This window comes from Candidatus Methylobacter oryzae (genome assembly GCF_003994235.2).
GTDB lineage: Bacteria > Pseudomonadota > Gammaproteobacteria > Methylococcales > Methylomonadaceae > Methylobacter_A > Methylobacter_A oryzae.
In genome coordinates, this window is record NZ_RYFG02000019.1 from 4,714 (window position 1) to 62,384 (window position 57,671).

Annotated in this window: 48 protein-coding genes; 36 read left to right on the plus strand and 12 right to left on the minus strand. The window is 53.8% G+C overall.

The annotated features are described in order from the left end of the window. The coding region (locus EKO24_RS03470; protein ID WP_206667200.1) for an HNH endonuclease at window positions 1-1,043 on the plus strand (1,043 nt) is incomplete at its 5' end. A 117-nt stretch (window positions 1,044-1,160) separates the two neighbouring features. Here the strand turns inward: EKO24_RS03470 and EKO24_RS03475 are convergent. Beyond that, window positions 1,161-1,415 carry a DUF2442 domain-containing protein gene (locus tag EKO24_RS03475; protein WP_127030592.1) on the minus strand — a complete coding sequence of 85 codons (255 nt, stop codon included), beginning with the start codon at window positions 1,413-1,415 and terminating at the stop codon, window positions 1,161-1,163. Then, window positions 1,408-1,674, minus strand: a complete 267-nt coding sequence (locus EKO24_RS03480) for a DUF4160 domain-containing protein (protein ID WP_127030591.1) — start codon at window positions 1,672-1,674, stop codon at window positions 1,408-1,410. The genes EKO24_RS03475 and EKO24_RS03480 overlap by 8 nt, the downstream gene beginning before the upstream one ends. Window positions 1,675-2,255: 581 nt before the next feature. Here EKO24_RS03480 and EKO24_RS03490 point away from each other — a divergent pair. The 5 genes from EKO24_RS03490 (at window position 2,256) to EKO24_RS03510 (ending at window position 5,721) form a co-directional block, all read left to right on the plus strand. Then, entirely contained in the window at window positions 2,256-3,677 is a 1,422-nt protein-coding gene (locus EKO24_RS03490) for an arylsulfotransferase family protein (protein ID WP_206667201.1), read from the plus strand. A gap of 24 nt (window positions 3,678-3,701) precedes the next feature. Beyond that, window positions 3,702-4,154 (plus strand): cupin domain-containing protein, encoded by a 453-nt coding sequence (locus EKO24_RS03495; RefSeq protein ID WP_127030589.1) that lies wholly within the window; start codon window positions 3,702-3,704, stop codon window positions 4,152-4,154. A 33-nt stretch (window positions 4,155-4,187) separates the two neighbouring features. Continuing rightward, a complete protein-coding gene (locus EKO24_RS03500) occupies window positions 4,188-4,565 on the plus strand; it encodes a cupin domain-containing protein (protein WP_127030588.1) in 378 nt (125 codons plus the stop codon). 61 nt (window positions 4,566-4,626) lie between these two features. Next, window positions 4,627-5,157, plus strand: a complete 531-nt coding sequence (locus tag EKO24_RS03505; RefSeq protein WP_127030587.1) for a GNAT family N-acetyltransferase — start codon at window positions 4,627-4,629, stop codon at window positions 5,155-5,157. A gap of 93 nt (window positions 5,158-5,250) precedes the next feature. Then, on the plus strand, window positions 5,251-5,721 hold the full coding sequence (locus tag EKO24_RS03510; RefSeq protein ID WP_127030586.1) for an HAD family hydrolase: 471 nt from the start codon (window positions 5,251-5,253) through the stop codon (window positions 5,719-5,721). Window positions 5,722-5,885: 164 nt separating this feature from the next. On the opposite strand, the gene EKO24_RS03515 is transcribed toward EKO24_RS03510, so the two are convergent. The 3 genes from EKO24_RS03515 to EKO24_RS03525 form a co-directional block, all read right to left on the minus strand. Then, on the minus strand, window positions 5,886-6,314 hold the full coding sequence (locus tag EKO24_RS03515; RefSeq protein WP_127030585.1) for a desulfoferrodoxin family protein: 429 nt from the start codon (window positions 6,312-6,314) through the stop codon (window positions 5,886-5,888). Window positions 6,315-6,366: 52 nt separating this feature from the next. Further along, the gene (locus tag EKO24_RS03520) at window positions 6,367-6,729 is read right to left on the minus strand and encodes a hypothetical protein (protein WP_127030584.1); all 363 of its coding nucleotides are present in this window, start codon (window positions 6,727-6,729) and stop codon (window positions 6,367-6,369) included. Window positions 6,730-6,991: 262 nt separating this feature from the next. Continuing rightward, the gene (locus EKO24_RS03525) at window positions 6,992-7,714 is read right to left on the minus strand and encodes a lectin (protein WP_127030583.1); all 723 of its coding nucleotides are present in this window, start codon (window positions 7,712-7,714) and stop codon (window positions 6,992-6,994) included. A 757-nt stretch (window positions 7,715-8,471) separates the two neighbouring features. Here EKO24_RS03525 and EKO24_RS03530 point away from each other — a divergent pair. The 3 genes from EKO24_RS03530 to EKO24_RS03540 all read left to right on the plus strand — a co-directional run bounded on the left by EKO24_RS03530 (window position 8,472) and on the right by EKO24_RS03540 (window position 14,741). Then, window positions 8,472-11,651, plus strand: coding sequence for an efflux RND transporter permease subunit (locus EKO24_RS03530; RefSeq protein WP_127030582.1), 3,180 nt, complete (start codon window positions 8,472-8,474; stop codon window positions 11,649-11,651). A 7-nt stretch (window positions 11,652-11,658) separates the two neighbouring features. After that, window positions 11,659-12,870, plus strand: coding sequence for an efflux RND transporter periplasmic adaptor subunit (locus EKO24_RS03535; RefSeq protein ID WP_127030581.1), 1,212 nt, complete (start codon window positions 11,659-11,661; stop codon window positions 12,868-12,870). A 299-nt stretch (window positions 12,871-13,169) separates the two neighbouring features. Then, a complete protein-coding gene (locus EKO24_RS03540; protein WP_127030580.1) occupies window positions 13,170-14,741 on the plus strand; it encodes a mechanosensitive ion channel family protein in 1,572 nt (523 codons plus the stop codon). 486 nt (window positions 14,742-15,227) lie between these two features. Here the strand turns inward: EKO24_RS03540 and EKO24_RS22305 are convergent, their stop codons facing one another. Next, window positions 15,228-15,392 carry a hypothetical protein gene (locus EKO24_RS22305; protein ID WP_154671575.1) on the minus strand — a complete coding sequence of 55 codons (165 nt, stop codon included), beginning with the start codon at window positions 15,390-15,392 and terminating at the stop codon, window positions 15,228-15,230. Between the two features lie 23 nt (window positions 15,393-15,415). Between EKO24_RS22305 and EKO24_RS03545 the strand changes: the two genes are divergently transcribed. The 6 genes from EKO24_RS03545 (at window position 15,416) to EKO24_RS03570 (ending at window position 27,615) form a co-directional block, all read left to right on the plus strand. After that, the gene (locus EKO24_RS03545) at window positions 15,416-16,879 is read left to right on the plus strand and encodes an MBL fold metallo-hydrolase (protein ID WP_127030729.1); all 1,464 of its coding nucleotides are present in this window, start codon (window positions 15,416-15,418) and stop codon (window positions 16,877-16,879) included. 286 nt (window positions 16,880-17,165) lie between these two features. Continuing rightward, entirely contained in the window at window positions 17,166-17,813 is a 648-nt protein-coding gene (locus EKO24_RS03550) for a TetR/AcrR family transcriptional regulator (protein ID WP_127030728.1), read from the plus strand. A 9-nt stretch (window positions 17,814-17,822) separates the two neighbouring features. After that, complete coding sequence (locus EKO24_RS03555; RefSeq protein WP_127030727.1) at window positions 17,823-19,103, plus strand: MdtA/MuxA family multidrug efflux RND transporter periplasmic adaptor subunit; 1,281 nt, start codon at window positions 17,823-17,825, stop codon at window positions 19,101-19,103. Between the two features lie 175 nt (window positions 19,104-19,278). Continuing rightward, complete coding sequence (locus EKO24_RS03560; protein ID WP_143733168.1) at window positions 19,279-22,401, plus strand: MdtB/MuxB family multidrug efflux RND transporter permease subunit; 3,123 nt, start codon at window positions 19,279-19,281, stop codon at window positions 22,399-22,401. 163 nt (window positions 22,402-22,564) lie between these two features. Next, a complete protein-coding gene (locus EKO24_RS03565; RefSeq protein ID WP_127029678.1) occupies window positions 22,565-25,690 on the plus strand; it encodes a multidrug efflux RND transporter permease subunit in 3,126 nt (1,041 codons plus the stop codon). Window positions 25,691-26,136: 446 nt separating this feature from the next. Further along, on the plus strand, window positions 26,137-27,615 hold the full coding sequence (locus EKO24_RS03570) for an efflux transporter outer membrane subunit (protein ID WP_127029679.1): 1,479 nt from the start codon (window positions 26,137-26,139) through the stop codon (window positions 27,613-27,615). A 93-nt stretch (window positions 27,616-27,708) separates the two neighbouring features. Here the strand turns inward: EKO24_RS03570 and EKO24_RS03575 are convergent, their stop codons facing one another. The 3 genes from EKO24_RS03575 to EKO24_RS03585 all read right to left on the minus strand — a co-directional run bounded on the left by EKO24_RS03575 (window position 27,709) and on the right by EKO24_RS03585 (window position 29,162). Further along, a complete protein-coding gene (locus tag EKO24_RS03575; RefSeq protein ID WP_127029680.1) occupies window positions 27,709-28,194 on the minus strand; it encodes a PIN domain-containing protein in 486 nt (161 codons plus the stop codon). Next, the gene (locus EKO24_RS03580) at window positions 28,191-28,442 is read right to left on the minus strand and encodes a UPF0175 family protein (protein WP_127029681.1); all 252 of its coding nucleotides are present in this window, start codon (window positions 28,440-28,442) and stop codon (window positions 28,191-28,193) included. The genes EKO24_RS03575 and EKO24_RS03580 overlap by 4 nt, the downstream gene beginning before the upstream one ends. A gap of 342 nt (window positions 28,443-28,784) precedes the next feature. Further along, entirely contained in the window at window positions 28,785-29,162 is a 378-nt protein-coding gene (locus EKO24_RS03585; RefSeq protein WP_127029682.1) for a hypothetical protein, read from the minus strand. Window positions 29,163-29,560: 398 nt separating this feature from the next. On the opposite strand from EKO24_RS03585, the gene EKO24_RS03590 reads away from it, so the two are divergent. The 17 genes from EKO24_RS03590 to tatA all read left to right on the plus strand — a co-directional run bounded on the left by EKO24_RS03590 (window position 29,561) and on the right by tatA (window position 48,905). Further along, entirely contained in the window at window positions 29,561-30,376 is an 816-nt protein-coding gene (locus tag EKO24_RS03590; protein WP_127029683.1) for an energy transducer TonB, read from the plus strand. Between the two features lie 10 nt (window positions 30,377-30,386). After that, a complete protein-coding gene (locus tag EKO24_RS03595; RefSeq protein ID WP_127029684.1) occupies window positions 30,387-31,286 on the plus strand; it encodes a MotA/TolQ/ExbB proton channel family protein in 900 nt (299 codons plus the stop codon). After that, window positions 31,286-31,702 (plus strand): ExbD/TolR family protein, encoded by a 417-nt coding sequence (locus tag EKO24_RS03600; RefSeq protein ID WP_127029685.1) that lies wholly within the window; start codon window positions 31,286-31,288, stop codon window positions 31,700-31,702. The genes EKO24_RS03595 and EKO24_RS03600 overlap by 1 nt, the downstream gene beginning before the upstream one ends. 100 nt (window positions 31,703-31,802) lie before the next feature. Further along, window positions 31,803-34,523 (plus strand): TonB-dependent receptor, encoded by a 2,721-nt coding sequence (locus tag EKO24_RS03605; protein WP_127029686.1) that lies wholly within the window; start codon window positions 31,803-31,805, stop codon window positions 34,521-34,523. Window positions 34,524-34,545: 22 nt separating this feature from the next. Beyond that, window positions 34,546-35,514: an SMP-30/gluconolactonase/LRE family protein gene (locus EKO24_RS03610; protein ID WP_127029687.1), complete on the plus strand. Its 969-nt coding sequence runs from the start codon at window positions 34,546-34,548 to the stop codon at window positions 35,512-35,514. Window positions 35,515-35,617: 103 nt separating this feature from the next. Then, on the plus strand, window positions 35,618-36,508 hold the full coding sequence (locus EKO24_RS03615; RefSeq protein ID WP_127029688.1) for a dienelactone hydrolase family protein: 891 nt from the start codon (window positions 35,618-35,620) through the stop codon (window positions 36,506-36,508). A 309-nt stretch (window positions 36,509-36,817) separates the two neighbouring features. Continuing rightward, window positions 36,818-37,546: a cytochrome b/b6 domain-containing protein gene (locus EKO24_RS03620; protein WP_127029689.1), complete on the plus strand. Its 729-nt coding sequence runs from the start codon at window positions 36,818-36,820 to the stop codon at window positions 37,544-37,546. A gap of 36 nt (window positions 37,547-37,582) precedes the next feature. Beyond that, window positions 37,583-38,044 carry a c-type cytochrome gene (locus EKO24_RS03625; protein ID WP_196239988.1) on the plus strand — a complete coding sequence of 154 codons (462 nt, stop codon included), beginning with the start codon at window positions 37,583-37,585 and terminating at the stop codon, window positions 38,042-38,044. A gap of 784 nt (window positions 38,045-38,828) precedes the next feature. Continuing rightward, window positions 38,829-39,302: a rhodanese-like domain-containing protein gene (locus tag EKO24_RS03630; RefSeq protein WP_127029690.1), complete on the plus strand. Its 474-nt coding sequence runs from the start codon at window positions 38,829-38,831 to the stop codon at window positions 39,300-39,302. Window positions 39,303-39,361: 59 nt separating this feature from the next. Then, complete coding sequence (locus EKO24_RS03635; protein ID WP_196239989.1) at window positions 39,362-41,812, plus strand: DUF1549 and DUF1553 domain-containing protein; 2,451 nt, start codon at window positions 39,362-39,364, stop codon at window positions 41,810-41,812. A gap of 24 nt (window positions 41,813-41,836) precedes the next feature. Then, window positions 41,837-43,282 carry a DUF1501 domain-containing protein gene (locus EKO24_RS03640; protein ID WP_127029691.1) on the plus strand — a complete coding sequence of 482 codons (1,446 nt, stop codon included), beginning with the start codon at window positions 41,837-41,839 and terminating at the stop codon, window positions 43,280-43,282. Between the two features lie 143 nt (window positions 43,283-43,425). Next, window positions 43,426-43,812 carry a hypothetical protein gene (locus tag EKO24_RS03645; RefSeq protein ID WP_127029692.1) on the plus strand — a complete coding sequence of 129 codons (387 nt, stop codon included), beginning with the start codon at window positions 43,426-43,428 and terminating at the stop codon, window positions 43,810-43,812. 12 nt (window positions 43,813-43,824) lie between these two features. Beyond that, complete coding sequence (locus EKO24_RS03650) at window positions 43,825-44,403, plus strand: peroxiredoxin (protein WP_127029693.1); 579 nt, start codon at window positions 43,825-43,827, stop codon at window positions 44,401-44,403. Between the two features lie 3 nt (window positions 44,404-44,406). After that, a complete protein-coding gene (locus EKO24_RS03655) occupies window positions 44,407-45,114 on the plus strand; it encodes a c-type cytochrome (RefSeq protein WP_241674378.1) in 708 nt (235 codons plus the stop codon). 313 nt (window positions 45,115-45,427) lie between these two features. Next, window positions 45,428-47,053: a PepSY domain-containing protein gene (locus EKO24_RS03660; RefSeq protein WP_127029694.1), complete on the plus strand. Its 1,626-nt coding sequence runs from the start codon at window positions 45,428-45,430 to the stop codon at window positions 47,051-47,053. A 388-nt stretch (window positions 47,054-47,441) separates the two neighbouring features. Then, window positions 47,442-48,629: a sigma-54 interaction domain-containing protein gene (locus EKO24_RS03665; RefSeq protein ID WP_241674379.1), complete on the plus strand. Its 1,188-nt coding sequence runs from the start codon at window positions 47,442-47,444 to the stop codon at window positions 48,627-48,629. 63 nt (window positions 48,630-48,692) lie between these two features. Beyond that, a complete protein-coding gene (gene tatA / locus EKO24_RS03670) occupies window positions 48,693-48,905 on the plus strand; it encodes a twin-arginine translocase TatA/TatE family subunit (RefSeq protein WP_127029695.1) in 213 nt (70 codons plus the stop codon). Window positions 48,906-48,944: 39 nt separating this feature from the next. Here tatA and EKO24_RS03675 read toward each other — a convergent pair whose 3' ends face one another. Continuing rightward, window positions 48,945-49,844, minus strand: coding sequence for a hypothetical protein (locus tag EKO24_RS03675; RefSeq protein WP_196239990.1), 900 nt, complete (start codon window positions 49,842-49,844; stop codon window positions 48,945-48,947). Between the two features lie 359 nt (window positions 49,845-50,203). Between EKO24_RS03675 and cysK the strand changes: the two genes are divergently transcribed. The 4 genes from cysK to EKO24_RS03695 all read left to right on the plus strand — a co-directional run bounded on the left by cysK (window position 50,204) and on the right by EKO24_RS03695 (window position 55,184). Continuing rightward, window positions 50,204-51,181, plus strand: a complete 978-nt coding sequence (gene cysK, locus EKO24_RS03680; protein ID WP_127029696.1) for a cysteine synthase A — start codon at window positions 50,204-50,206, stop codon at window positions 51,179-51,181. After that, window positions 51,178-52,101, plus strand: a complete 924-nt coding sequence (epsC, locus tag EKO24_RS03685; protein ID WP_127029697.1) for a serine O-acetyltransferase EpsC — start codon at window positions 51,178-51,180, stop codon at window positions 52,099-52,101. The genes cysK and epsC overlap by 4 nt, the downstream gene beginning before the upstream one ends. A 250-nt stretch (window positions 52,102-52,351) precedes the next feature. After that, complete coding sequence (locus EKO24_RS03690; RefSeq protein WP_127029698.1) at window positions 52,352-53,275, plus strand: family 2A encapsulin nanocompartment shell protein; 924 nt, start codon at window positions 52,352-52,354, stop codon at window positions 53,273-53,275. Continuing rightward, entirely contained in the window at window positions 53,262-55,184 is a 1,923-nt protein-coding gene (locus EKO24_RS03695) for a family 2A encapsulin nanocompartment cargo protein cysteine desulfurase (protein ID WP_241674380.1), read from the plus strand. Before EKO24_RS03690 ends, EKO24_RS03695 begins: the two co-directional genes overlap by 14 nt. Before the next feature lie 188 nt (window positions 55,185-55,372). Here EKO24_RS03695 and EKO24_RS03700 read toward each other — a convergent pair whose 3' ends face one another. After that, window positions 55,373-56,149: a class II glutamine amidotransferase gene (locus EKO24_RS03700; RefSeq protein ID WP_127029700.1), complete on the minus strand. Its 777-nt coding sequence runs from the start codon at window positions 56,147-56,149 to the stop codon at window positions 55,373-55,375. Between the two features lie 84 nt (window positions 56,150-56,233). Next, window positions 56,234-57,115 carry an EAL domain-containing protein gene (locus EKO24_RS03705; RefSeq protein ID WP_127029701.1) on the minus strand — a complete coding sequence of 294 codons (882 nt, stop codon included), beginning with the start codon at window positions 57,113-57,115 and terminating at the stop codon, window positions 56,234-56,236. Window positions 57,116-57,671: the final 556 nt, after the last annotated feature.

A 57,671-nucleotide genomic window follows, 5' to 3' on the forward strand; every position in this document is an offset into this window, starting at 1 on the left:
CATTACGAATAGCGATGACTCCAGAATTGAAAGTCACGAAAGACATGCTTTTCATTGCTCCATACAATCACGAGGGCTTGGCAGGTTGGCTTGTGCGCATATCGTGGTACCCAGACGCCAATTATGAAAATCGAAAATGGCATAGCAAGCTTTTCGCCTTCAGAGACTATGCCTCAAATGACGACGCTCTGGCGGCAGCTCAAAACTATCGGGACAAATGGATAGAAGACAACAAAGGAAAGCGCTATCTCAGAAGCGTCGGCACGCGATTTAGCCCAAATCTGCCTCGTAACAATACAAGTGGCATCGTTGGAGTAAACCGTTCCGAGAAAAGAAAGAAGAGCGGCCCACTTTGGCAAACCACATACCCGCTTCCTGAGGGTGGCGTCGCCAACAAGAAGTTCCCAATTAGCATTTATGGCGAAGTCGGTGCACTTCGTCTAGCAATCGAGGCGCGTCGTGCTGGGCTCCTGACAGCTCTCGGTGGTCGAAACATCACAACGGATGAAGCTGCCTATTCGTCCATCAAGTTCTATGACGACCTTCTTGCAAACCTTCAAGACTATCGAGATCAAAGCTCCGATCCGTCGGTTATTGAAATTGTCCGCAACCCGGACGTTCCAGCGACAACCAAGCTTGAGCAACTCCAAGTAAGAATCGGGCAACAACGGTTTCGTCGCGAAGTTCTTGAGATCTTCGACAACAAGTGCGCCATCACAGGATCAAGCTTGTTGATTCGCGCCTCACACATTAAACCTTGGCGCGTTGCAAACAACGAAGAACGGATTAATCCGGCAAACGGCCTCGCTTTGTCACCGGTCTATGATGCCGCGTTTGATTTTGGGCTGATTACCTTTCGCCCGGATGGACAGATTATGCTTTCGCCAAGAATAGAAGCTGACGCATCAGCATTAGGAATCACAGGAAGAGAGAAGATTAGCTTCCTTACAGATGAGCATTTTGCATTTCTGGACTGGCACCGAAAGAATATCTTCGGAGCATCAATGACAAACACTACGCTCCAAGAGGCGCTAGCCAGGTAGGGTACGTTGCGCGTACCTTTAATTTTGCATTGGATTTCTTGGCGATTGAAAAGGTACGCATAGCGTACCCTACCTGGCTGTTTTAACTACAGATTTAAGATTTGCTCCCTCTTCCGGCTATGCTACTTCACGAATAAAGATACATTGCTCATATAAGCGTTCAGGCGAAAACTCTAATCCATTGGGCCAACACAGTGCACCCGCATCAATAAAAAACCGTTGAAAATAGTCGGCATCGCGCAGAGGTTCCAATAATGTTCCTTTACGTTCTTTTAACAAGGTTTCTGCGTTCCAAATGCCGCGTGTTTCGTCTGAAAAATCCAGTTGAATTTCATAAGGTGTTATTAACGTTGCATGTAAAATTTTAATCACGGTCTGCTCCTTGAATACGATCTAAAGGTTCAAATTGGCTGGCTTTTTCCCAGTTGCTCATTAATTCTATACGATGTGTTTCACACCATTCGTTGACAATTGCGGCTACTTTTCTCGGTAAATCGCCTGCAATAATATTTCCACTGCTGATTTCAACCAATGCGGTGAATCCTTGATATTCAACATGAATATGAGGCGGCGGATGGTCATCATGACGCATTTTGATAATGATGCCAAAAAATATGCTCAGTGTCGGCATTGTTTTCTCCTCGGGCTTATTTTAAGCAGGCTTCAAAGCTATATATTACGCTACGCATACCTTAAGGTTGATCGTATCATATCGCTATCTTAAAAATCCGCTTGAGCGTAGCCGAAGGGAGCGGGTCATTTTCTAATTTTCCTCGTTCCCACGCGCCGCGTGGGAATGCAGTGCCGGACGCGCTACGTCCCGTATACTCAAAACTTTGACCATGACTCGCGGCGCAGCGCGCCTTGACTGCATTCCCACGGAGCCTGTGGGAACGAGAGTGAAAGTCTGTCCTTGGCGCTGTGCAGAGCCTACCGTTGGCGGTAAATCTATCCGGCAGGGTCGGGCAACGGCGCTTTCGGCTAAGTATTAACCCGTGCAACTGTTGAATCGCCGACAGCTGTTGTTGGCAAACTGCGCCTTACTCAACAATTAAGTCTGTCTAACGAGGCCCAATATTCACTCTTCCACAATCGAAATGGCGTTGAAGCCTCGCCGATACAGTATTCCCTGTAGCTTCATTTCATTGGCTCGTTAATTGCTCTAGCCGTTTTAGCGATTATTCGCTTTATCGAGCATTAACGGAATTAATCATGACACTGACAACCTTTTTTAATAAAACCCATGGCGGCCGTCGACGCGCTAAGGCCAAGAATCTGCCCAAAGCGGTGCTGGGCGCGGCCGGCGTCTTGCTAAGCGTCTCAGCCGTCGCGGCTCCCAGCGTCTACTCGACCGGCACGACGCGTTACGACCCGGCCAAAGCCTTCAATTCTTTCGTGCTATTTACCGGCGGCGACAATATTGCGCACCTGATCGACCTGAACGGCAATTCGGTTCATGAATGGCGGGATGCGGCCAGCCACAGCACGCTGATCGATCCGGCCGTGAACGGCGGCAAGCTCGGTCATGTATTCGTGACGCTGGAAATGACCGAAGGTATAGGCACCGACTTGGTGCCGGGGCAGGTGAGTCGGCGGGTTTCCAAGACGGTCGGCGAACTGGATTGGGACGGCAAAACCGTTTGGTCGTTCGGCGATAAAGCGCCCGGCGGAGCCGCCCAGCAACATCACGACTGGGCGCGGCTGCCGAACGGCAATACCGTCGTGTTGGCTAATCTCGTGCATCCGGTCAAAGGCTTTAAACAGCCGCAGGTGCTCGACGATGTCGTTTATGAAGTCAATCCGGCCGGGGAAGCGGTCTGGAAATGGATCGCTTCCGAGCATATCAATGAATTCGGCTTCAGTCCGGCTGAACTGAAGCTGGTGCGCAACGCCGAAATTGCCGATTACCTGCATGTCAACAACCTGAAAGTGGTCGGTCCCAATCGCTGGTTTGCCGCCGGCGACAAGCGCTTCGATCCCGAAAACCTGCTGTTTGACGCCCGCAACGCCAATTTCATCGCGATCATCGACAAGAAAACCGGCAAGATCGTCTGGCGGCTTGGGCCGCACTATAAAGCCGCCAGCGAAGAACAAGCGCTGCCTCGCAATGTGCCAAGGCCGGTCGACCAGATCAGCGCCCAGCACGATGCCCATATCATTCCCGAAGGCTTGCCCGGCGCCGGTAATTTGCTGGTATTCGACAATCAAGGCCTGGCCGGCTACCCGACGGCGGCGGTTCCCAGAACCGGCGGTTCCAGGGTGCTGGAAATCGATCCGGTCAAGAACGAGATCGTTTGGCAGTACACCGGCGAAGATTCCGGCGGCCCCGCTTGGTCGTTCCGCAGCACCCATATCAGCGCCGCCCGTCGCTTGCCGAACGGCAATACCTTTATCGATGAAGGCCAGAGTGGACGCTTGTTCCAAGTGACCAAAGACGGCGAAATCGTTTGGGAATACGTCAATCCTTATGTCCGTATCGGCAAGGATAAGCTGACCGGTCACACGACCGTCAACAACCAATTGTATCGCGGTCAACCGGTACCTTATGAATGGGTGCCGGCCGGTACGCCGCATTCCGAAAAAGCGGTGGTTCCGCCTGAGTCAAGCCAGGCCAGCCTTCCGCCTGGGCCTTAATCATAATTTCACAGGAGAATTTAGATGTTTGGTTTTATCAACATTCAACGCTTGGCGTTGGCAACCTGCTTGGCCCTGAGCTTCGGTTCCGTATCGGCGGCCGATCTCGATCCCAAGGCGATTTCGATCAAGCTGCCCGAGGACATCAAATGGGTTGCCAACCCCGGCGGCTCGGAAAGCGCGGTATTGGTCGGCGATCCGTCCAAACCCGGTCTTTACGTGGTGCTGAACAAATGGAAAGCGCATCATAACAGCAAGCCGCATTCGCATCCGAACGACCGCTTCATTACCGTGATTTCCGGCACTTGGTGGGTCGGCACCGGCACTGATTACAACCCGGATAATTTAAAACCGGTTCCGGCGGGCAGTTTCGTGACCCATTACGGAAACGAAGTCCATTACGACGGCGCCAAGGATGAAGACACGATTTTGCAGATCGTCGGTATCGGTCCTGCGACATCGACTCCGGCAAAGTAACAAACCTTGGCTCATTTTTAATAGAGGCAGATCATGAACATAGTTGATTTTAATGCATTCGAACAGAGGCAATATCTGGCAAAAAACACTAAGGAACAGCTTTCCTTAGTAAAAGCATTAACCACGGCTTTTTCCCTAAAAGGATTATCAGTGAGTCATGAAACGCTGTTGCCTGGAACAAGGGCTTGTTCCAGGCATTATTATGCAAAGAAAGACGAGCTGGTTTTTGTACTAAAAGGAAGCCCGTCGGTGCGGATCAATGGCGAAATCATAAGGTTAAAGCCGGGAGAGGTTTTCGGTTCGCCTACCGAAGCGGGGATTCCTTATGTGGTTGTCAATGAATCGAATGCTCCCGCTTTTTTTCTGTCTATCGGATCAGAAACAAACGAAGATGAAGCGATCTATGCCTGATCGAGTTTCAATATTAAATCAAAAAGCGCCAGCATATTAGAGAACATCGGCATGCTAAGCGATGATTAAATTAGGCATTGCAATGCAATTGACTGAACTTCAAACAGCCCGGACTATTATGAGGCCGTTTTCCGAGGCAGACGCAATAGAGGCATTTTCCTGGTTTGGCGATCCGGCCGTTATGAAGTTCACGCCTCATGGCCCTGATACAACACTTGAATCTACTATTGAAAGGATAAAACATTATCTCGAACATCAGTCGAAGCATGGATACGCAAAGTGGATTATTCGTGAACGCAATTCCATGAAACCGATTGGTGATGCCGGACCAATGTATTTTCCCGAATGTGAAAGTTTTGAGTTAGGGTATCGCTTATTACCCGGTTACTGGAATAAAGGGTTAGCTACCGAAGTGGCATTAGCTTGGGTGCAGCTCCGCTTCCAGATACCGGGCTTAATGAATTTAATGGCTTTTACCCATCCGGAAAATGTGGCTTCCATTCGAGTTTTGGAAAAAGTGGGATTCAATTTCAGTCATCGAGATCATCTTATGGGGATGGACAGCATGGTTTTTAAGATGCCAAATTTGTAAATTGAAGCAGTTTGTTCAGATTGGGAACCTCGAACGAATCTATCTCACTTGTTTTAAAGGCTATTTTTAACTTAATCCATCACAAGGTATTTCATGATTTCCATCGACATTCCCGGCTTTAAAAAGCTTGAACTCATCCACCTCGTCTCCGACTACAACGGTACGTTGGCGCTGGACGGCCAACTGCTGCCCGGCGTGGCGGATATACTTACCGCCCTGGCCCCTTGGATCAAAATTCATGTAATCACGGCCGATACTTTCGGCTTGGCGCATTCCCAACTGGCTACCCTACCCGTTGAGCTGACTATCACCCCGGTCGAATCCCAAGCCCAAACTAAGCTGCAATTCGTCACCGAGCTTGGGGTCGAGACCGTAGTCGCCGTCGGCAATGGCCGAAACGACAGAAAGATGTTGAAAGCTGCGGCGGTAGGCATAGCGCTGATACAACGCGAGGGCGGTTCGGCCCAATCTATCGTCAGTGCCGATGTGGTTTGCACCAATGTCATTGATGCGCTGGATTTGCTGCTTAATCCGAAGCGTCTGGTTGCAACGCTACGTTCATAATCAACCGTTTAGTAACACGATAAGGCGCAATTTGTAGGGTGCAATAGCGTAGCGTATTGCACCGTAATGGTAAGACTATGATTCGGCGCAATACGCGATAAAGCCGCTATTGCGCCCTACGGATTAATTATGTTGGGCATAAACAGCATGCCCAACTGACAAAACTACGCCTCTGCGCTATTCAGCCAAAGATCGTGCTTATTGCATAAACTCAGCGCATATAGCGCGCCGCTGTAATTCTTCAGCGTGAATGTCGAAACTGCGGCGCTGTCTTTAGTCGGATCGAACAAATGCTCATTGATGAATTTATAGTTCTTGTCCAATAGAACATGCTTAACAATGTAATGTTCGTAGCCTTTCATTTCGTGAGGCGTGACGATTTTTACCGTAGTAACGTCTTCGGCTTTGGTAATCTCAATCGTCGGCAAATGGGTGGCGACTTTGCCGGCCCAACGTCCCGGCGCTTCTTTTGTATAGTAAATATCTCTCGATGCGGTTGCCTGTTCGTCACCGGCAGCCAGCGTCACGGCCGGGGCTATCAAGCTCGCGCCCGCACTTGCTACGCTTAAGCGAATAAAATCGCGACGTTCCATAGTAATTCCTTGTTGTTGGTTATTGATTAAATTGAGTTGTGGATAGATAGCGCTACTGTTTAGACTCAGGCTGATCCGGATACCAAAAAGTTTTATGGCATTGTTCGCAGACATCATCGATGCGGCCGCCGATTTCAAGCAAAGCCGTTGCATTCTTTGCATCGATTGCGGCGAGCGTTTCTTCGGTTGCCGCCTGAAGCTGCTGCGCATACCTGAAATAAATTTCCGGTTTCGCATCGATTAACTGCTGAATTTCTTCAGGACTTTTTTTAACGCCCGGAATTTCAAATTTTGAATCCTTTACCGCTACGCGGCGGCCTCCTTCGGTTAAACGTTCGGCGGCGCTAAGCAGCCTGGCGGCTTGTTGTTTGGCAACGGCCCATTCTTCGTCCGTATGCGGCGGTTTTTCGACCATGCCCGACCTGCTGGCCGAATGCCAAATTCCGTCAGAGGTGGGAGCAATTAACGAGAGCATCAGCTCTTGAATCGTTTCCGATGATTTAAGATTTTCCTTTTGGTTGCGTATGAGCGATTTCTGCGAACAAGCTGCAAATGCCGATACCGATATTACGACGAGGGCTAACTTTAATTTTAATGGCATCCGAATTTTTAAAATAAGAGTAAAACCTTATCTTTTTAACACATCGTTCAATTCCCGGTACAGGGGCAAACGAACATTAATTGATCGCAAAGCAATAAAACAGGCCTGCGCCACCGGTTTTTACCAGATTTTCCTGGCCGCAGCCTTTGCTGGCGTGCGCCGAATTCCAGGACGTATTGCCGCCGCCGGTACGATCGAAATGGCCCACTTGAGCCGAACCGTCTTCAGCGCTGCTGGTGTAATTTTTACAGGTGTGGTCGGCGGCATCGGCAAAAGCGGTGCCGTCGGGTTGGGAACCGGTAAGAATATCGTGCTGGTTGGGCTTGTCCCCGGCGCCGTTAACCGTTTCGTTTTTCTCGGTCAGCGCCGTGGTTCGGCTCAGGTTATTGCCGAGTCTTGCCAGTTCCAGCGTGTTGCCATGTAAATGCGCGATATTCTTGGCGACCTCGGCGCCTTTCGCATTGAACCAAGGGCCGGTGCCGATACGGTCGCGGGCATTAATCGAGGGGTGGCCGTCAACGGCTTGCGTACTCAAATAAGCATGCCAGGTTTTGTTGACGCTTCCTGCGGCTTCCGCCAGTTTTTGACAGTGTGCGTCGGCTCCGGCCAAACCGCCCAGATCGGCGCCTTTCCCTATGCCGGTGCTGGTGACAAAAAAGCTCAGCGGTTCTTTGGGTTTCGCATCCGCGGCCGGAGCCGGTGCCGGCTCAGCGACAGGACTTGTAGACGCAGACTGATCGGCGGCTATAACGAACGTGGAGCTTAACAACAGCGAACCAAATAGGAGTGTGTTTTTCATAGTATTTTTCTTTTTGTATTTAAGTATATGGAATGGAGATTACGGTTTTGGAAATCTGAGCGAATTCAAACGCACCTTGCGAGTTTCTGTTGAAATGACTTATGTAGAGATACCTATATCCTTTTTTAGACAGATTTCCAGGCTATTCATTTTTCATGCCATGGATTTGATCGATCATTACTGCCGCTGTCGAACAAATACAGGTGATTGTTTCAATACAGCTATTCTTTTCGATTGAATTTTTGCGGAATTTGAGGATTTGAGAGGTGGGATACAGTTCGTTGGCAAGGTGTTGATTTAGAGACAGCTATCCAGCAGATGCTATTGCGATAGCAGCAGGATGAATTAACGATAGAAGACGGTCTTGTTTCCACGCGCTGCGTCCTACTTTACTTGATGCGCCCTGTTTCTCGGCGCAGCGCGCCTTGAACTGCGTTCCCACGTAGCGCGTGGGAACGAGATAATTTGCTATCGCCCTTCGTAGGAGAGAAAGCTTTTCCGGCGTTCCGATTGCCGGAAACTCCCACCCTGGCTGACGCCGGGCGGTCTGATTCCGGCCTACGCCCCGTATTTCCACGGAGGAGTCCGTGGGGACGAGAGCGAAGCTGGAGAAGAAATAGCCAGTCTACGTGGCCTTGCTGGTATGTGAATTGCATACGTCCAGGTATTTGTTGCCTTTGCAGGGGAAACGATAGTTTGAAAAACGGCTAGACCTTTCAGCCCCGGCGCGTTACTGAATCGAATCTCCCGAGAAACCATGTGGATTGTTAACATTGCCCTACGCCGCCCTTACACGTTCATCGTCGCGGCGCTACTGATTCTTTTGTCCACGCCTTATGTGCTGCGCAATATGCCGACCGATATTTTTCCGAATATCGATATTCCGGTCGTCGCGATGCTGTGGGATTACAAAGGCATGAACGCAAAGGAAATCGCCGATCGTCTGGCCGGCTCGGTCGAACGTTCGATGTCGTTGATCGACGGTATCGAGCATAGCGAATCGGTATCTTTTGCAGGATCGGCGGTTATCAAGGTGTTTTTCCATCCCGATACCGATATTCGCACCGCGATTGCGCAGGTGATGTCCAGCAGCAACTCGGTCTACCGCTCGCTGCCTGCCAGTACCGCACCGCCGCAAGTTATCCAGTATTCGGCTTCCGATTTGCCGTTGGTGCAATTGGGTATCTCCAGCAGCACGGTGCCGGAGACCGAGGTCAACGATCTGACCAATAACATCGTCCGGAACTTCCTTCAGTCCAAACCGGGCGTGTCTTCGACCAATCCGTTCGGTTCCAAGAGCCGGCAGGTGACTGTCGATATCGATCCGGCGGCATTGCTTGCCCGCGGGCTGACTCCGAACGATCTGGTCGATGCGATGGCCGTGCAGAACCTGATTTTGCCGACCGGAACGATCAAGGTCGGTTCGACCGAATACGACGTTACGCTGAACGGCGCGATTGCGGCGATTCCCCGCATCGGCGACATCCCGGTACGCACGGCCAACGGCACGACCACGCTGATCCGCGACGTCGCCAATGTACGCGACGGCTCGGCGCCGCAGACCACGATCGCGCGCCAGAACGGCGAGCGCGGCATTCTTACGTCGATTTTCAAACGGGGCAAGGTATCGACGCTGGACGTCGTCGATCACGTGAAGCAGGTGATCCCGAAAATGCTGGCGCAGATGCCGGAAGGCATCAACATGAAGCTGATGTTCGACCAGTCGCTGTTCGTCAAGGCCGCAATCGGCAACGTGATACACGAAGGCTTGATCGCCGCCGGTTTGACGGCCGCGATGATATTGTTGTTCCTCGGCAACTGGCGGAGCACCTGCATTATCGCGGTGTCGATCCCGCTATCGATCATGTGCTCGCTGATTGCGCTGTATCTGGTCGGTGAAACTATCAACCTGATGACGATGGGCGGTTTGGCGCTGGCTGTCGGAATATTGGTCGACGACGCGACCGTCGAAATCGAGAATATCGAGCGGCAAATGCTGATGGGCAAAAAGCCGCGCCAGGCTATTCTTGACGGCGCCGCGGAAATCGCGATGCCGGCGTTTGTATCGACATTGTGTATTTGTATCGTGTTCGTGCCGATGTTCTTCCTTACCGGCGTTGCACGCAGCCTGTTCGTGCCGATGGCCGAGGCTGTGGTTTTCGCAATGTTGGCGTCTTATCTGCTGTCGCGGACTTTGGTGCCGACGCTGGTGATGTATATGATGGCCGGTCATCACGGCAACAAGCACCAGCCGCCGGCCAATGCGATTGCGCTCATATTCGGGCAAACCCACCGCGCTTTTGAGCAGGGTTTCGAAGTCTTCCGGGAGCAGTATGTGGTGCTGTTGAGCCATTTGCTTAATCACCGTTTGCGTTACGGTTCCGCTTTTTTGGGCTTTTGCCTGTTGTCGCTGACATTGGTGCCGTTGCTTGGGCAGGATTTGTTTCCGGCCGTCGACGCGGGCCAAATCAGGCTGCATGTCCGCGCGCCCTCGGGGACGCGGATAGAAGAAATGCCCAGCCAAATAGACGAGGTGGAAAAAGCGATCCGCGAGCGCATTCCCGCGCAGGAACTGGGCGATGTGCTGGATATTATCGGCGGCCCCTACAGTACCCGTAACACGCTGTTCGGCAACTCCGGCACGGTGGAGACCGCCGATACCGAGATCATGATTTCGCTGCGCCCCGGCGATCATGCGCCGAGCATCGACTATATCAAGGATTTGCGCGCAGAATTGCCGCGCCGTTTCCCCGGACTCGAATTCTTTTTCCAACCTGCCGACCAAGTCAGCCAAACGCTGAATTTCGGCATTCCGGCGCCGATCGATATCCAGTTTATCGGCGGCAAGCCGGAAGAGGTTATGCCGCTGGTCACGGAACTGAATAACCGGCTGCGGCAAATTCCCGGCATCGTCGACGCGCACGTTTACCAACGCACCAACCGGCCGTCGCTGGACCTGGAGATGAATCGCTCGCAGCTTCAGAATCTAGGGCTTTCGGCCCGCGACGTCGCGCAGAATTTATTGCTAACCCTGAGCGGCAGCATGCAAACTGCGCCGACTTATTGGTTGAATCCGAACAATGGCAACACAGTCAACATCGGCGTGATGGGTAATCCGCTCGATCTCGACAGCATCGACGCGTTGATGCGGACGCCGGTGGGTGGCGACGATAACAGCCCGCCGCAATTGCTGGGCAATCTGGTCACGATGAAGCGTTCGGTGCAACCGGCGGCCGTGACTCACTTCAACGCGAATAACGTTTTTAATATTTACGCGAATGTCGAGGGCCGGGATTTGGGTTCGGTTAGTGTCGATATTAATCGGATAATCGAAGACAGTCGGGCCAAATTGCCGCGCGGCGTCGAACTGGCGGTGCGCGGGCAGAGCCAGACCCTTAACAGTTCGTTTATCGGACTGGCGACCGGATTGGCAGTGGCTATCGTGCTGTTGTACTTGTTGCTGGTGGTCAATTTTCAATCCTGGCTCGATCCGTTCATTATCATCAGCGCGCTGCCGGCTGCACTGGCCGGTATTGCCTGGACTTTGTTCCTGACCGGAACCACGCTGAGCATTCCGGCCTTGACCGGCAGCATCATGTCGATGGGCGTGGTCACCGCCAACAGCATCCTGCTGGTTTCGTTCGCACGCACCCGCTTGGGCGACGGCGTGCCGTCGGTGACGGCAGCCTTGGAAGCCGGCGCGACGCGTTTGCGGCCGGTCATGATGACCGCGTTCGCGATGATCGTCGGCATGTTGCCGATGGCTGTCGGCTGGGGCGAAGGCGCCGAACAGAACGCGCCGCTGGGCCGCGCGGTGATCGGCGGGCTGGCGTTCGCCACCGTGTCCACGTTGCTGTTTGTACCGATTGTTTTCGCCGCCACGCATCGCTGGCTTGAACATCGCCATTCGACTCGAACTATCCTTATCACTGAATGAAACCGTCATGAGTAGTCATCAAACCCCTGTATTTGCTTTGCCATCCCATCCGCAACGGACGCTGGTTATCGCCAAGCGATCCGGTTTCGGGCTGCTGCTGTTTTTACTGTTGGCCGGCGGCTGGCGGCTCGCTATCAATCAAAGCGAGGCCGACAGTTTGCGGCAGCGCACCGAGGCTAGCCTGACGCGTAGCGTGATTGCGGTGCGCTCCAAGCCGGGCGAGGCGTCGCGCAAGATCACGTTGCCGGCCGGTTTGCGCGGCAACACCGAAACACAGCTTTATGCCCGCAGCAACGGTTATTTGAGCGCTTGGTACAAGACCATCGGCGATCAAGTCAAGAAAGGCGAGCTGCTGGCCGTGATCGATGTTCCCGAATTGGAGCAGGAGCTGGCCCAGGCTCACGCCGCGGCGGCACAGATCAAAGTCAGGCTGGAATTGGCGCGTTCGACGTTGAAGCGCTGGGCCTTGCTGAAAGACACCGACAGCGTGGTTCAACAGGAGTTCGACGAAAAACGCAGCGCCGTCTTGCAAGCGGAAGCCGATCTGGCCGCCGCCGAAGTCAACGTCAAACGGCTTGAAAAAATTGAAGAGTATCGCCGTATCGTCGCGCCGTTTTCCGGCGTTATTACGCGCCGGAGCGTCGACGTCGGCAGCTTGATCAACGCGGGCAGCCAGGAATTGTTCGCGCTGACGCAAACCGATCCGCTCCGGCTGACCGTCTGGGTGCCCCAAGCTTACGCGGACGACGTTAAGGTGGGGCAGGAGGTGGCCGTGCGCGCCGCCGGCGCACAGGGCAAGCCTCTGGCAGCCCGCGTCGAACATGTTGCAGGCGCCTTGGACCCGGTTAATCGCTCGCGCCAGGTAGATATTACGCTGCCGAATAAAGAGGGGAAATTATTGCCCGGTTCGTATATGGAAGCCTCGATTAACGTGGTCGGCAGCAAAGCCGGTCCGCTGGTTGTGCCTGCCAATGTATTGGTTATCGATCAGGCAGGTACGCACGTCGTTGTTGTCGATGCCGAAAAACGCGTCGCGTTTCGCCCGGTGAAACTGGGCCGCGATTTTGGGCGCGAAGTCGAAATTCTGGAAGGCGTGGCGGCCAATGACGTGCTGGTTGCCAGCCCGTCGGATTTGTTGGCCGAAGGCGAGATCGTCAGCGTGGTGGAGGCTCAGCAAAAAGCGGACGGCAAGTCTAAGGAAAAGCCTGTTGCCGGTTAGGCCTTCCAGGTTATGCGGCTGTCATGGATGGCGGCCGAGACTGCTCCCGGCAGTCCTCGGCATTTTCTCCATCCATGGCGGTCAGAAGTGCTGGCCGCCGGGAGCGGCTCCAGTAAAAACCAGCAAGGTCTGCTTGTTGGAATCATCCTGCCCTAGGGCGTGCCGCGTGCGCCTTACAACCTATCCCACGGCACGCCTGAGCGCTGCGTTTTTTTTCAGGGTGGCATTTTCCGGTAAAAAATGTTGAACTTGATGTTTTTAAGTACGGATCATCCGGTTTTAACCAATAAGGACTTTAAATGCCTCGGCCCGAGTTTCCCTGGAACGATTTTCATACGTTCGCGATGCAGAACAAGCAGTTCGGCCTGCTGCTTATCGTTGCGCTGATTATTGCCGTTTCGTTATGGCGCTGGCGTCCGCAAGACCGTAAACCTGTAAAAGCGACATTACTGTTTTTAACGATTGCGCTCAGCGGTATTTTGCTTAGCGCTGTGCTGGCTGCGCTGGACGTCGATCCTTTTGCGCGAGGCTTGCATAAGACCAGTGTTTTTGTCGGCGGAATGGCCGGAATCCGGCTTTTCGGTTTGTTCTTGTTTCGGCTGGTACTGCCGCTATGCCGTATTAATCTGTTGCGTATCCTTGAAGATTTGGCCGAGCTTGCAGGGTACTGCACATGGCTGATGATCTATCTGCACGCTGCCGGCCTGAATCTGTCCGGCATCATTACAACCTCGGCGGTTATGACAGCGGTGCTGGCTTTTTCGATGCAGGATACCTTGGGCAATATCCTTGGCGGTCTGGCCCTGCAACTGGATAACTCGATCAAAGTCGGCGATTGGATTAAAGTGGACGACGTCAACGGCCGGGTCAGCGATATACGTTGGCGATACACGGCAATAGAAACGCGCAATTGGGAAACGATCGTCATTCCTAACAGTTTGTTGATGAAGGGCAAATTCTCCGTGATCGGGCGCCGTAGCGGCCAGCCGTTGCAATGGCGCCGGTGGGTCTATTTCGATGTTAGCTACGATCATTTGGCCGGGAAGGTCGTCAATATCGCACAAAATGCAATCCGCAACGGACATATAGCTAATGTCGCCGATGCCCCTGCGGCGAATTGCCTGTTGATGGATTTTACCTCCAGCGCATCGCGTTACGCTTTGCGCTATTGGCTAACCGATATTGAAGCCGATGAAGCCACCGACTCGGAAGTGCGCGCACGGATCTATGCCGCGTTGCAGCGTGCCGGAATCAGCTTGTCGTATCCGCAATACCATATTCACTTGACCAATAAAGACGACCAATATGAGCAAAACGAGCGTCAGCGCCGGCTCAAAGAGCGTATCGATGCGTTGCAGCAGGTGGAATTGTTCAATACCTTGCATGACGATGAGCTAGCCGAAATTGCCGAACAGTTGGTTTATGCGCCTTTTGTCAAAGGCGACATTCTGATGCATCAAGGCGAGGTAGCGCATTGGCTTTATATTATTATCAGCGGCGTTACGGATATATTCCTGGAGTTGCCGGATGGCGGACGCCGGCTGATCGATACAACGCATGGCAGCTGTTTTCTCGGCGAGATGGGCTTGATGACCGGCGACCCCCGTAGCGCCACGGTTATTGCCCAATCCGAAGTTTTAGCGTATCGGCTGAATAAAAACTCGTTCCAAAAAATATTGGATAAACGCCCCGAGCTCGCCGTGGAGATCAGTAATCTTTTGGCGCACCGCCGCGTCGGTATCGATAACTGGCAGCAACAGCTGGATAGCGAATCCTTGGCCCGGCTGATGGTGCAGCAACAAAGCACGCTGCTGGAGCAGATTAGCAGTTTTTTCAGGCTTGGCAGTTCCGGTAAGTCATCCGGCGGATAATTTATGTGTTTAACTGATAGATGATCAAGAAGCGTAGTCCACGAAAAACACGAAAGGCACGAAAATAGTTAAACCGCATTGTTTCCGCACTCTTGAGAACTGCCGTTAAGTTAAGCATTGTAGGAGCGGGGGGCCGCGCCCGCGATATTTTCACGATGATTGCAGAATTGTAGCGCCATCATCGCGGGCGCGGCCCCCCGCTCCTACGGGATGTCGATGTGCTTAACTTAATCGCAGTGACGGACTCCCCGGAGACGAGAGCCAAAGGAATACGCAGCTGAGAAGTGCAAGCTTTGCTTGCACCGGCAGGCAAAGCCTGCACTCCGGCTATTGCATGAGCTCCAACTTGGGGATTAACGAAAATGCCAAGTTGTCTCGTTCCCACGCGCTTTTGCTTCCTTTTCGTGGACATTGCGTAACATCGGCACTTAAAAGCGTTCGCTGTTCATTAACGAAGAACGTATGCTTGGATCTGGAATGATCGAATCAATGAAGCTGTTTCTTTGGATACAGCGAAGCAGCAAAACCTGCTGAATATCCAGCACGAACAAATGCGGTAAACGGTTTATCACTAGCGGCGGCAATGCCGCCACCTGCCTTTGCCCAGCCCAAAACCGGCTGGTACGCCTCTTGCTTTGCAGTTATTTTCATTACCGATAAACCAAGAGGATTGCATGCATAGATCTATATATACCGTTGCGGGCTTGGCTGCCGTATTGACCGGGGCCGGTTGTAGTTCGCTGCAAACGCAGGGATTGCAGGCGGCAGCCGAGGCTTCCGGGGCCGACACCGTCAAATCCATCGAATTTTCAGGCAGCGGGCGCTGGTTCCAGTTTGGGCAAGCGCCGAACCCGGACTTATCCTGGCCGCAGTTCGACGTAAAGAACTTTACCGCCGACATCAATTACGACACCGCCAGCGCGCGGGTGCAGATTACCCGCAGCCAGACCGTCGAGCCCGGCCGCTTGCGTCCTGCGCCGGTTGAACAAAAGGTCGATCAATACGTCAGCGGCAATACCGCCTGGAACGTGGCCGCTGCGGGTAACGCCGCCCCGGCGCCAAGCGCGCAACCCGCTGCCGTTGAAGAACGCCAGGCGGAAATTTGGGCAAGCCCGCAAGGCTTCCTGAAAGCCGCGCAAGTCAATCATGCCGAGTCTAAAGCGGTCGGCAGCGGCACCGAGGTATCGTTCACTATTGCCGGTAAGTATCGCTATATCGGCACTATCAACGCGAACAACCAGCTCGAACGGGTACAGACCTGGATCGACAATCCGGTGCTCGGCGATACGCTGGTCGAAACTCGCTACGACGGTTATAAAGACTTCGGCGGTATCCAGTTTCCGGCCCACATCGTCCGCAGCCAGGGCGGCTACTCGGTGTTGGACATCAATGTTGCGGACGTCAAAACGAACCCGGCAGTCGATATTGCTGTACCCGAGCAAGTCGTCAAGGCGCCGGCGGTGGTCGTAACGCCCAACAAACTGGCCGACGGCGTTTACTACCTGACCGGCGGCAGCCATCACAGCGTTGCGATCGACCAGCGCGACCACATCGTATTGGTCGAAGCGCCGCAAAATGAAGAACGCTCGCAGGCTGTTATCGCCAAACTCAAGGAGATCATTCCGAACAAGCCGATCAAATACCTGGTCAACACGCACGCTCACTTCGATCATGCCGGCGGCTTGCGCACATTCGTCGATGAAGGCTCGACCATCGTAACGCTGCAACCGAACCAGACTTATTATGAAAAAGTCTGGGCTGCGCCGCACACGATCAATCCCGACCGTTTGGCCAAATCGCATAAATCTGCGCATTTCGAAAGCTTTACCGGCAAGCACGTGCTGTCGGACGGCAAACGCACTATTGAGCTTCACTCTATCGCCGGTAGCGGACACAACGATGCTTTCTTATTAGTCTACCTGCCGAAAGAGAAAATCCTGGTCGAAGCCGATGCTTATACGCCTACCGCCGCCAACGTGCCGCCGCCGGCAAAAGCTAACCCCTATTCAGTCAATCTTTACCAGAATATCCAAAACCTGAAACTGGATGTTAATCAGATTGCTGCCTTGCACGGTCCGCGCGTGGTCACGCTGGCCGATCTGCGTACCGCCATTGGCCAACCGCTAGCGGCCAAATAAACGGCCCCCGGATCGGGGCGAAAGTGCAAGGCTTTTGTCCTGATCCACTGACTCATAGGCCTGCCTGATCCTGGAATCGATAGTGTTGGCCAACGGGCAGCGCTTGCGTAACTATTGTTGATTTTCAAACACGTAAAAAACGGCGCGCATCAAAAAAACAGACAAAAAACAATAGCATGGAAAGTGGTATAAACATTGCTAAATTTTTAAATACGTATTTAAATTTTAAATTTGAATTACAATTATCAAACCTAATTAATACGTCTGTTTTAATCAATTTACCTGCATGTCCAATCTTCAAACCAAGCCGGAAAAAACCCGCATCCGGCTATTGACCGCAGCCAGCCGAATCTTTGCCGAGAAAGGTTTTCAGGAAGCGACGATAGCCGAAATCTGCGGGCAGGCGAATGCCAATATTGCCTCTGTCAATTATCATTTTCGCGACAAGGAAACGCTGTATCTGGAATCCTGGCGTTTTGCGTTTAACCGGGAGCTGACTCTATACCCGCCCGACGGCGGTTTGAGCGGCAATGCTTCGGCGGAACAACGGCTGGCCGGGCGTATTAAATCGCTGGTTCTCCGTATCGGCGACGAAAACTCCTATTCGTTCGCGATTATTCATAAGGAAATGGCGCAACCGACCCGGTTGCTGGCCGACATCCTGGAAAAGGAAATCAACCCGCAACGCATGCAAATGTTCATGTTATTGAAAGAATGCCTGGGTCACGCCGTCACCGAGCAACAAATTCAATATTGCCATGCCAGCATCATGGGCCAATGTTTTCAATTGCTGCGTTTAAGGCATATGCAAGGCGCCCGTCCGTTTCGCAGTCATCCCAGCGATTTAAGCGACATTAAGGCGTTTGCCGAGCATGTCGTGCAGTTTTCTCTGGCCGGCATTCGCGCCATCCGTTCCCAAGCCTCTAATGAGTAAAGTGTTTGTATGAGTCAAAACCATAGTCCTGAATTATCCCCGAACCGGTCCCGGACTTTGTTATGGTCTATTGCGCTGGTTGTGCTGGTTGTTATCGCCGCGGTATTTTATTTCCGGCATCCGTCGTCGCCGGAGGCAAAGCCCGACGCCAAACGCGGCGCAGGAATGAGCAAAAAAGGCGGTAAGCAGCACGATGACGACTCGCCGGCCGTCGTGGCGATAGAAACAGCCGTTCAGGCCGATTTTCCGGTGTACTTGGACGGCCTGGGCACAGTTACCGCATTGCGGACCGTGACCGTTCGGCCCAGGGTTGACGGCGAACTGGTGAAGGTTGCTTTCAATGAAGGGCAGGTGGTCAAGGAAGGCGATTTATTGGCCGAAATCGACCCGCGCCCGTTCCAGGTCCAGTTACAACAGGCCGAAGGCCAGTTGATGCGCGACGAAGCCTTGTTGAAAAATGCCGAGATAGACCATGCCCGCTACCTTACCTTGCTGGAGCAGGACTCGATTGCCGCCCAACAGACCGTGACCCAGGAGGCGCAAGTCAAACAATATCGCGGCGTTGTCGAAATGGATAAAGCCCAAGTCAATAACGCCAAACTCCAGCTCAACTATGCCCGCTTGACTGCGCCGATTTCGGGGCGGGTTGGATTGCGCCAGATAGACCAGGGCAATATCGTCCATGCGAACGATACCAACGGCTTGGTGGTGATTACCCAGATGCAGCCTATCACTGTGGTTTTCACGCTGCCCGAAGACAAGGTGCAAGCGGTCATACAGCGCTGGCGGACTAACGAGCCTGTTAGCGTCACTGCCTACGATAGAGCCGGGAAAACCAAACTGGCCGAAGGCAAGCTGTTGGCGCTCGACAACCAGATCGATCCGACCACCGGTACGCTGAAATTGAAGGCGCAATTCGACAACAACGAGCGCACGCTGTTCGCGAATCAATTCGTCAATATCAAAATGCACCTGGATACGCTACGCGGAGCGATCCTCGTTTCCAGCGCCGCGATCCAGCACGACACGCAAGGCGCTTTTGTCTATGCGGTCAACCCGCAGCTTACCGTACAGGTGCGCCGCATCACGCTAGGGCCGACCGAAGACGACAAGACCGTAGTGCTGAGCAATCTTGGCGCCGACGAAACGGTCGTGGTGGAAGGTGTCGACCGGCTTCACGAAGGCAGCCAGGTCGATATTGCGAAGAAAGACGGCCAAGCCGTGGCGGCCGATCCTAATATGCAGGCCAAGCCCGAAGACAAGCCGCGAAAAAAAGATAAGCGTCCTTGATTATGATCCCTGCGAACCATGCCCGCTCTCGTTCCCACGCGCTGCGTGGGAATGCAATATGGGACACGCTGCGTCCTATGTTGATGCACTCTGCATTTCGGTACGTTGTGACCGTGGCTCGCGGCGCAGCGCGCCTTGACCGCATTCCCACGCAGCGCGTGGGAACGAGACAAATATGACCCCAGCCAATCCTAATATGTCGAATTTCAATCCATCCCGGCTGTTCATCCTGCGGCCGGTCGCGACGTCGTTGCTGATGGTGGCGATGCTGCTGCTCGGTGTGCTGGCTTACCGTTTGCTGCCGGTTTCGGCGCTGCCGCAGGTCGATTATCCGACCATACAGGTAGTGACCTTGTATCCGGGCGCGAGTCCCGAAGTGATGACTTCGGTCGTTACTTCGCCGTTGGAACGGCAGTTCGGCCAGATGCCGGGACTCACGCAGATGTCGTCGACCAGCACCGGCGGCGCGTCGGTGATTACGTTGCAGTTCAATTTAAACCTGGATTTGGACATTGCCGAGCAGACCGTGCAGGCGGCGATTAACGCGGCCAGCAACTTTTTACCGAAGGATTTGCCGCAGGCGCCGATTTACAGCAAGGTCAATCCGGCCGATACGCCGATCATGACGTTGGCGGTCAGTTCCAAATCCTTGCCGTTGTTCAAGGTCGAAGATTTGGTCGATACCCGGCTGGCGCAGAAAATCGCGCAATTGCCGGGCGTCGGTTTGGTCGGCATCAGCGGCGGCCAGCGGCCTGCGGTGCGGATTCAGGCCAATTACAAAGCGCTGGCGGCCTACGGCCTCAGTCTTGAAGATTTGCGAACGGTCATTGTTGCGGCCAATGTCAATCAACCGAAAGGCATGTTCAACGGGCCGATGCGTTCGGCAATTATCGACAGCAACGACCAGCTGCATTCGGCGGCCGAATACCGAGACCTGGTTGTTGCCTACCGCAACGGCGCGCCGGTAGTGCTGTCCGAAGTCGCCGAAGTCGTGGACAGCGCCGAAAACGTGCGCTTGGCGGCCTGGGCCAACGATAACGCGGCGGTGATCGTCAATATCCAGCGTCAGCCCGGCGCGAATGTGATCGAGGTCGTCGATAGCATCAAGGAACTGTTGCCGAAATTGCAGGCGTCGTTGCCGCTTAACGTCGAGGCGCTGCCGTTGACAGACCGCACCGTGACGATACGCGCTTCGGTGCACGACGTGCAGTTCGAGTTGCTGCTGGCGGTTGCGCTGGTCGTGATGGTGATTTTCCTGTTCCTGCGCAACGTGCCGGCGACGATCATTCCCGGCATTGCGGTGCCGCTGTCGCTGGTCGGCACGTTTGCGGTCATGTATCTGGCCGGTTTCAGCATCAATAACCTGACCTTGATGGCGCTGACGATCGCGACCGGTTTCGTCGTCGACGACGCGATTGTGGTCATCGAAAATATCTCCCGCTATATCGAGCGCGGCGAACCGCCGCTGAAAGCCGCGCTGAAAGGCTCCGAACAAATCGGTTTCACGATTATCTCGCTGACTTTTTCGCTGGTCGCGGTATTGATTCCGCTGTTGTTTATGAGCGACGTGGTCGGACGCTTGTTCCGGGAATTTGCGATTACGCTGGCGGTCGCGATCCTGATTTCGGCCATCGTGTCGCTGACGTTGACGCCGATGATGTGCGCCAAACTGCTGCATCAGCAGGGCGGACATACCGAACATCCGGACGACTGGCTGTCCGGTTTAATCGCCCGCTACGGCCGCAGCCTGCAATGGGTATTGCAACGGCAGGCGCTGACGATGCTGGTGTTCTTCATGACCGTGGCGCTGACGGTGACATTGTATATCGTCATTCCCAAAGGCTTTTTTCCGATACAAGACACCGGCACGATCCAGGGCGTTTCCGAGGCGCCGCAAAACGTATCGTTCTCGGCAATGGCCGATTACCAGCAACAGCTCGGCAAGCTGATTCTTGAGGATCCGGCCGTCGACAGCCTGTCGTCGTTCATCGGCGTCGACGGCATCAACACCACGCCGAACAGCGGCCGCTTCCTGATTAACCTGAAACCGCACGATCAACGTTCGGTCAGCGCTGTCGAAGTCATCGCCCGCTTGAAAGTCAAACTGGCCGGTCTAGCAGGCGTTTCGTTGTATTTGCAGCCGGTGCAGGATTTGACGATGGAGAACCGGGTCAGCCGCACGCAGTATCAATTCACGCTGGAAACGCCGGATATGGACGAATTAAACCGCTGGACGCACCGGCTCGTGGATGAGCTGGGCGGTCAGCCGGAATTTGCCGATGTAACCAGCGACGTGCAGGACCAGGGGCGGCAGGTGTATGTGAACATAGACCGCAGCACGGCCAGCCGGCTCGGCATCAGCACCGCCGCGATCGATAATGTATTGTACAGCGCTTACGGACAACGGCTGGTTTCGACTATTTTTACCCAGTCCAACCAGTACCGGGTCGTGCTTGAAGTCGATCCGGCCGCCCAAAGTACGCCGGAGACGCTGAAGGATTTGCGGATTCCGTCCAGCAACGGCACGCAAGTGCCGCTCTCGGAGATAGCTGAAATTTCGGAGCGGCCGACGCCGTTGTCGATCAATCATCTCGACCAGTTCCCGGTCGCGACGCTGTCTTTTAACTTGGCGCCCGGTGCGGCGCTCGGCGATGCGGTCAAAGCGATCGACCGCGTCAAGCAGGAAATCGGCCTGCCGCTAAGCATCCGCACCAGTTACCAGGGCGCGGCGCTGGCGTTTAAAGCCTCGCTGAACAACACGCTGTGGCTGATCCTGGCGGCGATAGTAACCGTCTATATCGTGCTCGGCGTGCTGTATGAAAGTTATATTCATCCGGTCACGATCCTGTCGACGCTGCCGTCAGCCGGCGTCGGCGCGCTGTTGGCGTTGATGGTGTCCGGCGGCGACCTCGGCATTATCGGCATTATCGGCATCATTTTGTTGATCGGCATCGTCAAGAAGAACGCGATCATGATGATCGATTTTGCGTTGGAAGCCGAGCGCAAACAGGGCATGTCGCCTAACGACGCGATTTTCCAGGCCTGCTTGCTGCGTTTTCGGCCGATTATGATGACCACGTTGGCGGCGTTGCTGGGCGCGTTGCCGTTAATGCTCGGCAGCGGCGTTGGCTCGGAGTTGCGCCATCCGTTGGGCATCACGATGGTCGGCGGCTTGCTGTTGAGCCAGCTATTGACGCTGTATACCACGCCGGTGATTTATTTGTGGATGGACGGGCTGGCCCGGCGCGTGTCGGGCTGGCTTGGCCTGAATCCGGCTGAGAGCGACGGAAGCTTGTGATGAATTTAAAAGTCTTAATTTGTCCACGAAAAGCACGAAAACCCCGAAAAACCGTTTGGCCGGATTTTCGTGCGCAATGCCGGCCGGGTTTTATCCCCTCCGTTACGCTCGGATCGTTGAGCGGAATTTTCGTGCTTTTCGTGTCTTTCGCGGACAAAAAACTATGAAGCTGTCGGCGCTGTTTATCTACCGCCCTGTCGCGACGACGCTATTGACGGTAGCGATTGTTTTGGCCGGCATCCTGGCTTTCCTGAACCTGCCGGTATCGTCGCTGCCGCAGGTGGACTTCCCGACGATTAATGTGCAGGCCCAGTTACCCGGAGCCAGCGCCGAAACGATGGCCGCGACGGTTGCCACGCCGCTGGAGCGGGCCTTGGGGCGTATCGCCGGCATTACCGAAATGACGTCCGGCAGTTCGCAGGGATCGACGCAGATAACGCTGCAATTCGATTTGGACCGCGACATCAACGGCGCCAGCCGCGACGTGCAGGCCGCAATCAATGCAGCCGCCAGCCTGCTGCCCAGCGGCATGCCGAACCGTCCCAGCTACCGGCGCGACAATCCGTCCGACTCGCCGGTCCTGATCTTGGCGCTGACTTCCGAAACGCTCGACCGCGGCCAGATGTACGATGTCGCTTCGACGATACTGGCGCAGAAAATATCGCAGATTCCGGGCGTCGGCATGGTGCAGGTCGGCGGCGGCGCGTTGCCGGCCGTGCGGGTCGAGTTGAATCCGAACGCGTTGACTAAATACGGCGTCGGCCTGGAGGATGTCAGGAACACGATTACCCAGACCAATACCACGCAGCCGAAAGGAGTTATGGAAAACGGTTCGCAACGCTGGCAGATCCAGGCCAACGACCAAGCCCGTAAAGCCGAGGATTACCGCCCGCTGATCGTCAGTTACCGCAACGGCGCGCCGATCAGGATTTCCGATCTCGGCGAGGTCGTCGATTCGGTCGAGGATTTGCGCAATACCGGCCTGAAAAACGGCAAGCCTTCGGTGTTGATGATTATCAGGAAGCAGCCGCTCGCGAACGTGATCCAGACTGTCGACCAGGTCCAGGCCATGTTGCCGGAATTGCGCGCGGTCATTCCCAGTACGATCGACTTATCGGTCGTGGTCGATAGATCGTTGACGATTCGCGCTTCAATTGCCGAAGTCGAACACAGTCTATTGATTGCGATTGGCTTGGTGATTCTGGTCGTGCTGGTGTTCTTGCGGAATTTCCGCTCGACGTTGGTGCCGGTTATCGCGGTGCCTGCTTCATTGCTGGGCGCTTGCGCGGCGATGTATTTCTTGAATTACAGCCTGAACAACCTGACCTTGATGGCGTTGACTATTTCGACCGGCTTTGTCGTCGATGACGCGATTGTGGTCCTGGAAAACACCAACCGCCATATCGAGAAAGGCGTGCCGCCGTTTAAGGCCGCATTATTGGCGGCCAACGAAGTCGGTTTTACGGTATTGGCGATGAGCGTGTCGCTGGTCGCTGTGTTCCTGCCGATCTTATTGATGGGCGGCGTGGTCGGCCGTTTGTTCAGGGAGTTTGCGGTGACGCTGTCGGCAGCGGTATTGGTGTCGCTGCTGATTTCGCTGACGGTCACGCCGATGCTGTGCGCGCGCTGGCTGGGTAACGAAAGTCCCCGGCACGGCCCCATTTATCAAGGCATAGGTTGGGCATTTGAGCGCTTGCAAGCGGCTTACGAAAGTTCGTTGCGTTGGGCGCTGCGCCACAGCCGGATCATGATGCTGATTTTGCTCGGCACGATAGGCCTGAATATTTATCTGTACACGGTGATCGACAAAGGTTTTTTCCCAACCCAGGACGGCGGCAGATTGCTCGGTGAAATTCAAACCGATCAAGGCACTTCTTTTTGGTCTTTGCAGAAAAAGCTTTCCGAGTATTCCGAGCTGTTGATGACGGACCCGGCCGTCAGCAATATGGCCGGGTTTGGCGGCGGCGGGGCAGGGGCCAACAGCGCAAGAGTGTTTATCGTGCTGAAGCCGCACAGTGAACGCGATCCGATTGAGCAGGTGATGCACCGCTTGCGAGACAAGGTCAAGCGCATTCCGGGCGCCGATCTGCATATGTTTCCGGCGCAGGAACTGCGTATCGGCGGCAGGCCGTCGTTCGGCTCGTATGACTATGCGTTGCAATCCGACGATCTGGGCCTGCTTCGGGAATGGATGCCGAAAGTGGTCGCCGCACTGTCCAAGCTGCCGGAGTTGAGCGACGTCAGCACCAGCCAGCAGGACAAAGGCCAGCAGATCGGTTTGGTTGTCGATAGGGATAAGGCGTCGCGCTTCGGCATCAGCCAGGCGATGATCGACTCCAGCCTGAACGATGCGTTCGGGCAGCGCCAGGTATCGGTCATTTACAATCCGCTGAACCAGTACCGGGTCGTGATGGAGTTGGCGCCCGAATATTGGCAAAGCCCGGAAGCCTTGAACCAGGTTTATATCAGCGTACCGGCCAAGCGCTTGCCGACCGGCGAACAGCCCGGCGCGCTACAGGTGCCGCTGTCGGCATTGGCCAGTTTTGCGCCGACCAGCACGCCGTTGTCGGTCAATCATCAAGGCCAGTTTGCCGCGGCTTCGTTGTCGTTTAACTTGAAGCCCGGCATTGCGTTGTCGACCGCGACCCAACTAATCGAAAAAACCATGCGCGACATCGGCGTGCCGAATGCCGTTCAAGGCAGCTTCCAGGGCTCGGCCAAAGCCTTTCAGGAATCGTTGCGCAACCAGCCGTGGCTGATACTGGCCGCGTTGGTCAGCATCTACATCGTGCTCGGCGTATTGTACGAAAGTTACATCCACCCGCTGACCATCCTGTCGACGCTGCCGTCGGCCGGCGTCGGCGCGTTGCTGGCATTGATGGTTTGCGGCAGCGAATTCAGCATTATTGCGTTGATCGGCGTGATATTGCTGATTGGTATCGTCAAGAAGAACGCGATCATGATGATCGACTTTGCGTTGTTCGCCGAACGCGAGCACGGCCTGGATTCCCGCGAGGCGATTTTCCAGGCCTGTCTGCTGCGCTTTAGGCCGATCATGATGACCACGCTGGCCGCGTTGTTCGGCGCGTTGCCGTTGGCGTTGGGCAGCGGGTACGGCGCCGAGCTGCGTCAGCCGCTGGGCATTTCGATTGTCGGCGGCCTGATCTTCAGCCAAATGCTGACGCTGTACACGACGCCGGTTGTTTATCTTTACCTGGAGCGTTTCCGGCTGTGGATTGGCCGGCGCTTGTTTAACCGCGCGGCTTCCGACGCGGATAGAGTTGCTTAGGTGATTACGATGACTCAGGAAAGAGCATTTCGTCCACGAAAAACACAAAAAGCACGAAAATTTCTAACACAGCATCCGATTGGGTTTTCGTGTCTTTCGTGTTTTTCGTGGACAAACATAAACCCGAGAAGGCTGGCGTGTTGCTTCGTATCTTCGTGGTGGATTTTTGCTCGTTCCCAAGCCGGAGCTCTCGCCGTTATACACAAATATTTCGCGAGATGCTGTTCCTTATCTGCGTTAGGCGGGAAATACGCGGATAGCAGACCTTCCAGGTTTCCAAAACCTGGAAGGTCTAACTCGCGCAATGCTCAACGGAGCAGCCAGATTTCAGGTCTACGTAGAGATGTGTATAACGACGAGAGCCGGAGCTTGGGAGTCGGGGTAAACTTCGTGCTCTTCGTGGTGAATTTTAAAATTTTTATTAGCTACTTATGTTTGAGACTTACATGACAGTTCGCATTACACGCCCCCTGATTTGTTCATTGCTGACCGCGCAATTGGCCGGTTGCACGGTAGGTCCCGATTACGTCCGGCCGGAAGCGCCTGTTGCAACGGAGTTTAAGGAAAGCAAAGGTTGGAAACAGGCCCAGCCCCGGGACAATGTTTTGTCCGGCAAATGGTGGGAAATCTTCAAGGATTCCAAGCTGAATGAGCTGGAAGAGCAGGTCGCGACCGCGAACCAGTCGATCATCCAGGCCGAGGCGCAATACCGCCAAGCCCAGCATCTGGTGCAGTCGGCGGAATCGGCTTTTTTCCCGATAGCCAACCTGACCGGCACGACTAACCGCTTCCGTGCAGCCAGCGGCCAAAGCGTGGCGGTGTCCGGCGTCAGGAATCTATTCGGCGTTGCCGGCGCGATTGCTTGGGAGCCGGATTTATGGGGCAGCGTTCGCCGCCAGGTCGAAGCCAACACCGGCAACGCCCAAGCCAGCGCGGCGACTTTGCAGGCTTTGCGCCTATCCAGCCAGGCGGCATTGGCGCAGAATTACTTCCAGATGAAAGTATTGGACGAACAAAAAGCGATGCTGGATGAAATCGTGTCCGTCTACGGCAAAACCCTGCAAATAACCCAGAACCGCTATGCGGTCGGCGTGGCGGCCAAGAGCGACGTCGTGCAGGCGGAAACCCAGCTGGAATCGGTCCGCGCCCAGGCCATCAATCTCGGCGTAGCGCGGGCGCAACTCGAACATGCGATTGCGGTATTGATCGGCAAACCCCCGGCTGAACTATCTTTGACCTCTTCGACGCTGGACGTGCAGCCGCCTTCAATTCCGCTCAGCCTGCCTTCCGAACTGCTGGAACGGCGACCCGACATTGCCGCGGCCGAACGCAAGATCGCCGCCGCCAACGCCCAGATCGGCGTAGCGAAAGCGGCTTATTACCCGAGCTTGAACCTGGCCGTAACCAACGGCTTTCAAACGTCCACACTGGATAATCTGTTCAAGGCGGCCAGCCGCTATTGGGCGCTGGGTCCGGCCGGCGCGGCATTGACGGTATTCGACGGCGGCGCGAAAAACGCCCAGTACAAACAGGCCATCGACAGTTTCGACGCCAGCGTCGCCGCATACCGGCAAACGGTACTGACCGGTTTCCAGGAAGTGGAGGACAACCTGGCCGCGTTGCGGATATTGGCGGAAGAGAAGCAGGTGCAGGATAAGGCCGTGGAAGCAGCCGACCAGGCGCTGAAGTTGACGATCAATCAGTATCAGGCCGGAACCATCAGCTACCTGAACGTCATCATCGCGCAAACCGCCGCACTGTCCAACCGGCAGAGCGCGGTACAGCTGCATGGCCAACAACTGGCGGCTTCGGTGCTGCTGGTCAAAGCCTTGGGCGGCGGTTGGAATGTAGCGATGCTGCCGAACGAAGAACAAGCCGGCGGCGAAGTGAAGTGGACGGATTATTTGATATTGCCGGTGGAGTGATTGGTTTTGGCTAATTCCGACAAAACCTAGAGAAAAAGTTAAAAAATAAATTTTCCAGTCGGAGCGCAATCACTATTAACAACAGATGTTGCATTAGCGATTGCGATTTTCCCCGGCCAATTCCAAAACGGTGGCAATCAGATTCGGGCTTAAATAAATATCCGATTGCTCGATTAGTTTCAGCAAGGGCGCAATTTCCACAATCAAACCTTTTTCTTTGGCTGCAAGTAGAACACCAAGTGAACCAATGGTGCTGATTTGATTGATTTTAGCCACTTTACGTCCGCGCCGGTCATCAATCAGCAATTTGTCGGCGGACAGCTGTTTATAAAGCAGCATCGCCTCGGTTTCTCCGGCATCGGCAAACGCATCCAAAAACACATAATCTTGCAGATTGACTTGGCGCACTTTGCCTTGCAAAAAGTTTTTGAGGGGTTGCGCTTGCTTCTTGTCAGGCCGGGTGGCTTCGTTATAAACAGTTTCCGGTACAACAATGCTCGTAAACAATTGTTCCAGTAAATTTAAACTATCGCAAACCGATAGCGCAACCAGAGCGGAACAATCCGCCACCAGAATCATAGCGACTTCATTCCCGCCAGTTCTTCCAGCAATTCTTCCTTGCTGATGTCAATGACTGCCACCTCGTTCTGTTTGCAAGCGGTCATAAAATCATAAATATCCAGTCCTGCCAGTTCAGCCGCTTTAGCCAGCGTCACCCGTGCATTTTTAAACAGCCACAGCGAATAGCTCAAGCGCATGTCTTTTTCAATGTCCGCGGCGGTTTGGAAATTAACAAAATCATTCGGTAGGTTAATGGCAATTTGCATGGTGTTTCCTAAACGGTTTTGGTAAAGGTGAGTTTCATAGATCATTTTGCAGTCATTAAAATTGTTTTCAAGTCGAAAAAGTGAGTGCCGATAAAACGCAAACTGTATTGTTGGTTTGCCAATGTCTGCAGAATTTCAATTGAACCATGCTCAACAATGAAACGGTGGATTTCGGTTTCTGCCGGCTGGTCATTGTATCGTTTCCACACTGATCTTTATATACAAGTACTTACAGAACATGCCGGTATGAAGACCTTCCAGGTTTTTAAAACCTGGAAGGTCTGGCGCGCAATGTTCTCAACAGTCGCTGCCCGGCTGTCAGATGTTGCACAATAACCAAAATCAGTGCCCCAAGTCCTGCCGCACAGCTTGCTTCAGCTCGTCTTTGGCGTTTGCGTAAACATCAAATTGTCCGGGTGTCAGGACATTGCGCAAGTCGTCATCCTTTTGTTCCAAAATGGCTTTGATGTCATGCATTTTAAAAAAGACCATGCTTGAACCTTTCAGTATGGGTTCTATTTTTTCCGCGTATTGCTGGTTGATCGCCTGAACCTTCGCAACATCATCCTGGGAGAGATTCAGCTTTGTTTTCATGAAGCGAGTTTGCGCTGCCGCTCTTGCCGTCGGCGTGGAGTTGAGCAGGTATGACATATCTTCGGCATTGGCCTTGGCAATGAACAGTAAAAAGAATAAGGCAATTGTCAGGGGGGATAGGCGCATCGTGCTCTCCGGCGTCGGTATTTAGTGAATAAAAGTTGCAGCTTGCTCTCTCAACTGCCGAGACTTTAGCAGTGTTGATCAGGAAACACATAAGTAGCAATAGTTTCCGGAAATTGATGCTGAACAAGCAGACGCAAAATTCAAAAAACGCTGGCTTTTAATCGCCCAGCTATCCGCATAATACCCGTTCATGAAATTAAAGTTATTTAAACACAATAACTTAGGGGTGTTGAGTGCGCGATTTTTCCTTGTTCTGCAAGTCTGTCCAGATATGGCATGGAACATGCTCTAGTCATAACGACAGTATCAACTAAAGCCGGTCGAAAGTCAGCTACTCCTTTCGATTCATCCATGAACAAACAGGATCCGGCGTTTTTTTAAGCAACGGGAGATCTCGCATGAATAGTCCTTTAGTGGCTTTTGATAAATTTGAATCGGCAACTCTCGCACCTGAGAGAAAAAGAGCCGATGTTGTTCCGATCAACCAGGATATTGGCCGGCTGATTGAGACTTTGTCCATTTCATCGGCTGCCGGGGCATTGGAGAATTTCAGGCACAGCGTCGATCATCGCGACAGCAAGGCCATTGATTATTTGTTGCTGGTTGTGTTGTCGCTGTTGGTGCATTCCGCCGTTGTCGATCATTTCAAACACGCATCGGTTGAAAAAGAACAATTGGCGGAGCCGGTTAAGCCGCCGTCCAAGGTGCAGATCACCTTTGCCCGGCCGCAACCGCCGAAGCCTGCCGTGGTCCAGCCGCCTCCGCCGCCGAAAGTGGTTGCGATCAACAAGCCGCCTAAGCCCAAAGTACAGCCGAAACCGGCGCCAAAGGTTGAGCCGCCGCCAATAGTTACGCCGACGCCGACCGCGGTGCAAGCCGATGCTCCGGTCGTATCGGCGCCGCCCGCGCCGCCGAAAGTGGAAGAAAAGGTTACCGAGCCGCACGCCGGCGCCGGTTATTTGGATAACCCGCCGCCGGTTTATCCGGACGTGGCGATGGAGCGCGGCTGGGAAGGCAAGGTGCTGATGAAGGTACATGTGCTGGCGAACGGCAAACCCGACAGCGTTTCCGTCGTCAAATCCAGCGGCCAAGACGTATTGGACGCCGAAGCGGTCAGGACGGTCAAGCAATGGTCGTTTGTGCCGGCAATGCGTGGAACCACGCCGATCGACGGTTGGGTAACGGTTCCCATCTCTTTTAATTTACAAAGTTGAGGATTTATTTATGACAGACACAACATCTGCGGCTGCGGGAATTTCCCAGGCAGCCAGCCAAACACCCGTTCCGGGTGCCGATATTGCCGGAGCGGCCAGCGGGGCTGCATCGGCCGCCGCTAATATAGCGCCGGCCGCCACTGATGCGGCTTCCGGCGGCCATGAAATTACTTCGGCGCTGATCGTCGACGGTACGTTATGGGTCTTGATCGCGTTTTCGGTCGCGACTTGGGCTTTGATCCTGATCAAAGGCATACAACATCTGCGGATTGCCCATCACAACCGGATCTACAGCAAGAAGTTTTGGGGCGCCCAGGATTTTCAAGCTGCTGCGGCATTGACAGACAACAAAGGGCCTGCGGCCAGGGTAGCCGATGTCGGCTTCACAACCTTGATTGAAGCCGACGGCGGCACCACGACGCACGATCTCGAGCATACCGGCGACCGTCAGGAACTGTTGGATAGACGCCTGCGCCAGCAAATGCAAAAAGAGCGCGGCGCACTGGAAAGCGGCCTGTCTATCCTGGCGACGATCGGCAGTATCTCGCCTTTCGTCGGCTTGTTCGGCACGGTCTGGGGCATCATGGGGGCGTTGACCAACATCAGCAAAACCGGCTCGGCCAGCCTGGAAGTCGTTGCCGGCCCTATCGGCGAGGCGTTGATTGCAACCGCGGTCGGTATTGCGGTCGCGGTTCCGGCGGTGATCGGTTACAACTTTTTCATCCGCAGGAACAAGGTGATCTGGGCGGCCTTGGACGACTTCGCAATCGACTTCGTTCACCTGGCGTTGAAAACCTCGTTCCTGATTAAACGCCCGGTGACAGCACCGCGCGCCAACAGTGCCGTAGCGAAAAAGCCGGCAATTAAAGCCAGCCACGATGAGTTACAGGCGGAAGGAGTGCAAATCTAATGGCTATTAGTACGAAAGACGGCGGTGGCGAAGACGATGTAATGGGCGAAATCAACGTCACGCCGTTGGTTGACGTGATGCTGGTGCTGTTGGTGGTGTTCATCGTCACCGCGCCGTTATTGACCCAAGCGGTGCATGTCAATCTGCCGAAAACCGCCGAAACCGCGCCGCCCGAGGAAAAAGAAGCCGTCTACGTCAGCGTCGATGCGAAAGGCAAAGTGTTCATCGACAAAACCGAGATTGCGCTGGAGTCTTTTGAGAAAGAACTGCTGGCGCGCAAGGCTGCCGATCCCGAAATAGCGCTTAATTTAAACGCCGACGACGCGGTTCAATACGGCACAGTCGCCAAAGTGATGTCATCGATAGAACGGTCAGGAATTACCAAGTTAGCGGTGCTGACCGTCCCCGGCAAGTAATCAACCACAGATACAAATTTTAAACCGGCCCTTCGGGCCGGCTAGGGACGCTTTGCCTTAAAAATCAGGGCTGATCTTAATTTTTCAAAAAGGTAATCAGATGAGTATTAACAGCTTAGAGCGGCGGAAAGCGGCAAGTAAGAGCCTGAAATCGCTGAAAACAAACAAGACTAAAGGCCGATCTGTAGCTGGCGAAACAAAAGTATCCAATCGCGCTGCGCTAAACGGCGCGGCGGTGATTATTGCGGGCGCTTGCTTATTGGCGCCGGACTACGGCTTTGCGGAGGATTCCAGCGATTTGGCCGCGGAAGTCGAGCGGCTCAGAAAGGAACTGGGAGAAACCAAGAGGGAAAACGAGCAGCTTAAACAAGCGGTTTCCAATAGCAATGCCGGAACGCCTGCTAACGCGGCAACGCAGGCCGCCCCAGCTCCGGCGGCAGCTGTTGCAGCAGCCGAGCCGCCTAAAAAAGAAGAGAAATCGTTCGTCGACGAGCCGAAAAACCTGTCGGAAGTCGTCGTGACTTCTCGCCGCAAGGAAGAAAAACTCCAGGAAGTGCCGATCCCGATTGCGGTGATCAGCGGCGAGCAGATGAAGCGCGATAATATCGTCAGCGTGTCGGATTTTGCCCGCCGCGTGCCCAACCTCGGCGTGACCGCGACCAACGCCCGCCAGACCAGTATCGCGTTGCGCGGCCTGGGCAAGAACAGCGGCAACGAGTCGATGGAGTCCAGCGTCGGCGTGATGGTCGACAACGTTTGGTCAACCTGGGTCGGGTCGACCTGGACCAACTACGCCGACATCGATCATGTCGAAGTATTGCGCGGGCCGCAAGGTACTTTGCAAGGCAAGAACAGCAACCTGGGTTTGATCAACGTGGTCACGCAAGCGCCGTCGTTCAAGTCCGGTTATTACGTCGACGGCTTTGCCGGTAATCGCGATTCGTTGCAGGGTAAAGTTGGCGCGACCGGCACCGTGCTGCCCGGCTTGCTCGCTTACCGCGGTTCCGTTTTTATCGATAAGCGCGACGGTTTTGTTGCCAACCTCGACTCACCGATCACCACCGGCAAGTTGCAGGAGACCAACGCGTTCGGAGGACGGCTCCAGTTTTTACTGACGCCGAATGACAATGTGTCTTCACGATTGATCCTGGAGCGATCCTCAGCCACGCAAAGCATGAGCGTCAACCCGAACCTTGACGACCCTGCGACTTTTGCCGACGGCACGTCGCGCGGTACAACCTATAGTACACGCTTGGCGCGTAACTGGTTCGACGACCTGCGCAACTCCGGGCAACCACTCACTGTGCTGGGCGATCCGCGTAAAGTCGCCCAGGACAATAAACAAGTATCGCGGGCCGATCAGCAAAGCGTTTCCAATGAGCTCAACTGGGGGGCGCTCGGTCATAAATTTACCTCGGTTACCGCCTATAAGTATGCGCTATTCGAACCGCATCATGACGGCGACCGGTCAACGGCGGACATCATGCAGATCGGCGGCGTGACGGTAAAGAACCAGCAATGGTCGCAAGAACTCCGCTTCGCTTCGCAAGAGCCGGGCGTGATTGATTACCAGGGCGGATTATTCGCGCTACATAGCGAGGCGAATACCTTAAGCCAGAATCTGTACGGCAACGACGCCGGGGCTTTCTACGCCAGCAATGCCCAATACAACCGCTTGAATGCGACGGCGGCGGGCCGGGAAGCGTTACGGCAATCGCTACGCGGCGTCATGGATGAGGCTTACCTGAACCCGGTAACCAATAGCTTTGCAGCTTACGGACAGGTCAATTGGCACCTTACCAAGGCCGCGACGTTAACATTAGGTTTACGCGATACCTTTGAGCATCGCGAAAACAGCGGCTATCACCGTTCTTTCGGCGGCTCGGATTTATCCGGCTTAAGCGGCCAGAACCTGACCGATGCGTTAGCGATTCGAAACAGCAGGGTCGGCGTTAATTGGAATTCCGCTACCCAAGGCTTCGACCAAAACTCGCAAAACTGGCTGGTCAATCCCAGCTATAAAATCACCAAGGACGTGATGGCCTATTTCTCGGTGTCCGGCGGGCAAAAGTCCGGCGCAGCGCAATTCAATGCCAATACCGGGGCCAAGGAGAATGTCGATCCTGAAGACGTGATGGATTATGAATTAGGGCTTAAGAGTACCTGGTTCAACAAACAACTGGCCGTCAACGTGAATCTTTACAACACCGATATTAAAGGCTTCCAATCGCAGTTGTCTGTGCCCGACGAAACCAGGCCCGGCCTGTTCAGGACCACGCTCGGCAACGTGAAAGGCATCCAACTGCGCGGCGTGGAGTTGGAGACCAGTTGGGATGCGGCCAAGGGTTTGAACCTGTTCCTGAACGGCTCGTTCAATCATGCCGTTTATACCGACTTTAAAGATGCGCCGTGTCCGCCGGAAGCCAATAACTCGGGAGCTTGCGACCAAACCGGCCTGACCTTGCCTAATGCGCCGCAGTTTACCGCTAACTACGGACTGGACTACAAAGTGCCGCTCGGTTTCGGCAAGTTTAACGATCACGGCCTACAGTGGCATGCATTCTTGGTCGACAGTTATAAATCGGCCGCCAACTATAACGCCAGCTTATCGTATCAAGGCAAACAAGATGCCTATCACGTTACCGATGGCGGTATCGGCATCGGCACCAAAAACGGTCAGTACAACCTGGATTTTGTGGGCAGAAATATCTTCGACACGATTTATTTGACCAATGCCGGATCATATTCCGGCACAGGTACCGCTACCGGAACTTATGGCGAAGCGCGTTATTACGGCGTGCATTTCAGGGCCAAGTTTTAACTGAATTTTATTGGAGAACACCATGTCATCTAGCATTTCACATCGCAAACTATTTTCCGCGCTGGGCGCATTAGCCTTCGCCGCGTCGGTCCAGGCCGCGGACGATCCGGTCACGCCGGCCATTCCGGGCGTAGCGGCCGGCGGCGTAATCATCGAACTGATCAAGGACGGTTTCAAAGGCACCGAAGGACCTATCGGTTATACGGACGGCAGCCTGCTGTTTACCGAAACCAACGACAACCGGATTACCCGTATTGCACCGGATAACACCGTTTCAACGTTCCTGGAAAACTCCAACGGCGCTAACGGCCTGGCCTTGAACGCCAACGGCGAGCTTATCGCCGTGCAAACGCTGAAACCGCAGGTCGGCATCGTCTATCCGGCCGACAAGCAAAAAACCTTCGCCGAGAATTTCGAAGGCGTTGGCTTTCAACGGCCTAACGATGTTGTGTTGCATAAGAGCGGCGCGATTTACTTTACCGACAGCGGCACCCGTCCGACCAAGGAAAATCCCAATCCGCCGCCATCGCATCCGGGTGTTTTTTATATTTCGCCAACCGGGGAATTGAAACGCCTGGTTAACGATATTGAACGGCCTAACGGTATCCAGTTGAATAAAGACGAGACCGTGCTGTATGTGGCCAATACGCTGGGCGAGAACATTTTGGCTTATGACATTGCCGCAGACGGCTCGATCTCGAACCGGCGCAACTTCGCCAAGCTGGATGGCTGGAAACAGGATGAAAACGGCTGGTCCAGCGGCGCGGACGGTCTGGCGATAGACGATAGCGACAGGCTGTATGTCGCATCGAATGCCGGGATTGAAGTTTTTAGCCCGAAAGGTGAAGCGTTAGGCGTGATCGTGTTGCCTAAGAAACCGCAGAACATCGCGTTTGCCGGCACCGACAAAAAGACGTTGTTCGCGGTAGGGCGCGGTGCGGCTTACAAAATACCGTTGCTTGCCCAAGGCTACAAAGGGCGGGCGAAATAGGATACAGACCTTCCAGGTTTTCAAAACCTGGAAGGTCTAGCTTGCACTCGTTTCTACGCACACGTGGCAACGATGGTTTAACGAGGACAATGAGGCAAAAACCATGACACGCAAAACAGCAAAAGACTTCGATCCCGAAGTTCTGAAACTCTTCGATAAATACGTTCACGGCGACATATCGCGCCGCGGCTTTTTGGCTTCGGCCGCAAAATTTACATTGCTCGGCCTGACTGCCGAAGGCTTGCTCGAAGCCTTGAATCCGCGTTTTGCCCAAGCCCAGCAAATCGCGCCGACCGACACCCGGTTGACGGCGCAATACGTCGAATATCCCTCGCCTTCCGGTTACGGCAAGATTCGCGGCTACCTGGTTAAACCCGCGCAATTTACCGGCAAATTGCCGACCGTGCTGGTCGTGCATGAAAACCGGGGCCTGAATCCGCATATTGAAGACATTGCCCGGCGCATCGCGCTGGATAATTTCATCGCGTTCGCACCCGATGCGCTGTTCCCGCTGGGCGGCTATCCGGGCGACGAGGACAAAGCGCGCGAACTGTTCAAAACGCTCGATCAAACCAAAACCCGCGCCGACTTTATCGCCGCGGCCGACGTGCTGAAGAACCTGCCGGAAGGCAACGGCAAAGTCGGCGTCGTCGGTTTTTGCTACGGCGGCGGTATCGCCAATTACCTGGCGACGCAACTTCCCGGTTTGGCCGCTGCGGTACCGTTCTACGGCAGCCAGCCGACAGCGGAAGAGACCGCAAAAATCAAAGCGCCGCTGTTGCTGCATTACGCCTCGGAGGATGAACGTATTAACGCGGGCTGGCCTGCTTACGAGAGCGCTTTAAAAGCTTCGGGCATTAACTACGAAGCTTACGTTTATCCGGGCGTACAGCACGGTTTTAACAACGATACCACGCCGCGTTACGACGAGGCGGCGGCAAAGTTGGCATGGCAGCGCACGATAGCTTTTTTCAACCGGCATTTGCGTAGCTAGTAGCTATTGCCGTAGGGCGTGCCGTGCGGCAAAAAATAAGGAGATAGCAACGGACTCTGCAATCTCAACAAGGAAGCGAATTAACCGGCTAAAGCAACGCCGGGCGGCGGCGTCGGCGTGATCAAGTCCAGTGTGTTGGAGCCGGCAAAACCGGCAGGCGTTGCGGTCGCAATTCTCCGATTCGCTATTGAAGGACCGCTTTCGGCAGGAATGACAGGGATTAATTTCCTGCCTTTTTAAGATTTTTAGGCTACCCGGAGCGCGATTGCATAAGTAATCAAATCCGGTACTCATAACGGGGGAACCAACATGAAAGTAACTATCCATATTTGGGATTTGCCGCTCAGGCTGTTTCACTGGCTGCTGGCAGTTGCCGTCGCAGCCGCTTACATTACCGCAAAAATCGGCGGTTCGCTGATTGACTGGCACGGCCGCATCGGCATTTTTATTTTGGGATTGCTGGTTTTCCGCGTTCTTTGGGGCTTCGTCGGTTCGACGCATGCCCGGTTTTTAACGTTTTTTCCTACGCCGTCGAAGCTTCTTGCCTACTTTAAAGGCCGCTGGCACGGCATCGGGCATAACCCGTTGGGCGCATTGTCGGTGTTTGCGTTGCTGGCTGTGGTGGCTGCGCAGGTCGGTACCGGCCTGTTTGCGAACGACGATATTGCCTTTGTCGGGCCGTTGTTCAATTTTGTCGATAAATCTTTAAGCGACCGTTTGACCGGTTTGCACAATACGATATTCGACTTGTTGGTCGGATTTATCGTATTGCATGTTGTCGCGATTATTTTTTACCGCTGGGTTAAAAAGACCAATCTTGTCGTGCCGATGCTGACCGGTAAAAAGCAGGTTCCCAAAACAGTGGCCGCATCGTTGACGGGCAGGCCTGTTAGAGGCGTTGGCGCCGTCGGTCTTATTCTATCGTTGATTATTTCGTGCACCGTTGTCTGGGGCGTTACCGGCGGCATAGCGTATTTGCATCCGGCCGAAAGCTATGAACAGACTGCGCAAGCCACACAAGCCGATCCCGGTTTTTAACCACTCAATTTTTACAACACACAGGAACTGAAAACAATGAACAGAAAAATTGCGCTTACTTTACTGCTGACTGCATCGGCCACGGCGGCCATAGCCGGACCGATTGAAGAACAGATCCGGTTTCGCCAATCGGCTTATTCTTTTGCGGCCTGGAATGTAGGGAAGATCAAAAGTCAGGTCGTGGATCATCCCGAGACTTTTAACAAAGACGCTGTCGCCGCGGCGGCCAATGCGATTGCCGCAGTGGCCAATTCCGGATTGGGCGCGTTATACGGAGAAGGTACCGACCAAGGCGTGGGCTGGAAGCAAACCCGTCTGAAACCGGAGTTTTTCCAGAAAAAAGCGGAAGTGACGGTTGCGGCCAATACCTTTAACGAAGCGGCAAACGAATTGGCGAAAGTCGCGGCAACCGGCGATATCAATGCGATCAAAGCCCAGTTCGGCAAAGTCGGCGAGTCTTGCAAAGGCTGCCATGATTTGACGCGTATTAAGGAATAATACAGGCCAGAAAAAATCAGTTAGATTTACTCCTCCTATTTCTCGGCAATAGCCCGACTTTATTTCTCTTCTTATTGCATTCCCGTATTGCGCGGGAATGCAGCGCTGATCGTTATACACAAAAATTCTGCTATGCAGACCTTCCAGGTTTTTACTGGAGCCGCTCCCGGCGGCTCCAGCACTTCTGACTTCCATGGATGGAGGAAATGCCGAGGACTGCCGGGAGCAGTCTCGGCCGCCATCCATGGCAGTCGTAAAACCTGGAAGGTCTAAATCGCACCATGCTCAATAATATCGAGAGCAGGAAATACCCGGCCTCCGCCTATTTCAAGATGCGATAACGATGAGAGCGCACGTCGAAACGAACAATCAAGTCCATTTAAGAATAATCAACGACGGCGCTATGGAAGCAATATCTTGGGAACCGGTGTAACTGGTTTTTTAGATTTACCGTCCAGCGTGTTCCAACTGATCCTTATTGCTTCCCTGTTTGCCTCTGCTGCTACCTGTTTACCTGAGAACACAGTCTGGTGCTGGGCTGCTGATTTTTCAGCAAGGTAGGATGGTATTCACATCCCTAACTATTCAAACAATGTCGCCGATGGCTATAGGCGATAAATAATCATTTTACTTATCAATGTATTAGATGAGTCTGCGGCTGTTTGGCGCAAATATATGGAAGTTGTCACGGTATTGGTACGGTAGCTGCATATACCTACTTGAATGTATCGCGATTATTCGCGGTCTATGCGCTTATCGCTACTTAAATTAAAGAGAAATAACCATGAAAAAACGCACCAACCTGATGTTACTTATGATGATCCTGGCTACCCCTGTCGCATTCGGGGCGGCTCATGACCATGAGAAAAAAGCCGATGCTCCGGCTGCTGCCAAAGAATACAAATACAAAACTCCAAAACTTAACCGCGCTCAATTCGATGCCTTGCTGGCCAAGCCCGAGCAGTTGCTGATTATCGATGTGCGCCGCCCTGACGAGCTGACCAAGATAGGCGGCTTCCCGTTTTATTTCAGCGTCCAGTCTAAAGAAATAGAGAACGCTTTAGCCTTCATTCCGAAAGATAGAAACATTGTTACGGTGTCGAATCATGCCGGCCGCGCCGGCGCTACAGCCGATTTGCTCGCCGCTAAAGGTTTTCATGTGGTTGGTGCGGTAGGTGCGCAAAACTATGAAGAAGAGGGCGGCAAGCTGGCCAAAATAGAAATTCCCGCGCCTAAGCCGGCGGCGGAACAAAAGTAATTATTTGATAAAGCGATGCCGGCAAAGACCGGGAACGCTTTTATTTTTGGAGGATGTTAATGAAAAGTAAATTATATCTCGCCGTTATGTGGGGGCTTGCCGGCGCAATGGCTGGAGAAGCCGGAGCGGCTGTGGACCTGTTCAACAGTCCGGTTGGCGTAATCGGCGCGCAAACGGGAACGGCAGACAACAAGCAAGCGGCTGCCGAGGTCAAAGCGACGGAGGCTGAGAAAGCGCCTCAAGTCGCGCAAGCAACGACAACGGACAATAAAGCACCGGCAGCCGACGCCGGCGCACCGGCTACAAAATCGAAACTCTGGTCCTATCAACCGATCAAAGCGCCCGAGCAGCCGGCGGTTAATAACAAAAGTTGGGTTCGTAACCCGATCGATGCGTTCGTGCTGGCGCCTTTGGAAGCAAAAGGCCTGACGCCGTCGCCCGACGCCGACCGCGCCGCGTTTGTGCGCCGCGCGACGCTGGACGCTTGGGGCGTGATTCCGACGCCTGACGAAGTCGCTAATTTTGTCAACGACACTTCGCCGGATGCTTACGAAAAGCTCGCGGACCGTCTGCTGGCGTCGCCGAAATACGGCGAACGCCAAGCCCGCCGCTGGTTGGACTTGGCGCGCTATGCGGACAGCACCGGTTTCCAGAACGACAATACCCGCCCGAACATGTGGCGTTACCGCGACTACGTGATCAACGCGTTCAACCAGGATAAGCCTTACTCCCGCTTCATCCAGGAACAGTTGGCCGGCGACGAGTTATGGCCGGACAATCAGGAAGCGTTGATTGCGACCGGCTACATGGCGCATTTCCCGGACAATCATAACTCCCGCGACTTGATCCAAAGAAAATATCAAATCACGACCGACATCACCGATACGGTCGGCAAGGTGTTTTTAGGACAAACGGTCGAGTGCGCCAGATGCCACAACCACAAGTTCGACAAGATCAGCCAAAAAGATTATTTCTCGCTGCAATCGTTCTTCGCCAACGTAGCGCCCGTTGACAATATTCCGGTCGCCAAAAAAGGCGAGGTGGAACGTAAATATGAGGCAGCCTTGGCGAAGTGGGAAGAAGCGACCAAGGATATCCGCGACAAGCAAAAAGCGATCATCGATTCAGTCAGGGATAAGGCCGAAAAGCATCATAAAGAACGTTACTTGACCGATAGCCGGGAAGCGATATTCAAACCGAAGAGCGAGTGGAATGCCCAGGACCGTTGGGTGAATCATCGCTTGGCGCATGTAACGGACCAAGCCAGTCTGGCGGCTTTCCTGAGGGATGCGGCGGAGAGCAAGGGCAACGATAAGGACTACAGTCCGGAAATCGTCGCAAAGTGGGAGCAGTATGACAAGTTGAGCGAAGAGTTGAAGAAGTTTAACGACCTCAAGCCTAAAAACAGCTCGGCTGAAATTTCCGCGATGACCGAGCTTGGCCATCCCGATGCGCCGCCCAGTTACGTATTCTTCGGCGGCGACCATGAGCGGCCGTTGGAACAAGTGCAACCGGCGTTCCCCGAGGCCATCACCGACGAGAAACCGGACATCAAGCCGACCGCGTTTTCATCGGGCCGGAGAACCGCTCTGGCGAACTGGATAGCCAGCGCGAATAACCCATTGACTGCGCGTGTATTCGTCAACCGGGTTTGGGAGGAATATTTCGGACGCGGCATCGTCGAAACGGTCAGCGATTTCGGCAAAGCCGGACAAAAGCCGACTAATCCGGAGCTACTGGATTACCTGGCCGACAATTTCGTCAAAAACGGCTGGAGCGTCAAGAAGTTGCACCGCGACATCCTGCTGTCCGGCACTTATCGCCAGTCATCGGCTCACCGCGAAGATGTCGCCAAAGCCGACCCTGAAAACAAGCTGCTGGCCGTATTCCCTCGCAAACGCCTGGAAGCCGAGCAGATTCGCGATTCGTTGCTGGTCGCTTCGGGAAAACTTGAGGAACAGGTCGGCGGACCGAGTGTATTTCCGCCTGTGCCTGCCAACTTGGGCGCCGGCAATCAATGGGAAGTATCCAAGGACGTTCATGACCAGAACCGCCGCAGTTTGTATGTTTTTACTCGCCGCAGTGTGCCTTATCCATTGCTGGAGACTTTCAACATGGCTTCCGCTCAGGAAGCGCACAGCAAGCGCGAAGTAACGACCTCGCCGTTGCAGTCGCTGGCCTTGATCAATAGCGATGTAGTGTTCGGATGGTCGCAAGCATTGGCCGGCCGGGTCATTAACGAGGCCGGTAACGATGAAACCGCGCAACTGGACAGGCTTTATCAAATATTGTTCGCCCGCAAAGCGACAGGCAATGAAAAAGAGACCCTGCAAAAGTTTTTGAATAGTCACGAAAAGATTGTCAGGGAAAAAACAGCGGAAGGTAAATTCGCGGTCAGCATTCCAACCGGCTTAAAGAGCGATCAGAAATTGGATCCTATACGCGCCGCGGCTTTTGTTGACTTGGTGCATACGGTTGCTAACTCGAATGAGTTCATCTACCGGTTTTAATGAATAGTTGAAGAGGATAAATAAATGAAAAATCAATCCCGTAGGGACTTTCTACTGAAAACCGGCTATGGTCTGGGCGGCCTTGCATTGAGCGGCCTGCTGCCGGGCGGCGGATTTATATCGAGCGCATTGGCAGCCGATCTGGTTGACCCGCTTGCCCCGAAACAGCCGCATTTTCCCGGCAAGGTGAAATCGGTGATCTGGCTGCATCAGCACGGCGCGCCGAGTACGTTGGATCTGTACGACTACAAGCCCGAGTTGGTTAAGCTGGCAGGGCAAGAGGTGCCGAAGTCGTTCCTGCAAGGCATCAAAACCAGTACCCAAGGCGGTCTCGGCAAGCTGTTCGTGTCGAACCGGACCTGGAAACAATACGGGCAAAGCGGCGCCTGGTTTTCGGACTTATTGCCGAATCTTGCGCAACATGCGGACGACATTGCGTTCATCAAGTCCAGCGTGACTGTCGGTGCGACCCACGATATTTCAATCCTGAAGCTGAACTCCGGCGGCCTGAATCCGGGCCGTCCGTCTCTCGGCGCCTGGATTCAATATGCGTTGGGTTCCGCGAATCCCGATTTGCCGGCTTATGTCGTGCTTTACAACGGCAAAAAAGAGCCGACCGGCGGCTCGGTCAACTGGAGTTCCGGTTTCTTGCCTGCCGTTTATCAAGGCACCGCTTTCCGTCCGGGTAAATCGCCGATCCTGCATTTGGACCGGCCCGAGCTGATTGCGGCAGCGCAGCAAAGCGACAACCTGAAGCTGTTGAAGCAATTGAACGAACTAAAAGGCCAAGCTTATCCTGAAGATACCGAACTTCAGGCGCGGATCAGGGCTTACGACCTGGCTGAGCGCATGCAAACGTCGGCGCCGGAAGCGGTCGATTTGAGCAAGGAATCGGATGCGACCAAAGCGTTGTACGGTTTGAACGACGAAACGACCAAGGAATACGGCACCAACTTGTTACGGGCGCGGCGCTTGGTCGAACGCGGCGTGCGCTTCATCCAGGTCGTGTCCGGCCCGGTCGACGTCGACGGCGACGAAAGGGATTGGGATGCGCATACCAAGCTCGAGGAAAACCACGGCAAGCATGCGCGGATCGTCGACAAGCCGATTGCCGGCCTGCTGACCGACCTTAAAGCGAATGGTTTGCTCGATTCGACGTTAGTGGTATGGACGTCGGAATTCGGCCGCACTTCGTGGGGCGAAAGCGGCACCGGCCGCGATCACAATGCCTGGGGTTATACGCAATGGCTGGCCGGCGGCGGGGTTAAAGCCGGAACCACTTACGGTTCGACCGACGAAATCGGTTTGCAAGTGGCGGACAAGAGCCAGGCAGTCGATACCTACGACTTGCACGCAACCGTTCTGAACCAGATGGGCTTGGATCACTTGAAGCTGATTTATAAATACCAAGGCCGTTCGGAACGTCCGACCGTGGTTTACGGCAAGGTCATTAAGGAGTTGATTGCTTAGAGCACGGTCCACGAAAAGCACGAAAGACACGAAAATACCTCGTTCCCACGCGTTGCGTGGGAACGAGGTAGCCTGCGAAGCTTCGTGTCTTCGTGGCGAGTAAAAATAAGGGATTCTGTAATATTTTTAAGGATCACATCGATATGAGTAAAACGATTAATCTTTTCGGAATTGTCTTGATATTGGCAACCGGCATCGCGTACGCCGAAGCGGCATTCGATTTCGAAGAGTTGATGGAAACAATAGATACAAACTCCCGTAACCTTCAAGGTAGTCTCTCCGGCAAGGATGCCGCTACCAGTATCGACCTTGCAAAGAAAATGCAAAGCGACTTCAAGCTGGTCGAAGGCTTTTTCGAAAAACGCGGCAATGCCGCCGATGCAGTCACGGATGCGAAAAAATACGAAGATTTGGCCGCGGAAGTGGTGAAGTTTGTCGAAGCCAATGATTTCGACACCGCATCGAGCAAGGCATTGGAACTGACGAAGAATTGCGACAACGCTTGCCACGATTCCTATAAACCCCTTTAACAGAGCAAACACATGAAACGTTTTTTACTAAATGGCCTGCTGCTGAGTGCAATCGCGCTGCCGGCCGTCGCCGCATTACCGGAAGGCCATCCGGCACCCGATTTTCAGGCGCAAGCTTCGTTGGCCGGCAAGTCTTTTACTTATTCGCTGCAAGATGCGCTGAGAAAAGGCCCGGTCGTGGTCTATTTTTACCCGTCGGCCTATACCGGCGGCTGCAATATCCAGGCGCATACTTTTGCGGTTAATCACGACAAATTTACCGCAGCCGGGGCATCGATTATCGGCGTATCGCTGGACAGCATCGACAGGCTCAACGACTTTTCGGCCGATCCTGAGTTTTGCGGCGGCAAGGTTGCGGTTGCTTCCGATGTCGACGGTAATATCGCCAAATCCTACGATTTGACCGTTAAAGAAGCGGCAGCGGGGAAAAAGGACACACGCGGCGTTGAAATCACGCATGGTTTTGCCGAACGCACGACGTTCATCGTTACGCCTGACGGCAAAATCGCCGCCACGTTGACCGGGCTTAAACCGGCCGAGAATGTTAATAAGGCGCTTGAAATTGTGCAAAAGCTTGCGGCTGCAAAGTAGGGCATGCTGTTATTGCTTTTGAAGTTGCAGACGGTTTGTTCCAGTCAACGGCGGTTTAACAAACGCTGGGCGCAAAATTCTTTTCTGATTGCCGGCACGTTTGCGCTTTTGGCTTCGGGCAAGACTATGGCTGTCGAGGATATTGGCGCGCAACGCGTCGGTAACGGCAATCCGGGCATCGGCAAACAGCAGGCCGACGCCGGGCGTTGTTTGGAATGCCATGGTGCGGACGGCAATAGCATTGATGCGAAGACTCCCAATCATGCCGGCCAGTATGCCGCTTACCTGGCCAAACAGTTGAGCGATTTCCAGTCCGGTGCGCGCAAGCACGAGATCATGACCATCATGGCAGAGGACTTAAGCGCCGCCGATAAGGCGGATATTGGCGCTTATTTCGCGAGCCGGAAAATCATGCAAGGCGAGGGCGGCGATGTTAATCAATCGGGCCGGAATTTGTTCGCGAACGGCGACCGCTCCAGGGATATTCCTGCATGTAGCGGTTGCCACGGCGAAAACGGCAAGGGCGGCATCGCCGGTGACGTGGTTTACCCGGTGATCGGCGGGCAGCGCAAGGTTTATTTGCGCTCCCAATTGGTCAGCTGGAATCTGGGCGAGCGCAAAAACAGTCCGGGCGGGGTAATGAATACGATTGCTAAATCGCTGAGCGATGAAGAGATCGAAGCGCTGGCTGATTATGTTTCCGGGCTTTAGGTACGTGATGATTTGCTTGTTCCCCAACTCTAGTTTTTATCTCGTTCCCACGCGTTGCGCTCGCCGCTATACACAAATATTTCGCGAGGCTGTTCCTTACCTGTGTTAGGCGGGAAACATGCGGATAGCAGACCTTCCAGGTTTTACGACTGCCATGGATGGCTCCAGTAAAAACCTGGAAGGTCTAACTCGCGCAACGGAGCAAGCAGATTTCAGGCCTACGTCAAGATGTGTATAACGACGAGCGCAGCGCATGGGAACGAGATAACGAGAAATTGACTATTTTCCCTGTTTTATTTTTAAGAGGGCAACAATGAAGTTTTTGAATCGACTGTTATATCAAGTCCATCGCTGGGTTGGTCTAGTGCTGGCCTTGTTCATGTTTTTCTGGTTTTTTACCGGCTTGGTGATCATGTATGCGACGCCGACTACGCAAAATCGCGGTCAGCAACTCGCTCATGCCGAAACGTTGGCTCCCGAAGCCGGTTGGTTGAGCCTGGGCGAGGCCTGGGATCGTAGCGCGGAACAACGCAAAGCCGCGGCAGAAAAGCCCAAGGCGAAGACGGAAGGCAAAGCCAAGCAAGCTGGCGATGTTGCTGCCGGCATTGCCGATGCCCGCTTAGTGCGCAGTGCCGGCGAGCCGCTGTGGCTGGTAGAAGATAGCCGCGGACAGCGTTTCGCTTTGTCCGCGCTTGACGGTTCGTTGCGTCAAACTTCGGTTGATCAGGCGTTGAAGATTGCGGAAAACTGGTTTAAAGCCGAAGGCAACGACATCGGCAACGTCAATTATCTGGAGACTGTCGATAACCCGATTATCCTGCGCAATCAGGAAGCCTTGCGTCCTTTTCACCGTATTGCCGTCGGCGACGGCGGCGAACTGCTGATTTCGGCGCGGACCGGCGAAGTGCTGCACGCCTCCACGCGCCTGGACCGGGCTTTCTATTGGGCCGGCAATTGGCTGCATCTGTTCAAACCGTTGGAGTCTATCGGTTTAGGCAATATTCGCCACGATGTGCAGCTATGGTTAGGTTTTTTCGCGACGATAGCGACACTGGCCGGGCTGATTATCGGCTGGTTGCGCTGGCGGCCCGGTTTCGGCGGCAAGCCGACCTATTCCGAAGGGCGTACCCAACCTTACCGCGAGTTCTGGTTTAAATGGCATTTCTGGAGCGGATTGATCGGCGGCAGTGCGGCGCTGTTTTGGGCGCTCAGCGGTTATATCGATACCAATCCCGGCAAACTGTTTTCCCAGGCTAATCCCAGCAAGGAGGAAATAACGCGCTATTTGGGCGACGGCTTGCCCGAGACTCTGCGGCTATGGCAGCCGGTTCTGCCGTTGTCGTTGGCGGCGGCTGTCGATGGGGCGGATATTGTCGAACTGGGTTGGCGGAGCCTGGGCGGTGACGCAGTGCTGCTGGCGCATTCACGTGACGGGCGGCGTTTGCCGCAAACGCCGGACGGTGTTTCAGAGCAGTTCAGCGAAGCCGCGTTGCTGGCTGCGGTGCAGCGCGTGGCCGGTAATGCCAAAGTCGAATCCCGGACAGTCCTGAATGAATACGACAGCTATTATTACCCCAGACACCATCAAAGTCCGGTGGAAAAACCGTTGCCGGTGCTATTGGTGCAACTGGCTGACGATGCCGGCACCCGTTTTTACCTCGATCCGCAAGACGGAAAGCTGCTTGCCAAGCCGGATAGAAGCACGCGGGTTTTCCGCTGGCTATACTCCGCGTTGCATCACTGGGATTTCGGTTGGCTTTATTACCGGCCGCTATGGGATATCTGGATGCTGAACTGGATAGCGTTCGGATTGGTGTTGGGCGGAAGTTCGATGGTGATGGGGTGGCGGCTGGTGAAGAAAACTTTTCTGCCTAAAAAGCGGGTAGTTCGGCGCGCTTCCAAAGGTATTGGCAAGTTGGAACCCGAGATTACCTCGTAGTCAGGGGTGGTTTTATGTCGGTGATTTATATATCAATTTTACAGATATACCAATCGAATAATAACGTTTTATTACATAGAAAAATTATCCTAAGATACAACCAACGCTGGCGAGTAACGTGACCGGTTCTGTTGATCCGGTTTAATGGCAGTGATTTTATTTAAATCCGGATGACTGTCCTGAAAAGGTTTCAGTTACCTACTTTTTGCGTATCTGCTTACCCTATCGAAATTTAATGGGCATAGGTGCTTGATTGAAAAGACTTCTGTAACAGGGATGTTGCAAAGAGTTACAGGGATGTATTCACGCGTCTTTTGCAATCAATTACCTACACTCCATTTTAAAGGGAAGGGTAGCTACTTTTTGCAAAGCAAAGGAGTACTTTATTATGGATACAGTTTCAGACGGCATCCTCACCAAAAAACAGGAAGAGCATGCTTCTACACTGTTGGCTTTTGATGAATTGCAGTCGCGTTCGCTGTCATTGTCGGTACGGGCGACCGCCCTGGTTTTCGAGGACCCGGTTTCCCGCCGCTTGCTGGAACAGATCGAACGTATCGCGCCCAGCGATGCGACCGTACTGATTATCGGGGAAACCGGAACCGGAAAAGAACTTGTCGCGCGGCATATCCACGCGCTGAGCAAGCGCAGCAAGAATACGTTCGGTGCCTTGAACTGCGCCGCGCTAAGCGAAAGCCTGATCGAGAGCGAATTGTTCGGCCATGAGAAAGGGGCGTTTACCGGCGCTTTGACAAGTAAGGACGGCTGGTTTGAAACGGCCGACAAAGGCAGCTTGTTCCTTGATGAAGTCGGCGATTTGCCGCTTGGCATGCAGGCTAAACTGCTGCGGGTGCTGCAGGAACGCGAAGTGGTTAAAGTCGGTTCCCGCCAGCCGGTACCGGTCGATGTCCGGATTATTGCCGCAACCAACGTCAACCTGGAAGAAGCGGTTGCGGCTTCGCATTTTCGGGCCGATCTGTATTACCGTTTCAATGTGGCGACCATTCAGTTAAGCCCGTTGCGCGAACGGCCGGGCGATATTCTGCCGTTGGCAAGACATTTTTTGAAGATTTACGGCGACCGTTTGGGTTACGGCGAAATCAAGCTGTCGCCTGCAACCGAATTGACGCTGTTGAATTACGATTGGCCGGGCAATATCCGCGAATTGGAAAATGCGGTTCATCGCGCGCTGCTGGTTTGCCCGGGCAATCATCTACGGCCCGAGGATTTCAAACTGTCCGGCGTCAGGACTGTCGAGCAAGGGCCGTCGGTTTCAACCTCGTCGCTGGAAAGCGCGTTGCAGCGCCTTTGCGAGCAAGCGCCGCCGAAGCTGTTCGATATTATTGAAGAGACGGTGATTCGCACCGCTTTTGGTTTCTGCGAGGAAAACCAGGTTCAGACCGCTCGCCTGCTGGATATTAGCCGCAATGTGCTGCGGCATAAACTGGGGCTTTACGGTTTGTTGGCGAATAATCAGAAAAAGCAGCCGGTTTCTTTTCGCGATCAAGAAATCTATAAAATCGGAACCACGGAAGCGGCAAAACAATTATTGCCGCAAGAAACAAATTATTTATGAAGTTGCGAAGCCTGATAACGGCAAGGCGCATCTTGCACCGTAAGGGCTTTAGTGGAGTTTAAAATGGGTCTTAGCGTTACTCACTTGTTAGTTGTATTAGCGATCGTCGTGGTTGTTTTCGGCACCAAACGGCTACGGAATATAGGCACTGATCTGGGTGGGGCCATCAACGGCTTTCGCACGGCCATCAAGGAAGGCGAGGAGCAGATTGACGCGGAGAATATAGCGCCAAAAGCAGACGTTTTAACGGTTGCCGAGAAAAGCGATAGAAATTGATTCGTTCGTTTGACGGAGGGGCGAATCCGGCCTGGCGGTTCAACGGGACTGGGTTTGCATCCCCTCCAGACAATCAAACAGTTCGAATATAAGAGCGTCTTTTTGCGCATGGTCCATTGCATCCAGAGCGGCCTGGTTTGGGCGATTCAGGTTTTCCACGCTCTCCGCGTAACGCGTCTTGATATGATGGGCCGTTGCTTTGAACCATGCATTGTCGCGCTGTCTTGCCTTGGTTCTTCTCTCTATAAAATTGACGATTGATTGATCAAGCCTTGAGCCGATTTCCTCCCGGCCAATAACATCACCGTAATGGCTGCCGAGCAGATAATTAGCCAGCTGGCTGATTGCCGCCCAGTGGGTATCGTTATCTACAAAATCGAATGCTTCGATAAACAAATTATCCAATTTTTCATTTTGTTGTTGATCGGCAAAGAAGCTTTGGAAATATTGATTGATTAAAGCCAGATCGGAATCGCCGCCGTAATTTTTTAACGCATTCAGGTTGATCAAGCGATGATTGAATAACTCGTCATCGAGATCGGCGATATATTTAGCTTCAGCCAACGGCCCAATAAGCAAGTTAACAATATCCTGTTCAAAGACAATTCTGTAATCGTCCACCAATTGCGTCATTGCGTCATTGTGTTCCGTTAATTTGCGCGCCAGGCTATCGACGGAGTCCGGCAGCAGCTCAATCGATCTCCCTCCTTCCACGTGCGCAACATAGTCGTTGGGAGTCGTTTTGTAGGTAATGCCATCCGCCGCCGTTATACAGCCCATCGCTTTAAAACGAATATTAAAAAGCACGGGCGGCAGGTGCTTGGCTTTGTTGTTCAAATAGATAGCCGCAGCATATCCCGCGGCATGGAAAGCGGCGCGTTGTTTATGCTCTTTTAATTTGTCCTGACTGATGAGGAGACATGCTTTGCTTCGTTTCATATTCAGGGCTGGCGTAAGGTTAATGCCGTAAATTTTTCTTGTGTCAGTTTAGAACAATATCATACGTTAAAAGTCATGAATAAATCCTATTGCCTGCAAGGTGCGGTTTTAATTTTGACGATGGATAAATTGCAGGGCGCCATAAAAGTAATTGGCTTCACGTCATTATTTTACACAGTTAATCAATGCTGCTTTATGTTCAAGCAAATTTGACAAAGCCTAACTCGTAAAGTACTTTAAACCAAAACTTACAAGCTGACCGGACAACCGGAAGCCAGTGAGCCCGCGAGGGCCACTGGCTTTTTTTTGGCCAAAATTTGGCTGCGGCGATCAGTTTGCGATTCACATAGGAGATTTTTATGTCGCATTGGTACGAAGACAATTCCCATTCTATCGGGCAGACGCCGCTGGTTAGGCTTAACCGGATCGGCGAAGGTGCGCCGGTCACGCTGCTGGCAAAAATAGAAGGCCGCAACCCGGCTTATTCGGTTAAATGCCGGATTGGGGCGGCGATGATTTGGGACGCCGAGCGTCGCGGCTTGTTGGGGCCGGGCAAGGAATTGGTAGAGCCGACCAGCGGCAATACCGGCATTGCGTTGGCGTTTGTCGCGGCGGCGCGGAATATTCCGTTGACGTTGACGATGCCGGAAACGATGAGCCTGGAGCGCCGCAAATTATTGATTGCTTACGGCGCGAAGCTGGTGTTGACCGAAGGCGCCAAAGGCATGAGCGGCGCGATAGCCAAAGCCGAGGAAATCGCCGCGTCCGACCCCGGACGTTATGTGTTGCTGCAACAGTTTAAAAATCCGGCCAACCCGGCTATCCACGAGCAAACCACCGGCCCGGAGATATGGAACGATACCGACGGCGCTATCGATATTTTGGTGTCCGGCGTCGGCACCGGCGGCACGATCACCGGCGTTTCCCGTTATATCAAGCAGACCCAGGGCAAGGCTATCGTTTCGATTGCGGTTGAACCCGAGGCGAGTCCGGTACTGAGCCAATATCGCGCCGGTCAGCAGCTAAAGCCCGCTCCTCATAAAATCCAGGGTATTGGCGCCGGCTTCGTACCGGATGTGCTCGATCTGTCGCTGATCGATCAAATAGAGCAGGTCGGCAATGAAGAAGCCATCGCTTACGCGCGCCGGCTTGCCAGGGAAGAAGGCATACTTTCGGGTATCTCTTGCGGCGCGGCAGCGGCTGTGGCGGTGCGGGTTGCTAAGCGCCCGGAAAACGCAGGTAAAACCCTTGTTGTCGTGCTGCCGGATTCCGGCGAGCGCTATTTGAGTTCGCCATTGTTCGAAGGCGTTTTCGATGCCGGCGGTTTTGCCGCATGAACGATCCGGTTTATCAAAATGCCAAGCAGGATTGGGGCGTCGACGAGCTGGTCACGCAGCTGCGCCAGTTGCGCGTGCAATCGTTGGAAACCCGGCACCGGCGAGACAGGCCGCCCAAGCTGCCGTCGCGCAAGGAACTGCAAAAGATTCTCGACGGCTTGGCAGCGGTGTTATTTCCAAACCGGTTGGGTCTGCCCGATTTGAACGACGAAGGCATCGATTATTTTGTCGGCCATACGCTCGATACTTTGTTACGAGAGCTTCACAAGCAGGTTCGCCGCGAACTGCAATTTATTGCCGCCGATGACGCAGCCGAACGGGCAATCACGATTACCCGGATGTTCGCTTCGCGCTTGCCGGAGGTACGGAGGCTGCTTGATAGCGATATTCAGGCCGCCTACGAAGGCGACCCGGCCGCAAGAAGTTCCGACGAAGTCTTGGTGTGTTACCCGGGCATTACCGCAATTACGCATCACCGGCTTGCGCATATCCTTCATCAATTAGGCGCACCGCTGGTGGCAAGGATTATTTCCGAGATTGCCCATTCGGCGACCGGCATCGATATTCATCCCGGTGCACAGATCGGTGAGAGTTTTTTCATCGACCACGGTACCGGCGTGGTGATCGGCGAGACGGCCGTTATCGGCAAGCATGTGCGCGTGTATCAGGCTGTTACGCTCGGCGCCAAGCGTTTCCAGAAAGACGAAGACGGCATTCTTGTTAAAGGCAATGCCCGTCATCCAATTGTTGAGGACGATGTCGTTATCTACGCGGGCGCGACGATCTTAGGACGCATTACGATAGGCCGCGGCACGACCGTCGGCGGCAATGTCTGGCTGACTTATAGCGTGCCGCCCGGCAGCAATATTACCCAGGCGCATGTGCGTAGCGAATTGTTTCAGGACGGCGGGGGGATTTAAATTCAAATAAGGGTTTCATTAATTTAACAAAGCGGAATGCCATAGCGTGGGGGCAATATTCGCTCAATTGGAGTGCAGGCTCCGCCTGCTTTGCAAGCATAGCTTGCACTCCTCCGGCCGGCATAGGGTTCGCGCTCTGCGTGACGCTACGGACCAGACCTTCCAGGTTTTGAAAACCTGGAAGGTCTGGTCCCGGTTCTCTGCCGGCATACCAACAACTCATTACACCAACCACAATAGGAAAAAAATCATGTCCGATATTCATGAAGGTCAAACCCATACCGCATTAGGCGATGTTGCCGCGCGCACGCTGGCAAACGCGACCAAAACCGTACCGATGCTGTCCACCATCACGCCGCGGTGGTTGGTTCACTTACTGCAATGGAAACCGCTCGAAGCCGGTATTTACCGCGTCAACAAAGTTAAGAACGAAACCGGCCTGCTGGTTGATTGTTCCAGTCTTGATGAAAAAGAACTGCCGCAAACCTTTGTCGATTATGAAGCCTGGGGCCGCGAGTACCGATTGAATGCGGTCAACACCGTGCTCGACGTGCATACCCGCGTATCCGATTTATACAGCAGCCCGCATAACCAAATCCACGAACAGCTGCGCCTGACCATCGAAACGATCAAGGAACGCCAGGAAAGCGAGCTGATTAACAACGCCGAATACGGTTTGCTGAACAACGTCGCGCCGGGCTTTAAAGTGCAGCCGCGTGACGGCAGGCCGACGCCTGACGATATGGACGAATTGATTTCGCGGGTCTGGAAAGAACCCGGATTCTTCCTGGCCCATCCGCTGGCGATTGCCGCGTTCGGCCGCGAATGCACCCGCCGCGGCGTACCGCCGGCAACCGTGACGATGTTCGGTTCGCAGTTCTTGACTTGGCGCGGCATTCCGATCGTTCCATGCGACAAGCTGAAAGTGGTCAACGGCAAAAGCAATATTTTATTGCTGCGCACCGGCGAAAGCCGCCAAGGCGTGGTCGGCCTGTACCAGCCTAACCTGACCGGCGAACTGAGCATGGGGCTGTCGGTCCGCTTCATGGGCATCAATCACAAAGCGATTGCCTCTTACTTGATCTCGCTGTATTGCTCGCTGGCGGTATTGACTGACGATGCGCTCGGCGTGCTCGAGAATGTCGAAGTGGGCAAATACTATGACTACAAGTAACGTTGTCTTGCCCGACATAGAGCAATTGACCAAACTGGCTAACGAGATGTTCTCGGAGCTGCCGTGCGACGGCTCGCGCATCGGTATTGCCGCTTCGGCAATACCGGGCGGTTTGACTCCGTCCGCGCCGGCGGCAGGCCATTTCGACGTGCCGAAAGGTTTCAGTTTGCCGGGAGAAGCGGAGTTGCAAAAGCTGCTTGCTCCGCGTCATCCGTCTCTCGGCAGCGTACCCGACAGCATTGACACCGGGCCGGTTTTTTCAAAAACGGCCGCATCGCCGTTGGCGGGTTTGGATAAATCGGTGCTGGAAGGCATTTTGCCGCACAACTTCGGTTTGCCCGACGAAGCGCAATTGCAACAGTTGCTGGTTTCGCGCGTGCCTTCCGGCAGTCATGGTATTGTCGACTCCGGTTTAATTGCTGCCGCGCCGTCTTCGGCGGCCGGCAATTCCACAGCGGCGGCCGCTTACGGTTTGGCTGCTTCGTTTGCGGATTTTGACGCGTCGTTGATAGCGGAGCTTTCGCCTCAAGCTTACGGTTTGCCGGGTGAGGCCGAGTTGCAGAAACTGTTCGGGGCTTCGGCCAATGTTCCGGCAAGCAACGGATCGGGATCATCGTTTTATTTCCTCGATGAATTGAGAAGCGGCGGATTTAACGCGAAAGCGCCCGCTTTGGCTTCCGCGCATCCGGCTTTTGACGTGCAGGCGGTGCGCCGCGATTTTCCGATCCTGAAAGAGCGGGTCAACGGACAACCGCTGGTCTGGTTCGATAACGCGGCAACGACCCAAAAGCCGCAAGCGGTGATCGACCGGATCACGTATTTTTACGAACACGAAAACTCGAACATCCACCGGGCCGCGCACGAGTTGGCGGCGCGGTCGACCGACGCTTACGAGAAAGCGCGGGATACGGTCGCGCGGTTTTTGAACGCGCCGTCCGCTGCGGAGATTGTGTTTGCGCGCGGCACGACCGAGGCAATCAACCTGGTCGCGCAAAGTTGGGGACGGCAACATATCGGCGCGGGCGACGAGATTGTGATTACTTGGCTGGAGCATCACGCCAATATCGTGCCGTGGAAACAACTGTGCGATGAAACCGGGGCGACGTTGCGCGTCGCGCCGGTCGATGACGACGGTCAGATTTTGCTCGGCGAATACCGGAAATTGCTGAATTCCAAGACCAAGCTGGTCGCGTTCACGCAAGTGTCGAACGCGTTGGGTACGGTCACGCCGGCCAAGGAAATGATAGACATGGCGCACCGGGTCGGCGCGCGCGTGCTGTTGGACGGCGCGCAATCGGTGTCGCATTTGCGCGCCGACGTGCAGGCCTTGGATTGCGACTGGTTTGTGTTCTCGGGGCACAAAATCTTCGCTCCGACCGGCATCGGCGTTCTGTACGGCAAGGCCGACCTGCTTGAAGCAACGGCGCCGTGGCAAGGCGGCGGCAATATGATCGAGGACGTGACCTTTGAAAAAATCGTCTACCAGCCCGCACCGGCCCGTTTTGAAGCCGGCACCGGCAATATTGCCGATGCGGTGGGTTTGGGCGCGGCTTTGGAATATGTGCTGAAACTCGGCATAGACAATATCGCGCGTTACGAGCATGAATTGCTGGTCTATGCGATGGATGCGCTGAGAAGCATCTCCGGCTTGCGCCTGATCGGCACGGCTGCCGAGAAAACCAGCGTGTTGTCGTTTGTGCTGGAAGGCCATAGCAACCAGGACATCGGCGTTGCTCTAAACCGCGCCGGTATCGCGGTGCGCACCGGCCATCATTGCGCGCAGCCTATCTTGCGCCGCTTCGGCTTGGAAAGCACAGTGCGTCCGTCGCTGGCGTTTTACAATACGCACCAGGAAGTCGATTTGTTGGTCAGCACCGTCAGGCGAATTAAAGCCGGAAAGGATTTTTAGCGGTGTAACTGTTCAGCGAAAAAATATGGAACACGGATGACACGGATAGGACGGATCTGCACGGATTTTTTAAATTATGCCGTGTTTAACCCGTGATCATCCGTTTAATCAGTGTCATCCGTGTTCCATTGATTATTTTTAGAAATTGAAGGCGCGCACGGCGCGCCCTACAGTTGACTGGATCTAAATTATTTACCGAAAACGCATTCGCCATTATGAAACAGCCGATAAGAACCGGCTTCCATTTTATGCCACTGCTCATTGCTGGTTAACGGCAATGTCGCGATCACGGTGACCACGTCGTCCGGCGTGGTTTCCTGGTGAAAATCGATAGTCACGTCTTCGTCGATCAGTTTGGCATGGCCGAACGGCGCGCGCCGGGTGATCCAGTGCAAGGTATTGCTGCAAAAGCAGAACAGATAGTCGCCGTCGGAAAGCAGGATGTTGAAGATGCCGAAATGTTGCAATTGCCCGCATAGCTCGCCCAGATAAGCAAACATGGCCTGCATGTCGGCAGGTTTATCCGGATATTTCCGGTCCAGTTCGTTCAGCAGCCAGCAAAACGCGGTTTCGCTGTCGGTATCGCCGACGGGCAGATGCTTGCCGGGCTGTTGCAAGGCTTGGTAATCGGATAATTGGCCGTTATGGGCGAAAGCCCAAAAAACGCCCCATTGTTCGCGCGTAAACGGATGGGTGTTTTCCAACGCGACATGGCCGCGATTGGCTTGCCGGATATGGCCGATAACGGCGCGGCTTTTTATCGGGTAGGCTTGCACCAGTTTGGCTATCGGCGAGTCATAGCAGGGGGCGGGGTCTTTAAAGGTGCGGCAGCCTTTGTCTTCATAAAAAGTGATGCCCCAGCCGTCCCGATGCGGGCCGGTGCGTCCGCCGCGCTGCATCAGGCCGGTAAAACTGAAACAAATGTCGGTCGGGACATTTGCGCTCATACCCAGTAATTCACACATCGAAATTCCTTCAGGTTGTTATGATGACAGTCTCCATTTAACTATCGTTGTTAATTTCCAGTCAAGCCGATAAACCGCAACGGGCTAGACACTGGCGGCGTCTACCCATGAATCGGACGATTCGGGCAAAAATGCCGAAGCCGAAGGGCGCTCGTAATAATTGCCCTGCACCAAGTCGAAACCGGTATTCCGGGCCAAGGCCTCGGATTTTTTCCGGTCGATTTGTTGCAGGATCATTTGTCCGCCGGCTGAAGCGACCCGTGCCTTTAAATCGCGCAGTTTTTCAAGCAGGGCGTTGTCGCGCACCTGGTCAAGATGCCGCGCCGATAAGCTGATGTAATTGGGCGACAGCTTGGAAATCAGGTCGAGCGATTGGCTTTCCTGCGCAACGTAGTCGAATTTAAGCGCTATTTGATAGCCTCGTTGCCGGTAATTATCCAGGCCGTTGACCAGCTCTTGGTAATGCCGCGCATAATGGCTGTTGACGGCCATGACGATGACGACATTTTTTGTTTCCAGTCCGCATTGGCGGATCACTTCCTCGAAATAAGCGCCATGATCCTGTTTAACACCTAGTATATGGCGCGGATCGACTTCCACAAATAGCGAACCTTCCAAATGCGTTAAAGGCAGATAATTGAGCATATGCACGGTGCGGGATAAGCGGTCGAAATTGATAATGGATTCAAAATCGCTGGCTTGGTGCGGCCGGTTAGCCAGCAGGTTTTCAATTTCACCGGGATACAGATGCTGGACTTCATGGGTGGAAACCTTAAGTTTCGCCACATGGCCGACGATTTCGGCCGGTTTTAAAGCCAAGCGGATAGGCGAAAAAACGCTGCCGATTTTAATTGGGCCGAACAGTGCGCTGATTCTTTCTTCTTCCAGCATAAAAGGGCGAAAACTTGAGCGGTGTTCTTGGCCGAACCGGTCATTAAAATACTCGACTAGACTTTGTAATGGCATAAATTTATTCCTTGATTCGATAAAAGTTGTACCGGGAGGCGGCGGATTTTCCGCGCTGTATTGCTATGGGTTTGAATCGTAAAAGCGTCACCTTGTTCCATTAAAAAAAGCGGGCCGAAGCCCGCTCAGAGAACAATCCGTGTACAGAGGAGGTACATATAAGGAGTGACACAACAACACAGCTCAAATGACGCCGGCTTTTAAAGGCGTTTTGCTGTGGCTGGGTATAGCTTATGGGGATTTCTGCTTTTAATAAAACGATATTATTAGAATAGGCTATCTATTTAATAGATACCTTAAGGAATTAAGTTTTGGCTTGACGCAGCAAGACGCGTTTACAAAAACGCGTAGTTAACATATCGAATCCCGATTTTTGAATTCGGCTTGGCTTTATCGTATATATCTGTTTATAAGATATTAAGATCTAATAATATCGTTTCTTTGTGGATTATAAGCTGCACTAAACTGTTTTCCGGAAATACATCTGATTCAGAAAGGCGGCTTTATGCCGTTGTCAATCAAGGCTATTGGTTTAGCCGGCTGATACCGGGCGTTG

What these genes read in the sequence shown, in the direction of transcription:
- EKO24_RS03645 (WP_127029692.1), top strand. Translation starts at nt 43,426, where the DNA reads ATGAGTAAAACGATTAATCTTTTCGGAATTGTCTTGATATTGGCAACC.
- EKO24_RS03490 (WP_206667201.1), top strand. Translation starts at nt 2,256, where the DNA reads ATGACACTGACAACCTTTTTTAATAAAACCCATGGCGGCCGTCGACGC.
- EKO24_RS03545 (WP_127030729.1), top strand. Translation starts at nt 15,416, where the DNA reads ATGCATAGATCTATATATACCGTTGCGGGCTTGGCTGCCGTATTGACC.
- EKO24_RS03600 (WP_127029685.1), top strand. Translation starts at nt 31,286, where the DNA reads ATGGCTATTAGTACGAAAGACGGCGGTGGCGAAGACGATGTAATGGGC.
- EKO24_RS03675 (WP_196239990.1), bottom strand. Translation starts at nt 49,844, where the DNA reads ATGAAACGAAGCAAAGCATGTCTCCTCATCAGTCAGGACAAATTAAAA.
- EKO24_RS03565 (WP_127029678.1), top strand. Translation starts at nt 22,565, where the DNA reads ATGAAGCTGTCGGCGCTGTTTATCTACCGCCCTGTCGCGACGACGCTA.
- EKO24_RS03640 (WP_127029691.1), top strand. Translation starts at nt 41,837, where the DNA reads ATGAAAAATCAATCCCGTAGGGACTTTCTACTGAAAACCGGCTATGGT.
- EKO24_RS03650 (WP_127029693.1), top strand. Translation starts at nt 43,825, where the DNA reads ATGAAACGTTTTTTACTAAATGGCCTGCTGCTGAGTGCAATCGCGCTG.
- epsC (WP_127029697.1), top strand. Translation starts at nt 51,178, where the DNA reads ATGAACGATCCGGTTTATCAAAATGCCAAGCAGGATTGGGGCGTCGAC.
- EKO24_RS03585 (WP_127029682.1), bottom strand. Translation starts at nt 29,162, where the DNA reads ATGCGCCTATCCCCCCTGACAATTGCCTTATTCTTTTTACTGTTCATT.
- EKO24_RS03655 (WP_241674378.1), top strand. Translation starts at nt 44,407, where the DNA reads ATGCTGTTATTGCTTTTGAAGTTGCAGACGGTTTGTTCCAGTCAACGG.
- EKO24_RS03605 (WP_127029686.1), top strand. Translation starts at nt 31,803, where the DNA reads ATGAGTATTAACAGCTTAGAGCGGCGGAAAGCGGCAAGTAAGAGCCTG.
- EKO24_RS03615 (WP_127029688.1), top strand. Translation starts at nt 35,618, where the DNA reads ATGACACGCAAAACAGCAAAAGACTTCGATCCCGAAGTTCTGAAACTC.
- EKO24_RS03540 (WP_127030580.1), top strand. Translation starts at nt 13,170, where the DNA reads ATGCCTCGGCCCGAGTTTCCCTGGAACGATTTTCATACGTTCGCGATG.
- EKO24_RS03555 (WP_127030727.1), top strand. Translation starts at nt 17,823, where the DNA reads ATGAGTCAAAACCATAGTCCTGAATTATCCCCGAACCGGTCCCGGACT.
- EKO24_RS03590 (WP_127029683.1), top strand. Translation starts at nt 29,561, where the DNA reads ATGAATAGTCCTTTAGTGGCTTTTGATAAATTTGAATCGGCAACTCTC.
- EKO24_RS03530 (WP_127030582.1), top strand. Translation starts at nt 8,472, where the DNA reads ATGTGGATTGTTAACATTGCCCTACGCCGCCCTTACACGTTCATCGTC.
- tatA (WP_127029695.1), top strand. Translation starts at nt 48,693, where the DNA reads ATGGGTCTTAGCGTTACTCACTTGTTAGTTGTATTAGCGATCGTCGTG.
- EKO24_RS03665 (WP_241674379.1), top strand. Translation starts at nt 47,442, where the DNA reads ATGGATACAGTTTCAGACGGCATCCTCACCAAAAAACAGGAAGAGCAT.
- EKO24_RS03480 (WP_127030591.1), bottom strand. Translation starts at nt 1,674, where the DNA reads ATGCCGACACTGAGCATATTTTTTGGCATCATTATCAAAATGCGTCAT.
- EKO24_RS22305 (WP_154671575.1), bottom strand. Translation starts at nt 15,392, where the DNA reads ATGAAAATAACTGCAAAGCAAGAGGCGTACCAGCCGGTTTTGGGCTGG.
- EKO24_RS03550 (WP_127030728.1), top strand. Translation starts at nt 17,166, where the DNA reads ATGTCCAATCTTCAAACCAAGCCGGAAAAAACCCGCATCCGGCTATTG.
- EKO24_RS03525 (WP_127030583.1), bottom strand. Translation starts at nt 7,714, where the DNA reads ATGAAAAACACACTCCTATTTGGTTCGCTGTTGTTAAGCTCCACGTTC.
- EKO24_RS03505 (WP_127030587.1), top strand. Translation starts at nt 4,627, where the DNA reads ATGATTAAATTAGGCATTGCAATGCAATTGACTGAACTTCAAACAGCC.
- EKO24_RS03625 (WP_196239988.1), top strand. Translation starts at nt 37,583, where the DNA reads ATGAACAGAAAAATTGCGCTTACTTTACTGCTGACTGCATCGGCCACG.
- EKO24_RS03580 (WP_127029681.1), bottom strand. Translation starts at nt 28,442, where the DNA reads ATGCAAATTGCCATTAACCTACCGAATGATTTTGTTAATTTCCAAACC.
- EKO24_RS03500 (WP_127030588.1), top strand. Translation starts at nt 4,188, where the DNA reads ATGAACATAGTTGATTTTAATGCATTCGAACAGAGGCAATATCTGGCA.
- EKO24_RS03660 (WP_127029694.1), top strand. Translation starts at nt 45,428, where the DNA reads ATGAAGTTTTTGAATCGACTGTTATATCAAGTCCATCGCTGGGTTGGT.
- EKO24_RS03495 (WP_127030589.1), top strand. Translation starts at nt 3,702, where the DNA reads ATGTTTGGTTTTATCAACATTCAACGCTTGGCGTTGGCAACCTGCTTG.
- EKO24_RS03510 (WP_127030586.1), top strand. Translation starts at nt 5,251, where the DNA reads ATGATTTCCATCGACATTCCCGGCTTTAAAAAGCTTGAACTCATCCAC.
- EKO24_RS03690 (WP_127029698.1), top strand. Translation starts at nt 52,352, where the DNA reads ATGTCCGATATTCATGAAGGTCAAACCCATACCGCATTAGGCGATGTT.
- EKO24_RS03695 (WP_241674380.1), top strand. Translation starts at nt 53,262, where the DNA reads ATGACTACAAGTAACGTTGTCTTGCCCGACATAGAGCAATTGACCAAA.
- EKO24_RS03635 (WP_196239989.1), top strand. Translation starts at nt 39,362, where the DNA reads ATGAAAAGTAAATTATATCTCGCCGTTATGTGGGGGCTTGCCGGCGCA.
- EKO24_RS03520 (WP_127030584.1), bottom strand. Translation starts at nt 6,729, where the DNA reads ATGGTCGAAAAACCGCCGCATACGGACGAAGAATGGGCCGTTGCCAAA.
- EKO24_RS03560 (WP_143733168.1), top strand. Translation starts at nt 19,279, where the DNA reads ATGACCCCAGCCAATCCTAATATGTCGAATTTCAATCCATCCCGGCTG.
- EKO24_RS03515 (WP_127030585.1), bottom strand. Translation starts at nt 6,314, where the DNA reads ATGGAACGTCGCGATTTTATTCGCTTAAGCGTAGCAAGTGCGGGCGCG.
- EKO24_RS03705 (WP_127029701.1), bottom strand. Translation starts at nt 57,115, where the DNA reads ATGCCATTACAAAGTCTAGTCGAGTATTTTAATGACCGGTTCGGCCAA.
- EKO24_RS03570 (WP_127029679.1), top strand. Translation starts at nt 26,137, where the DNA reads ATGACAGTTCGCATTACACGCCCCCTGATTTGTTCATTGCTGACCGCG.
- EKO24_RS03700 (WP_127029700.1), bottom strand. Translation starts at nt 56,149, where the DNA reads ATGTGTGAATTACTGGGTATGAGCGCAAATGTCCCGACCGACATTTGT.
- EKO24_RS03610 (WP_127029687.1), top strand. Translation starts at nt 34,546, where the DNA reads ATGTCATCTAGCATTTCACATCGCAAACTATTTTCCGCGCTGGGCGCA.
- EKO24_RS03535 (WP_127030581.1), top strand. Translation starts at nt 11,659, where the DNA reads ATGAGTAGTCATCAAACCCCTGTATTTGCTTTGCCATCCCATCCGCAA.
- EKO24_RS03620 (WP_127029689.1), top strand. Translation starts at nt 36,818, where the DNA reads ATGAAAGTAACTATCCATATTTGGGATTTGCCGCTCAGGCTGTTTCAC.
- cysK (WP_127029696.1), top strand. Translation starts at nt 50,204, where the DNA reads ATGTCGCATTGGTACGAAGACAATTCCCATTCTATCGGGCAGACGCCG.
- EKO24_RS03575 (WP_127029680.1), bottom strand. Translation starts at nt 28,194, where the DNA reads ATGATTCTGGTGGCGGATTGTTCCGCTCTGGTTGCGCTATCGGTTTGC.
- EKO24_RS03630 (WP_127029690.1), top strand. Translation starts at nt 38,829, where the DNA reads ATGAAAAAACGCACCAACCTGATGTTACTTATGATGATCCTGGCTACC.
- EKO24_RS03595 (WP_127029684.1), top strand. Translation starts at nt 30,387, where the DNA reads ATGACAGACACAACATCTGCGGCTGCGGGAATTTCCCAGGCAGCCAGC.